Below are 57671 nucleotides of genomic sequence, written 5' to 3' on the forward strand. Positions count from 1 at the left end.
CGCCAGCCTCCTGCTCACGCAGCACACCGATGATCTGCTCTTCCGTAAATCTCTGCTTCTTCATTCGTCCGTCCTTCGTCAGGCCGAACTCTAATCAATTTTGGAGGAAATTCGCAGTGGCAGGTCACTACCATTATGCCGCCTACGAGGTTAGCGCCGTCCGGCGCCTCATGGGAAGGCACGGAGTTTGCGAATTCGAAGTCGACCAGCTGCTCAGAAACAATGTCTTCATCGATCTGTATCAGATCGTCCGGCAGGCGTTGATCGTTGGGGAGCCGCGATATTCGATCAAGAACATCGAGCACCTGTATCGACCAAAACGCGATACCCAGGTCGCCTCCGGAGGCGACTCTGTTGTCGTCTACGAAATGTGGCGCGACGAGCCGGATGGTCTGGATTGGACAACCTCTGAGACCCTTCGCGATATCCGTGACTATAACAAGGACGACTGTGATTCTACTGAGGAGTTGACGCGCTGGTTGAGAGCTTGCCAGACACAGGGCAACGTTGAATTCCGTGGTTCGAGCGAAATGAAGCAGCCGCCAAGGAAGGAAGAGAAAGAACAGATTTCATCCTACCGCGAGACCTTGCTAAACAAGGCGGACGACGAACGCAGCAACGGAAAAGCCGCCACCGCGACTGCGATCGAGTTGTTGGCTCATTCGCTCGAGTTTCATGAACGCGAGGCGAAGCCAATGTGGTGGAAATATTTCGACCGCGTCGCGATGACCGATGTCGAACTCTATGACGATCCAGACTGCCTCGCAGGTCTGGTAAGGACGGAAACCCCTCCACAGGCTGGCGGCGTGTATGAATACGGTTTCGACGCCAACCAGGACTTCAAAAGCAACGCAAAGGAATACGAAATCGTAGGGATGGAGAGATCCCGAGTTTCACTTGATGAAATTGACGAAAGGCTAGGCTTAGTCTGCGTTGTGTCGTCTTCCTCACCTCCGAAAGTAATATCGCTGGTACCATACGAATACGTTCGGCCAGCTCCCATTCCGGCGGCGATCAAGAAGGCGGTCATTGCTGGCGAGGCTGACAGGTTTCCACCGTCCGCCCTCGTCGATTTTCTGACAAGATCCAGGCCACGCATCCTTGGGAATGTGGAAGGCCCGATCATCTCCTCAGATCGCGAGCTGCTTCCGCAAGTCATCGAAGTGATCAGGAATCTGCAGTCGTCTTGTTTGTGCATCCAAGGGCCGCCCGGTGCTGGCAAAACCTATACTGCAAGCCATACCATTCTGGCGTTGTTGCGCGATGGCAAGAAGATCGCCGTCACCTCCAACAGTCACAAGGCGATCAACAATCTCATCTCGGGCGTTCGCAAGGCGGCACAGGATGAACGAGTGGTCGTCAAATTGGTCAAGGTCGATCGAGATCCCAATCGTGATCCGGAATTGTATGACAAACCCGACGTCTTCGTCGTTAAGGACGCCACCGGGGCGCTAAAGCATATGACCGGTCAGCCAGTTCTTGTGGGCGGAACGGCCTGGACATTCGCGAATGAACGGATGCAGGGGCTTTACGACTATCTGTTCATCGACGAGGCGGGACAAGTTTCTATCGCCAACCTTGTCGGCACGAGCATGTCCGCAAGAAACATCGTGCTAATGGGCGACCAGATGCAGCTTCCACAACCCGCACAGGGCGTGCATCCGGGCGAAAGCGGAATGTCGCTTCTCGAGTTTTACATGCAAGGTAGAGCTACGATCCCTCCCGACCTTGGGGTTTTTCTGCCAACATCGTACCGCATGCATCCTGACGTCTGCAGCTTTATCTCGCACGCGATTTATGAAGGACGCCTGCATGGGGAGCCGGTAGCCGCGACGCGGTATATTATTCCGGGACCGAATTCCCGTTTGAAGTCAACAGGCATCATGTTTCATGGGGTTGACCATGAAGGAAACACTCAAGCGTCCGACGAGGAAGTGGTGGCAATTAGAGGGATTGTAGCTGAGCTTCTCACTGCAAGTGTCATGAAGGATGGAAAGCCGCGGCCGCTCACCCTCTCAGACATCCTGTTCATCACCCCTTACAATCACCAGCGTCGAAAGCTCCAGGACGCTCTAGGGGCGGGGGCTAAGGTTGGGACCGTCGACAAGTTCCAGGGACAGGAGGCTCCCGTCGTAATTATGTCGATGTGCTCTTCAGACGTGAACGAGAGTCCTCGCGGCATGGACTTTCTGTTCTCGAAGAACCGCCTGAACGTCGCGATTTCTCGGGCAATGTGCCTCGCTGTCGTGGTCGGATCACCTAGTTTAGGCAACGCGTCGGTGGCCAATCTTAAACAGATGGCGCTTGCTGCCCTTTTCTGCCGCGTGTTGGGATCGAGCGGCCTCTGATTTTTTGCATCACTGCGCGGTTTCTTCTCGTTCGTATTCAAATGGGCGAAGGGATGGATCGAGGACCAAGGTTTGCACCGCCGAGACCGCGGTCAAGAAGAATCGGTATCTGTTGTCGATTGTTCGCGACGAACTCTCGTGGACCGACAAGGGCTCCATCCCGACTCGATGCTCTAACTCGACAACGCGTTCTGAAGGTTCACGAAAAGAGATGCCGTTCTGGAAGCCGTCTTATATAGCTGTAAGACTGTCGTTGTACTGGCCGCGCCCCTCGACTCGCAACTCCCTGATGCGATTGGAATTGCCGTCAACGACGTTCTCGATCTCGTCCATGCGATGAAGGAGCGCCTGAAGCCTCTGGTTTGCTTCGGACCGAAACTGATCAACCTCAGACTTCACGTCCAGGATGTCATTTCTGAGCTGGTTGTTTTGGCGCGATAGCTTCGTGAACTCCGCCTCGAAGCGTCCCAAGGTTTCCAGGTTGCCAGAGATACGCTCGTTCAGAGCCTTCATCGCGTCGATGACAGACGAAAGCTGGTTGATCAGGCGTTTCTGAACTTCGGAATCCTCGGACATCGGTTTCTCTCTGCTTCGATGTTTCAGAATATATAGCTTACCTGTGAGTGAAACGACCGACGCGTCAAGACCTGTTGATGTGGCATTCCAATCCTCGGCATCGTTACCGAGCGATCCCCCAAAGCCGCCATCTTCCCTCTCTAGTGCCGTGGCCGGACTGTTCCCTTCGCTCGAGCAGTCCGGAGAAGCGACCAGCCAGATTGGCACCAACACCATCAGCGATGGCTCGAAACCCTGGTTAGATATGAACCTTTTCGAAAGGTCGCTGGCGAGGATCGGTTGTTCTGCATCCCGCAGAAGTTCCAGGACACCTCGCTGAACATCGCGGCCTCTGAGAAGATCGGTGACACGGCGGTTACCTTATAGGCCTCGCTCTGGTCGAACGCCCATGGTTATGGAAAAACTGAAGCCTTAGTTGCGACTAATGCACGTTATCGTATTCGGTCGGACGGCCTTCACTTATATTATCGTACAAGATCATAACGTCGATTCCGTTCGGGGATTCTCCAAGCACAACCACAGTTTCTGCTTTTCCTATTTCGTCTTCAGCATCTTCTTGAGGGACGGTCATGAGAAATCTACTTTCATTTACCTTGTCCTTATCGAGCGTATCGACCGTGCGCAGCTCGTAGGGCACGTTCTTTTGACTTTCAGTTGGCCCAGCTAAAATGAGAAGCCTATTTCCCGACAGCGCGGCTATATCCCTTATGCCAGAGTCTCTCTGACCGAGCCTGACTTGGATCGTTTGAACGTCCGCTTGAGGAAGTGCTACATCACCAGGTGCAAAAAGCTCATTGACGGGTGCACTGACAATGGTGGCTACGTCGTCATTCACTGGCGTCCGCAGACCAGCAAACAGACGGCCTTGTAAAATAGCAATGCCCTCTACATTGGTGCCAACCGTTTTTTCCTTGCCGTAAGCGCCAGCAACCTTGCTATCCAATAGTGCCTCCCCAAGCCGCCAGGTCCTTTCGACTGCGACGTGATCATTTGGCTGCCCATCCGCCGTTGCAAATCGAGTGAGCAGGTAACTGGATGGCTTGAAACTGCCGTTCCCGGAACATGAGTGCGATCCTGATACGTAGAAATACCCATCGGAAATTGCGACGCCTTCTCCATCCAATTCCCCGAATGGTTTCTTCGCTAAACCGTGAGGGCAGGATGCTGGCATCTGACGGCCGAGGACACCTTCACCTACATCATTTTTTCCGATGAATTTAACGCTATCACTGGACGGAGTTAGGGTTTTGTTGCTGAGGATGGCAAATTGGCCGAACTTCTCTTCGTCATTTATGACAGAGCAAACCCGGCTAGCATCTTGCTCAGTTCCGAGGCATGCCATGCCGCTAATTCCCCTTGGCTTTCCGTCCTTATCGGAGGAGGGCGCGTCGAACGGAGATGCAACCGCAATCGTTTGACTGGGCGGAGTTGTGGAAGCTCCGAGCGCAGCAGTTACCGCCCAACACATCGTGGCGGAACTCAACGCAAGGAAGATTAGAACACGATCGAAATGCGACGCTGATTTCATGCCTTGGTAGTCTGGCAGAACCGTCATGCTATCCTCCTTTAAGAACTACGACCTAAGTCGGGAGATGTGAGAACAACCATTGGGCGTCGCATGCAAGGGGCATAAACAGCGTCAACGCGCCGAACAATTCAAGAAGAAGTTGCGCGAAGATCCGAGTTCATCCGATTTGGAACCGGCGCATAATACACACGTGGAGATGGACGCTTATAACAATAAAAGCACGTCTGAGACGATTGAGCCACAATTAGTCTTGCGAAATTAATAATAGCTCGTATTAATTGTATCGCGTTTGATCGCCAAGTAAGTCTTCTTCAGTCGAAGACGATGCCGTGCATTTTATTTAATGCCTGCGAATCCCGAAAGATTGCAATTAGATTTGTTGTATGTGAGGCACACAGACGCGCAAACTCGTACTACTCTGGATTGGTTGGGGGGATACTATGCCAAGCTGGACTGCAAGAGACATAGGAAGGCAATACAAGTCTGCTTCTGACAAAGGCTGGCTCCCGTTCTTTGAGACAGCGGCCAATAAGTGCGGTGTCAGCACAAGTCTTCTGCTCGGTATTGCATCGCGCGAAACCAACATGCAAAGCATTATCGGTGACCACGGTCACGGCTACGGCGTCATGCAAATTGACGTTGGTAGCTTTCCTGACTGGTGTCATTCTGGCCAATGGAAGAATGTCGAAGCGGGCGTCCTCAAGGGTGCCCAAGTGCTCGACATGAAGCGCGACGCTATTCGTCTCAGCCAGGGACAAAGAATTTCGGTTGGCGGCAGGTCGTTTACGGGGAAAGCCATCACAAATGACGCGGATCTAATTCGTGTGGCTGTGGCAGCGTATAATTCTGGGACGTGGGCGTATTACAATTTCAGCACCAATGGCGATCCTGACAAAACGACGACGGGTCACGATTACTCGGCCGACACGCTAGCGCGACAGCAGGCTTTTCAGGCGTTTATGAACTCTTAATCGGCAGTCCGGGGGCAGGGCGAAGCGAGGCGGGTTTTTTTGTGAAGAACATGGGGGAGTAGGCCATGGGGGTGGGATGCAAGCTTGGGAAACTTTGCAAACCTTTTCGGCGCGGTTAGTGCGATTGGGACCGCTTCGTTTAGATTGGTCGACGCGACCAAAGTTTCCGGACGGATTTTACGGCGGCAACGGCCGTCACGGGCGTTGCAGGATCGTCGATTGATGCTCCGCTCGGCTCGGCGGGAGCCCGCTAGTTTTCGAGAACGCAGCCCCGAACGAGGTTGGGATCAACGTCGTGACAACTTCCAACATTTATCGATGGAATTGCACAGTCGTGAAACCGTCTGGTGGAATTGACGCTAAAGGCTCTCTTTCAAAATCTCGCATTACGTGCAATTATCGCGGTATGGGGGAGTGGCAATGAAAATACATCCTTTTGCAGTTGGAGTAATTTTGTTGGCTAGTTGCGCACGAGAGCCGGATACAGCCCACATTGCGGAGTTCGGATCTGCGGTTGACGCCAGCTCAAAGGCTCTCAATGACATTGCTGATGAGAACAGGAAAGTTGCACTTCTCGCAGAACGTGAGGATCAGGCCGGAGCGTTCATTCGCAACACAAATTTCAACTTCGTCCCGAAGCCGACCACTGTCATTAGCGAGCATAATATCGACCTGCGCCGCCAAGAATTGCTTGCTCTTGCGGATTATGGAGCAGCACTCAAAAATGCTACCGACACGGCGAAACTTGACAAGCTGCAGGCCGCTGCCGGTAAACTGGTCACGTCCACAGCTTCTCTCGTTGCACTTGCAGTGCCTGTCGCGGCCCCGATCGCCGCACCTCTCGCCTCAATTGCTGGCAAGGGAATTGGAACAGGAATCCGCAATGGATACGTTGAGAAGATAAACGCGGTCGTATCACGAACCGATCCAGCCCTGCAGGCCGCTGTGATCTACTTGAAACGCGATTTCCAGATCATCAATCGGAATACTGCGACCGCATTGGTTCACTACGAGGACGCCAGCAAGCTCAATCTAGTATTGATGTTGCAGAAGAAGGAGCCTGCCCCCGCAGCACCCGTCACCGAAGGCGAGAGCACCAACGCCTCCAAGGTTTCCGCTTCCGGCCCATCAGATGAAAACAAAGCGAAACCTCGTATTATGATCCGCGATCCCGACCACCTCGCTAGTTTATATGAAGCTTTTCTTAAAAAAAATGATGACGTCTCGGAGGCGAATACCGCTGTCGAAGCGTCAGCCGCATCGGTTTCCGTTCTGGACAAGATTGCAAAAGCACACCATGCGCTTGCTGAACAAAGTGCTACTGCCAAGGTCAAGGTTGAGGACCTGTTGTCAATTTCTAGTGATTTAACGGCGCTACTGAAAGCGCTAGAAAAGGGCGCATGAGATGGCCAGCTCGATTTCCCAGGGAGACAAATCTCGGACGAAGGTTGCCGAACTTGTGAAGCTGCATTCCAAAAGTGACTTTCGAAAGTCGAATAAGAGTAATCGGTTTTTCGTCGCAAACTTTGAGGCAAAGGCCCTTACCAACGCCGAAGCCCTTCAAGGAGTGGACGCGGAGTTCCGAGCCACACATGAATTGGTCGAGCGCACCAACGATGGCGATAAATTGATGATGTATGCGAAGCGGTCGGGCGATCTATGGAAGGAGCAGACTCGACTTAGCAATCTTCAGCTTTCAGCAGGATGGTCGGACTACAGGGCATCAAAATCGATTTTGGATGCCGCAGCGGATTTGAAAAAAATAGGCCAGGAGATAGATGACAACATCGCTGATCTTACTCTCGCGGCCGGGGCGGTCGATGCCATCAAGGGCTTCCTTGGTGCTCTCCCCTAAAGCATAGACTTCGAATGTCGGATAACGTTGCCATCGCGTTCAAAAACGAAGCGGTTGGTCCTTTCCTCGTAGTCGGCCGATGACAACACGCTTGTAAAGAGCAGTTCTTAGGGGAAACTTATAATGCGACCTACAACGACGTTCGTTGCTGCTACTTTCAGCGCTCTTGTTATTATCGCCGGGTGTTGGCTTTTCTTTTCATATTTTGTCTACGAAAGCTATAAGCCGGTTATCGATATGCCCCATGAGTGCAAACAGGTAGAAGAGCTTTTGAAGAAACCGGCTGCGTCAGGAGATGCAGCGGCAGGTGCGGACCCAATGATCCTCGGTAGGCTGAACATCATATGCCAGGTCAAGAAGACGGACTTTTGGTATCGCACAAACGGTCGCATCAGTCAGGTTCTCTATTCCTACAGTACTTTAAGCATCATCATACTTTCGTTCCTCACAGCGCTTTTTGTAGGGGCAGAATTGTCAAAAAAGTCAGAGACCTGGCGCGTTGTCACACTGGCTCTCCCTTTACTTTCGACAGCAATCGCTGCCCTGACTAGCCAATTCCACCTGCAGGAATCTTGGGCCCTACGAGAGACGGGCAGAATTCAAGCAGAGGAGATCCTAACAGATGCCGAGGCGCTCACATCTGATCCTATCGCATTTGCCAAGGCAGCGAACGACATACGTACGAGGCTTTCGAATTTGGAGAAGGCACAGGCAAGCCAATATTTTGCCTATCGATTTCTGGCCGATGGCGGAACGCGTTCCCAGGCACTCGAAGTGCATTCGGACGCTTCTTCTCCGCAGAACAAAGGAGCTACCGCTGTAAAGTGAGGTCTAGAAGGAAAAAAGTAGATCAGCCCCGGTCGACCGGTGAACGCCCTTCTCTGTTGTCGCGTGGACCGATGACGAAGCTTCAAACTGCCTGGATCACACGTTGTTTTAGCGAAACCTGCCGCGGCTCTCGACCAGTAACGTTTTTGAATGTCGGCAGGTTGATCGACTGGAGAAGGATAGCCAAGACAAAAGCCATGCGTTTCCCCGACGGGCGTTCACGCAAAGGGCCAGCAGATCAATGCGCCTCCTGCATTTCTCCCCGAGTTAGCAACTTGCGCCTCAGCAGGCCCAAAACTAATTACATTGCAACGTACAATTGTTGCTGATACGTTGAATGTCGGTATTTTTGCGATTTCGCACAGCTCCAAGCAGCTGAATTTTGTTATCCATAAAGTTTTTAAGCCTGTCGGAATTCTTTTGCTTAAGTGGTCAAAGGGGGAAGGGCAATGGCGACAATGGGGCAAAGTTCTTCAATGAGGCTGCTGTTTCGAAAAACAGCGGTGTCTTCTGGGGCATCCTTAGCTCTCGTCGCGGCATGCATTCTTTCAATTGCCTTGGTCGTTATGTCCGGAGCGTTGATCGGGTTCATGCAATACCAGGCACGTCTGCTCAACTCGTCGGCGGATATCACGTCCGGCGATGTTGTGCTCCAAGCTGAGCTCGACAGCCGAATGCGCAAAGAGCAGGCGTCTCTTGACGAGGTGCGAGACGCGAAAGAAAATTCAAAAATCGACTTTGTTTCAAAGCAACAGGAGGTTCAGTTCAGAATTGAGCGAATCTGCGGTTCGCTCAATTTAACCCCAGCGGGGCTACAGGTATGCAACGCATTTATGCAGACAATCCCGTTCAACGAAGCGGATCAGCAATCTTTAGCGAGCGCAAACAAGTCCGATAAACTAAGCGATTCCGAAACTGGCCCGAGCTCAAATTTCGACGAACCATCGACCGTCAAGTCCGTCCATGATGCCCTCCATCTGGATGGACTACAGGACAACATTTTAGGTCTCCATAGAAAAGAGCTAAGGCCGATCGCGAAATTGAATGTTGATCTGTACAACATTTACTTCCCGAAATATTTTAAAGCTAGCAGTGCCCTTTATTCGACTTGCACACGGGTTCTCAGACTGGCAACCAATATGAATGGTTACAGGAGCTTTTCTGTCGACGACTGCTACCTTTCAACACAGCTTGGTGATGATCTGTCCTCGTTTTCTGCCGCAAGTCTCTCCAATAGCGCTGTCAGTGGCAACCTAGCAGCAGGTAACCAAACCGGATCAGATGGAACCTCAAAACCGCAAGGGAACCCGGTTACGAATTCCGATATGGCATCGGCAAACGATATAACCTCGGCCGCATCGGGTTTACCTACAAATGTTCCGCCAGGCTCCGAGATTGGCCCGCAAGCACCTTCGCGGGATGATCCGGTTTCAGCGGAAATAGTAGTCGGCAGGGGCGGGGATACGAGTGAACTGTTCGATAGTTCGACTTCGAGTTCCAGATCCCCCGGTGCCGCCGAGTTCGCATCCAGACAGCGTAATTTTGAATTGGTATCGCAATATCTGTTTTACGACGCTTTGTCTTTCGGTGTGCTTAAGCATATTCTGATTTCGCCGCCTGACTTTCTCGCGTTTACACTTACCGGCATGTGCGGAGTTCTCGGTGGTTTGCTCAAGATCATTCTAACAGCGTCGCAAACTGGGAAGCCGCCTACATGGCGCGGTTTCTGGATAATTGTATTACTTGGGCTCATATGTGCGTTGATATTCTACTCGCTGTTCCGCGGTGGATATCTCGCAATTAGCAACGAGGATCCAAAGACATCGGCCACGGGGCTGAATCCTTTCGTAATTGCGCTCCTGGCACTGGCGTCGGGACTGCTTTCAGACAGAGCGATCTCTGCATTTAAAATGCGCTCAAACCAGTATTTCGGTGAGTTCAACAATAGCTTTGTTGACCGGTGGGGGTTTGGATTGAAAGCGGCAATGGAAAACTTTCCACTTTCAAAAAATGATATCGCAGAGCGCTGCAAAGTCGCGCCGGAGAAACTCCAAAACTGGATCGATGAAACCGAAGCCGTGCCTAGTGAGGCTCAAGACATCCTAGAAGTAATATTGCACAGGCCAAAGCGAGAGATTTTCACTCAAGATCCGCCACAAGTTTAGGGGATGAAAATGAGCGTGACGTGCAAGCTTCTGCTATTCTTCAGTGCATGTTTGATTGCTGCTCCAGCGGTCGCTCAGCAATGGAACGGGCCGCAACGCTGGTCTCCAGCACCTATGTTTCCTCCCCCAGGTCCTCGGTTCAATCAAAGTGTGCAGCCTGGATTTGCGCCTCAGTACCAACAGAGGCAGCAAGCCTTGGGGGCTAGGTGCATCACCCAGTATGGATTATGTTTTATAAACCAGCCTAGCCCTGTGGGTTCCGGATGCGGCTGCCTGTTTCAGTTTGGTACCGCCCCGGGCCAGATAATTCCCTGATCTCGAGCCCGCCGCTGACGTTCGTTTGAGGAGCGCAGCATTCGTAACCGTTTGTCTGCATTTCACCACGCGGTCGCAAAGGATCGTAACCGCCCGATTGCTACCGCGGAGATTTCGCTTTGATGCGAGCGATGAGCTGTTCGTCATCCACAAAACAGTCAAGGAAGTCATTCCATTCCTGAGTTAAGCGGCGAGCGTAGGACAGCATCTGTTCCAGTTCCTCCATGCCGTCGTCTGTCAGCGCAGTGACGGATTCATCCTCCCCGTTATAGACGGTGATGCTGCTGCCGTAGGTCAGATTATCATCATTGGAGACGATTGCCCGAAGAAGCTCTGGATCCTCGCCGAGAGTTTCAGCGACATACCTCGACCCGCAGGCCTACCTGACCGATGTGCTTGACCGCATCCATGATCACAAGATCAATCGACTCGACGAAGTGCTTCCATGGAATTGGTTGCCCGTCGCCAACATCTCCGCCGAGGCAGCCTGATGGCAACAATCACCTATGTCCGCACGATCGAAAAGATCATGCGCCGACGCCCGCGTGTGTCGGACAATGCGGTTCGCGAGCGCCGAGAACTCGATCCTGGCTCCTGCTGCCCCGATTGCGGAGGTGAATTACGTCTGGTCGGCGAGGACGCGAGCGAAATCCTCGACATGATTGCTGCGCAGATGAAGGTGATCGAGGTCGCCCGATTGAAGCCTGCCGCTGCTGCGAGAAGAAGGTGCAGGCGCCTGCGCCCAGCCGCCCGATACCGGTAGGCTGCCGCCAGGTCGCCCTTGCCTGGTATGCGGGTCAGTTGAGCTTCGGCCCCGAGGCGGAATGCTTCAACCTTGGGTCCGATATGGCCTGAGCCGATGGTCCTCCTTCTACCTGTTCCTGGAAGACGGCCGTGTCGCGATCGACAACAATGCCGCAGAACGGGCGATCCGGCCGATTGCCCTCGGCAGGAAGAACTGGCTGTTCGCAGGATCAGACAAAGGCGGCGAACGCGCAGCCGGGATCCTGTCGCTGATCGAAACGGCAAAGCTCAACGGCCTTGATCCCGAAGCATATCTTCGCGACGTCTAACCCGTATCGCTGATCATCCGATCACAAGGATCGATGAACTATTGCCATGGAAGGCCGGTATCCACGGTCAAACGGCGTGACCGGACGCTTACTATCTGTCAACGACAACTCGACGTGTTTCTTTAAAGTTGTAGGCAAGGCTTCCAAGCTTAGCAGGCCACGCCTTTCTGTGAGCGACATCCGCAGACGCGGAGAAAATGGCCGCCGAACTCTTCATTTTAACCAGTCTGAAAGGTCAATCGAAGAGGTCCAAAGAGAATAATCCGCAACGCAAGGCAAAGTAATACGACATCGTTGACAACCACAGGTAAATACTTACTAATATATTTGGCTGTGCAGCAGGGTCTTTCCTAACAGCCGTCAATTCACTAACCGCATTCCGAGATAGACTTACGCTACGGGCAGGGTGGGCGTTGGGATGGAAACCAAAGAGACTGTTCAAACGACTCTGACGCGATCACGCATAAGCAAGGATCTAGCTGACGCTATAAAGCAGCGAAGTGGGGAGCAATCGGCTGTCAAGACATTCAAAGTCATCATAGAATGCAACCTCGACTTTCTCGGAGGTCTACACGGAGCAAGGGACACGCTTTTCCGAGCCTACCGCCAGACTCCTGAAGGAAAACGCGACGCTAACTCTTATCAAGAGTTGAGTCAGCCAATCATAAGCCCGAGGGAAATCGGTCTTCTGGTAAAGACTTTCAAAGATGGCGACCGTGTTGATATCGGAAAATCTCTCTGGACTGACAGCTATGTCTTCGCGAATTTGACCAAGGGCACAATCGATAAGCTTTCAAATTGGTCCACTGGCGGAACGCGCATCGTTTATAAGATTTGGCTTGATCATAAGCTTGAACGCTGCGTTTACGAGTCTGTCCGCACCATCAAATGTGACGCAGCCCGAGCATCCTTTGCTGCGGCCGGAAAAGGAATTGTTTGGGCGCTAGCTGATACCGGAGTCGACGGGCAGCATTCACACTTCACGGTTCACGAGACACTTTCGCTCGATGGTATTCTATTTCATCATGATTTTACGGAAAATCATTCGACTGAGAGAGAGAGTTCGGCGGCGGCGTTGGTGGATGGAGATGGTCATGGCACACACGTGGCCGGGATTATCGCTGGAAGAACAACAATCAAGCGGTCCGGTTCTATAAAAAAGATCACGGTCCGAACGAATGAAGAGAACGAGGATCAAACCTCGACATCCGTCGACCGACCCTTCAAAGACGAGATTGCGGGGCTTGCTCCATATTGCAAAATTCTAAGCTTGAAGGTTCTAAAGAATGCGGAAGAGGGCGATCTTAGCAGCCTGATCGCAGCGATTGGATTCATTCAACGAATGAACGACAACGGTCGCAAGCTCAGAATCCACGGATTGAATATCAGTCTTGGCTACTCATTTGATCCAGTTTCGTATGCCGCCGGTCAAAGTCCACTTTGTGTTGAAGTGGATCGATTGGTCCGGTCTGGTGTTTGCGTTGTTGTTGCGGCAGGTAATGCTGGTTATGGGACTGTGACGCAACATACCGGTGGCATTGAGCGGGCTACGCACCTCGGTACGATCATGGATCCCGGAAACGCCGCGTTGGCGGTCACCGTAGGATCAACCCACCGTGACCGACCACACAGCTACGGCGTGTCTTATTTTTCCTCCAAAGGACCGACAGCTGACGGGCGCATGAAGCCTGATATTGTCGCCCCGGGCGAGCGGATCATTTCTTGTGATGCGAAAGTGACGCCCGCCAAGGGAGAGGTGCGTTTCCGGGAAGACTCAGGCACCTCTATGGCAGCCCCACACGTCTCTGGCGCAATTGCGGCCTTCCTGTCGGTCCGCGCCGAGTTTTTGGGACAGCCAGAGCGGGTCAAAGAGCTCTTCATGGCTGGAGCTACCGATTTGAAGCGACGGCCGGAATTCCAAGGCGCGGGTCTCATCGACCTCATGAGAACACTTCAAGCGGTTTAGGAGGAAGAAATGGAAACGCTCGGGCAATCGCCATTCGTATGGCTGGAGTTCGATGAATCAGGGCAGCCAACTAAAGCTGATGTCGATGCTTTGAAAACCGCGCTCGCAGCTCAAGAATTCGGAGATCTGGTGGTCATGTCACATGGGTGGAAAAACACTCGAAGTGACGCGAAACTGCTCTATGGTACGCTTTGGGGAAACACTCACCTTGACCAGGAACGAGCGAGAAACACGCTGATTGTAGGCGTGGTGTGGCCAGCGAAACAGTATGCGACCGATTTTGATCAAGCTTCCGTAAATGGTCAGGTTGCCCAAGGAGTCCCCCAAAGCGGAGGCCCGCGGAAACTTAGCGCGGCGGAAATGACCGCCCTCTTCGACGGGTTCGAAGACTTCTTCGGCGATAAGGCAGAAGCCACGCTAACCATGGCCAAGGCTGCGCTTGTGCAACAGATTACAAACAACTCTGCAAAGGCCCTTTTTTCGGCCGCTCAAAATCTCTTGAACACGATGGGAAAAGGCTTCGATAGTGAACTCGATACCGATGCAAAGCGCATCAACAAAGCGACCGCTAACGCCAACGAAGCGCAACAAATTTTGGCATCCATGTCGAGCCCACCTGTGTTCAAGCAGGATCGAAATGGACAAGCGCAGGGTATCGGTGATGCATTGACAAGCTTGGTGCACGGTACAGAGGCGGCAGTAGCGCGATTTCTGAATCAACTCACATACTTCGAAATGAAAAAGCGTTCCGGTGTCGTCGGTGGGGCGCTTACGATCCGAGTTTTAAGTGGGCTGGCTCCGAAAAAACCTGTTCGTCTTCATCTCGTTGGACACAGTTTTGGTGGCCGTCTCGTTACAGCCGCCGCTAACGCTTGGAAAGACAATCCGAGCTGCAAACTTTTCTCGATCACATTGCTCCAGGCTGCCTATTCGCACAATGGCCTTGCAGCCAATGTCGATGGGACCCCCGGTGCCTTTCACAGTGTAATCGGAAAAGTCGCTGGACCGATGGTCGTGACCCACACGCACAATGACTCTGCGTGTACCGTAGCCTATCCGTTGGCATCACGCTTGGCACGGGATATCGCGAGTGCATTGGGTGGACCAGATGATAAATATGGAGCGATGGGAGCCAATGGTCCGCAGCTCCTTCCTAAAGAACTCGTCGTCCTCCACCAATCGATGCCAATCAAATTGCAGAGTGCGAAAATCAATTCGATACTGGCAGACAAGTTTATTGCAGAGCACAACGATGTGACAAACGCTACATGCGGACAGATATTGAGCGATGTCTTGAAGTAGAAATTCTTGCTCAAATATAACCAATTATTACTACTGCCATTAGAAAATCCTCGCTCTCGAAATCAATCAAAACGTGTTAGAATTTGCATGTATCATGTAATGTCAGATTGGTGGGATCCGCTTCGCCTTGGGGGAAACGGATAAGTAGATCGCGATTTGGGGTAAGATGCCCCGCTGGTTGGCGGGTTGGCATATTTTTGCTGGAGGGGGGCGAAATGGCTGCGAACGAACTTCTGAAGCGACTGGTAACCATATTTAGCGATGATGATTTGAGGCATCCTCAATTGCGGGGGATCGTATTAGCCCAATGGATGCTTGAAAGTGGTCGGGCTACATCCGAACTTTCGGTTAAGCACTACAACTTCGGTGGCTTAAAGTGGCGGAAAGAGATGGCGGGCTTTGCTACGCGCATTCAATATGAAGCGCATGATGGCGCGGATTTTTACTGCAAATTTGCCACCATCGAGAACTTCATCACCGGTTACTGGGTCTTTCTTAATCGCTCTCCATACTCAGGCTGGGAGGCGAATGTTTCAACACCGGAAGAATTCATCAAATTCATTGGACCGATCTACGCTGGTGACGAGAGTTACGCGGACAAGGTGATAAGTCTTTTGCCCGAAGCAACATCGCTTTTAGAACAGGCGGTTCGGGCGCGAGCCGACGGTCCTCACGGCGATCAGGAGAACGACGACGGACGCGGCGATGATCTTGGTGTAATAGTGATTGATCCTGGTCATGGTGGTATTCAAAATTTGCCAGGAAGCGATGCGAACCATGCGATATCGGTGAGCGGTGTGAAGGAAAAGAAGCTCGCGCTCGACTTTTCGCTTATATTGCGTGACCAAATTTACGCGCGAGCTCAGCGAAGCGAGCGTCTCAAGGTCGTGATGACGCGCGAGACGGATAAGAACCTCCCGGGCAAAGAGCGAGCTAGGTTCGCCTTCGATCACAAGGCTAAGCTTTTCCTGTGCCTGCATTTTAACGGCAGTCAAAGTGGGAGTGCCCGGGGAACTGAGACTTATTATCGGGCAAAGGAAAACGGCAATATAAACCTTCAGGACGATATGACGTTCGCGCAGGCAGTACAGACAGCATTGTTTAAGCAATTAAAGGCGCTGGATAGCGGCGCGAGGGATCGAGGGATTAAGCCCGATAACCAGGGTAATCCAAGTTTACCTGGATTCGGGGTGTTGAATGATCACAACCTTGGCAATGACGAGCGTCGCGACCCCTGCAGGGCCGCCTATATTGAGGCGGAGTTCATTACCAACCCATCGGTTGAAAAGCTCCTTATCTCTGGGCCTGACGCGGTCAACAACAGGACGTTAGCAATGGCTGCAGTCGCGGACGCCGTGTTACAGCAGATGCGGGCGATAAGGTCGTAACTCAGCGCAAGTTAAAGCTAAATGTGCAGAGAACCAAAGCCCCAGGGCGTGTTGTCGTGAGTTTCAACAGCGAGCGCCTATGGCAAATGCTAATACCCCTGCTCCAATTGCACCATCGAGATCCTTAGAAGAGCGATTAGGGCTAGGGAAGACTTGGTTGACGCGGATAGCGAAGGCTATTGCGGCCTTGGCCGTCGCCGCGTTCCTGGTTTTCGTTGGGAGTTCTTTCTTCAAGACTGCCGCCGCCGTTGACGATTACATTCCTAAAAGCTGGAATGCCGCAATCGAAAAGTTGGGCATAACGCCCCTCTATCCTCCCCAAGAGGACGTTTTTGTCACTGACATTGTTCCGAGCAAAGGTCTCGGGTTGGGGTGGTGGCCTACGACTTCCCGTCGTCCGACAAGAGGACATGTATGAGAATTCGGATCGTGCGATCCGAAAGTCGACGAGGCGAAAGCGCCTCAGTCATTTGCGTCATGGTCGGGTGTTCCATGGGACCACCGGCACGCGATGGCATTTCACAGAAATCCCAAGGAAGCTGTGCAGCGAATTCGTTGTCTGTTGAATGGCAGGTCAGTCCGTTCTAGCGGCTACGCAATCCGATTGCCCTCTCGCACCCTTCTTTTGTCCCACAGATGTAGAGCAAAGACTTAGCGCGGGACATGCCAACATAGAGGATCTCGCGATCCCGTTCTGGATCACAATTGTCCAAAGCCCAGAGCACGATAATGGAGCGTTCAAGCCCCTTGAACCGAGCTACGGAGTCGACCGTAACTGATCCAGGACCGTAACTCTCAAGTCGTCCCCATTTGGCCGCCTTTGGAATTGTCGAGGCTGCTAACACCGTTTCGAAGGTTTCGCGATCTCGGGCGCTGCAAAGTAGAATGCCAATTTCGTGAGGTGGCACACCTTCTTCCGCCACAAGCCTGGTTACGAGAGAGGCAATGGCACGGGCCTGCTTTCCCAGATCCGACGCTGCCAGAAGTTCAACAGCGGTGCCGGAGATCGGCGGTGCCTGAACACTTGCCCCACGATAATGACGATATGCGGCATCGTGAATAAAGCTGGTATTCCTGCAATTCTTATCGAGCACCATAGGCTCTCCCGCCACAGGGACCGACGAAGAGCGCTTATAGATGTCTTGGTTTTCATCGAGGAACACGTAAAACAGCCCCCCTGAGTGATCTGTCATGATCATTTCTAGGGGCATCCAGAAATCATCCGCGAAGTCCTGGCCTTCGTCGACAATTATCGCGTCGTAGCGGGGACCTAAAGCGTCCACAGCGTGCGCGAGTGCAATGGGTTGGTGATTGTCAAATTCATTTCCTGCCGGATATTCTCGGCGAACCTCACTTAAAAAATCACGTCTGAGTTCGTTCTTCGCTCTCTCAATCCACCGAGTGCAAAGTTGGTGGAAGGTCGCGACATCTAGACCGTCTACACCAGAACACTGCTCTCTAAGATGATCGGCAAGTCCTCTATTGTAGCAGACGAGTAGAGTGCGCAATCCCCCGGCAGCTGTACGAACGGCTTTCTCGCGGGCGATAAGTGTTTTCCCTGTCCCGGCGCCACCGGCAATCATGACGCGTCTTTGGCGAGACAAAAGGTCCAGGATCGATGTCTGCCGTTCAGTAAATGATATGCGGTCTTGCTCTTCAGTGTGGAGGCGAGCGGAAATTAGCGCTCGGGTCGAGGCGACACGAGCAAAAACCCGCCGAATAACCTCAATGCCAGGCTGACCGAGTTGCGCTATCCGTCGGCCTGCGTCAGGTTCTGTCCAGTAACTGTAAGCTTCTTCAACCCATCGTGCGACATCAACCAAATCGCGCCGGTCTCCGATAATTTTGGTTGGCGCGTCTGGCCCTGCGAGTTGCGAAGCGTTGTCAACGTCTGGCAAGAACACCGAGTGCCCCAAAGGAAAGCGTCCAATGTTGAGCTGACGCCATTGAGGAACTTCTGCAAGCTTTTCTAAGATGCCAAATTTACCTCGCTTCGCTTGATCAAACGGGTTCTTAATATCATGCAAAACGCCGTGGCGGTCAGTGGAGGTCCAGCGGCGAGTGCTATAGTCCAGATCGACGCGGCCACCCTTGACCTCGATTATCAAGAGGCCCCGACGCGGATGACAAATCAGGAAGTCGACTTCTCCATCACGTGGGCCATTGCCCTTTGGCTTGGCGATCCAAGCGACGGAGTGCAAGACAAGAAAGTCGTCATTGAGCTGCGACGCCAACGCTGCAAACAGACGCAATTCAGCAGATGACTCCGCAGAGGCTGTCTCGAGCGGTGGGATGCAAATTGCCATTTCAGTCTACAAATTCTAGCGCGGTTGAGTAAGGCAGGAACTTTCTCCCCTGGAATCCAAAGTTCACGACAACCGACGTCACACTTCCACGCTTTTCAATTTTCTCGATGGTCCCGATCTGCCAGATCGCATGCTTAACCCTGGCGCCGATTCTTAGGTTTAGGTCGGCGGTCGAGGCAAGCTCCTCAGTAACGCCTCTCCATCCATGGTCGAACCAGTATTCAAGGACCTTTGAAAAGGGGTTGGCTATCGCACTGACCTGATGCTTTTGGATATCGCGTGAGAACTCGACCACGTAAACCCAATATTCTCCGGGGTATTGCTGCGCCATCGCAAACTGTACGTGCGATAGTTTTACACCACGTTCGTTCCAAGCACCTTCCAATCCTTTGACCTCAATTAGGCGCCGAGTGGGGCCTTCGACCGAGGTGGAAATAATGTCGAATCCTGGATTGTTATGAGATTGCTCGACCGGATTGCGGCCACATTGGCGCTCATATTTTAGGACGGCCTCGATCGCTGCTGCATCAATTCTATCGGATAAATCATTAGACGGCATCTGGTCAAAGGCTGGTGCGTCCTCCCGAGCAGCAGCATTGACATATGAGAGCATTCGAGATTTGCGCTCTTGTCTTTCTGTACCTGTGGGCGATGGCCGCCGCGAGGAATTGGGGATCCACCCGTTACTATTGCCGCCCGATCCGAACAAGGTGCCTTGCTGCTTGATCGCAGTTACACCGATCTCAGTACGACCGAAGATACCGTCATCACTTTTAGACTTAAAGGGTTCGTCGTCATCATTGGCATTTTCGGCTGGGGCCTCTGCGGTGGTTTTCGCCGAGAGGTTTCCAAAAGCTCCCTCTCGATCAAGGGCGTCCATTACAATTTCCGCATCGGAGGAGATCTCAGACTTTTCTTCTGCCTCGACCGGCGGAGCGTTTTCGGGTGGTGCGTCCTCGGCAAAGGTCTCATATATTGCAAGCTCCTCATCTGCATCAGTCAGCGCATCCGTCAACGGCATAGGTTGGTGCGTTCCCTCGGGCTCTTGGTAGTTTGAATTCCGGAGAGACCGCTCTGCATCCTGCCACGTTCCGAATGAAGTCACGTAGGCGGCGGTCATGATTACAGGGGGCATATCGACGCCAAACGAAAGTTGTTCGAGAGGTGCGAAAAGCGCTCGAAAGGCCGCTGGCCAATCAATCTGATCCCCAAACGAGCTGCGAACATAGAGGATTGAGGATTCCGTAGCATAAAAGGCGGCCGCAGGACTCGCAGGCGACCGGACCGGTGGATCAAATTCAGTTATCTCGACGTGGACTTGAAGCGTTTCGGTATTGTGGATCTTCACGCTTGAAAGAATATCGCCCAATCTCTCACGAAACTCAGCGCTGGGTCCAAGCCACAACAGAAGATCGCTGCGCTCCTTTAAGAGTCCCGTAGCGATAATATTGACGCGGCTGTTCGGCACTTCGCTAAGCGCTTCTCGCGCGATATCGGATAGCCGTACGACGCCGAGTTCCCGAAAAAATCTAGCGGCAGCAAGGCGCGATACCTGAGGCGGAGAAACAAGGCGTTGATTTAATTCGCTCCCAAACGGCTCTGCGAGCACCGGTGAGTCCAGCCAAGCTGCTTCATCTGCAAAAGTTTGCCCACCCAAAAGATTGATGAGCATCGGTTCGTTTCTGAGCGTCTTCAACGCCTGGTGTACGTCGGGATCTTCCCGATCAAGGGCGTTCGCTAGCCACGCCAGGCACTGTCCGTGCACCAGAGCGTCCTGGCTTGATATCTCGGCCTTAGCTGAAAGTTCCGACAGAAGGGCTGCGTAATTACGCGCCGAGGGAGCATCCTCAACTCCTAGCCTCCTGTACAGACGCTCGCGTTGGCGCATCCGAGAGCTTGGCGCATGCCAGTATCCTTGAAAATACGTTGGCAACCAGAATACCTGGTCACTACGTAGATAGCGCTTCAACTCGGGATCATAGATGTAGGCGGTGCCAACTAAGCGATCGATAGATAAAGAATCGGGTCCATCGGACCGTTCGCTAAGCAAGGCGTAAACCAGTTCCGACGCCGCAACTTCGTGCTCCATGCAATATTCGAGATGGGCGACAATTTTTTCGGTGGGTGGCTCATCTTTCAGACCGATAAAATCCAGAAAGTCGATCAGAGTTCTACCTTGTTGTGCACCACCACGAAGGGCGGGGAGGTCCACAATTGCAACCTGCGAGGCAAAGCCAGGAGCACGGAAGGCACGGTAGAGCCCAATCGGTGAGTATCTTTGCCCTTGCACACGCTCACCATTTATCGACCCCGGAAGCCAACTGATGCTCCTTAGTTTTTCCAAGGTCAGCTTGTCGGTTGGCGACAACCTGGCAAAGCGCTCAAGAATGTGACGTACGATGGGCTGCGTCTGGGTTGCAATTGTATCTATTGGTTGGCTCGTTGCGATGGCTTCGATACGTGCCACGATGTGCGTCGCGGAAAGCAAACGACGCATTCCTAAGCGATCTTCCAAAAGATCTTGAAACCGACCCGATAGGCGTCCTAGCGGCATCCATTCATCATCGACCCAATAGGCAGGATCTGCTCCCAGCAACGCGTCAAGTGGCGCCGTCCAGTAATAGCAATCGGAAGGTCGAGCGAATGTCCCGGCACGTGTGCGGATGAACGCACGATCTCTGAGGGCGTCAAGACCGCCATCCACGCTTAAATCTGCTTGGTGTTTGAGAATTTCGGAAAGTAGCAAGACGTACTGCTCGCGGCTCGGTCCAGCTTTCAAAATACCTTCAAGGTGCTTCTCGACATATTCCTGAAAACTCAGGACATCGACTCTCAGCGTCTCACGCGCAAAAGATCGCATGCTTTCAGTCATAAGCTCAGTATCGATTAACTCGAAATGACCAATCGGATCTACGAAGCCGCCTGGCATCTGTCCCCGAGATGGCGTGACAAACCCGGTTCTTGTCCTCAAAAACGGAACTCCGGCCAGTGTTTTCCTAATAGTCAGCGCCGCAGGAATGTTGAACGACGTTAAGAGCTCGTAGAAGCTGCGCACATCGCCAGCGTCAGCTCCGATGATTGCGAGCGCCGCCGCATTATCGGAAATTGCGGAAGCAACATCCCCCGCGAACTCTTCTAAGCCATAGACATCCACTTCCTCGGATAACGTGGAACGCGCGAGGAGATCTCTGTTTGCGAACGGGCAATCAGGCACAAACCTACCGATAAGCGCTGCTGAGACTGCGCCCTCAGTTCGCCAGACGTTTGCAATACAGGTTGGAGTACCTTCTTGATCCAGGATAAAAGGCACCGACCTCAGCCGTTTGGAAAGCTGTGGCAAATCCTGTCTCGTTTTCGAGTTTTTCAGGATGGTGTCTACAGCGTTCCAGAGGCTCCCGAGATTTGACACGTCGGTAGGTATCAAGCCCGTCGTGTGGGCAGATTCCAAAGTCGCAACCACGACTGGCAGTCGAAGCGGGCTGGCGCCCAATGCTTGAAGGACGGACCAATAGGTCCGAAGTTCGTCATGAATTAGCGGCGTTCCGAGTGACGCAATCGCTGCCTGATCCTCATGCGAAAGCTGCTCCGGCAAGTAGCAATCGCCCGGTAAACAGAGGCGTCCATCTACGGTTCGAACGGAAGCCGACGCCGCTGCCGCTGTCTTTAATTCAATCCAGAAAGCCTCGAACGACGTCTGATCTTTCCGGGCAAAAGCTGAAGCGACTAACGCCCATAGACGTTGGACACCAAGGAGCTCACGGATTTCCTCGAAATTTTCGGCCATCGTCGTCGCTGCGGTGTCGAGTAGAAGCTCATTCCAATACCGCTCATGCTGTTCGCCCGTAAGAGTAATCATCCGGCGGGTCGGATGCGGAAAGAAATCTGCGTTTATGTGAAAAGGCATTCCTGAGGTTTGCTCTGTCGGCAGATAGGCGTAGAGCAACCCATCGATGGGAGCGTCATGCAAAGGCAATGCAACGTTGACCACGGGAGAACGATCGAGTTCCCCAAGCGTCGGAAAGTCCTTGAAAATACCTCGTTCGGCAGCAAGGTTTGACGCATCGTGCGTGAACAGTTTCCACCGCTCTATTTGGTTATCGGGTGAGAAATCCAAAGTGACAATTCCTGCGTCGCGAGTGATCGACACAGAGCGAATTAAGGTCCCCTCATTGGAGAGATCGATCGTCTTCAAATTTCGCAGAAAGAACAGCCCGTTCTTCATTACCTCGCCAATTGCTTCCACAGCCAACGGAACCACATTGGATGGAGCAGGGGACGCATTCAGCGCCTTCCGAGTATCCGACTGGGTCAATGCCCAGCGCAATTCAAACTCCGTTCCTGGGACCTGGGCGATAGTGCGGGTAATACCGGTTCCATCGATAGGAATCAGTTGCATCTCCACGCCCGTGGAACGGATCACAGGGGAGTCGGTAATTTGATAGACTGATACGAAACCGATACCAAATCGGCCGATCTGTGAAGACACTTGGATCTTATTTCGGCTTCCCATGCGCGAAATAGCGTGAAAATTGCACGAGCGTTTCGCTCCGCTGGGATTGCCGTCTCTCTCCCACGGACATCGGGGATTGGCCAGGCCACATGTTGAGAACTGCCCGCTGTTACGAACAAAAAGGCTTGAGTCCGTTACGTCGAAACTAAGGTGCGCCGCACCGGCATCATCGGCATTCTGGATAAGCTCCAGCGCCATAACCCCCAGTCCTTGAAGTCCTGCTAGCGCTTGCTGGATGTTTCCCAGCAGATCGGCCTCGTAAGAAAGCGTTACCGGTTCTTGGATGAAGGCATTCTCGCTCGTCACGCTCAGCACTTGCAATCCGATGCGCCCTTTATCGCCAGCAGGCGTCTAAAATTCCATGACAGTTCGCTTGCATGCATACCGAGTTCCCCATCCCGTACTCATTCTTGCCCCACAGCTCTAGATTTCAACAACACGTTGATCCTTATGGCAATAGAAACATCTGATCGCAGCAAAATCTATAGTGGAGAAAAACGAGCATCGGCCGCAGAAGCGGTCAGCGCAACTTTTAACAATCGGCGGCCACGACCCACCTCCCGTTCTCGCCGAATTCATATCGCTGTCACCTGCAGCAGAAGACGACGAGACGCCAACGAGAAAATCCATTGGTCGGTGCTGGACACGCAAACTCGTGAGGGCGCCGAAAGTTACCGAACGGTCTATGATGTAAACTCCCGGGATAGTTGTTTTGCTCACTCCTCCAAGACAGTCGGCTGACAGCTATTCATGTTCCGCAGACCCATTTTTATTTTGAGGGGCAGGAAGTGTCCACCAACGATACCCGCGGCGTCGCACTCCGAGACCTACCATTCAGGCCGCATACCTGGCGGTTCGGAAATTCCGAATAAGGCAGCAATATTCGAAAATATTGTTCGGCCAACCCGGACAAAGTTTGGGTGTCGATAGTTCGGGTGTTCCGAATAATTCGGAGCATTGGCCGATTCTCCCGGACAATCCTGAGTCCGCGCACTGCTTGCAACTTGCTGTCTGATGGAGTGACAGCCGCTTCCGGCTCTAGCGCCATCGTTGCTTACCTTCCGCCCCAAGCGGTTGCCCATTCCGCCAAACGATTCCCGAAAACTATTTCCAATTCCGTAATATCGCGCTCCGACTTACGTCAACGAATTTGTGTGAGAAGTTAGTGGATCGCGTTCAAAAGTTAGTGGATTGGTCGATTCAACCCTGACGATGCCTTGCAAAAACAAATGGTTACGGTAGCTCCGAAAAGCGGAATCTATAGAAATAGTAGCACTCCGGGATTTCGTATCGGTTGGCTCGTTGCGTGGATGGAAACCCTGCCATCTGTTCATCGATCGCCGTGGCCCCGCGCTTCATTTGTTATCATTCGTGCACGGCGACTTCGGAATTCTGGCGCCCCCTACCGGCACTATGTCGTGCCGTGCGCCGAGAATTGCACGCCGAAGAAAGCAAGGACGCTGTCCGTGATGCGTTGGGTTCGAGCCGTGACGAGAAAAGCACGCTCCATCTGATTTCCTTGGCGAAAGGCGGCCTGGCCAAAAAAGGTTGGGTATTTGGAGTTGCAGCCAGTTGACACAGGTCACCGTAATTGCAATTTCGAGTATGGGGACTTTTCATTTCGATGTGCTGCGTATCAACACGCGGTTGGGGCAATAACATTCAATGTCGGTACTGTTGCGGACAATATCGGCCTTTCCGACAGGGCGGACGACTAACGAACTTTTTGCGTTGCTCGACGTCGATTTTGATCCTCGCAGGCGCACGGAGATCTACGCGGAGCTCTCTGCCCTTAGCGCATCAGGCAAGGTTAGCAAGGGCCGGGATGGCAGATGGCGCCCAATTGCCACTGCTCGAAATCAAGCGATCCAGGTGTCGCCGGTTAATGGAGCCGACGATGTCAAAGCGGATGACAAACTGCTGCTGCCAGTTCACGCGACCTTTAAGAGTTCACCGGCAAAAGCGATCGAAGTTGATGCGACCGAGGCGGCCATCAATTTCGACCCAAACGCACTATTGCGTTACTATCGTTCTGCGCTGAGATCAGATCCACGTGGAGCCATTTCTCAAGTCGACGATCGACATGCCGTGCAGTGGCAGTTGTTCACCGGAATGGGACCACTGACGCCAGAAGATGGGCAGATCCTTACGATTTCGATCGTACTTGAAGACTTGCCAGACGAATTTCGAAAAGCGCTGGTTAAGCGCGAGGCCAACGAGCAAACCCTTGCGGTCGGCTGGCCGATAGCGATTGGGAAAAAGCAAGGAGTGCCTGTCGTTTGGCCGGTGGGGCTCATCAGTGCTGAATGGACACGAAGCACCGCGCATCTTGAGATTTCGATCGACACTGACGACATTGTCGTAAACCCAGATTGGATCAAGGGATCTGCTCGGGGTGCTAATTGGAACGAATCTGGTCTTCGAGAGGTGTTCACGCAGGCGGAGGGCTTAGGCTTTCGCCGCGATGACTTCCTATCGAGGTTGAAGGAAGCTGTTGCTGGCGCTTTCCGTGGAAGTATCTCTGGGCAACAGATGCGAATCGAGCTCGATCCGGCGACCGCTGGTATCTATGATATCGCCGCTCTCTTCCTACCGACTGACAGCACTTTCACGGCTGGGGCTGTACGCGACCTTGATACAATCGCTACGTGGGCTCCAGAAAGGCTTGCGTTAACAGCGCTTGCGCCGATCCTTGGCTTGAAGTCGCCAGCGACCGTGAGGGCAACCCCGGTTATCAACACCGGCGATTTGAACAAGGAACAGATCGATGCCGTGCGGCATTCTCTTGCCGCGCCCCTTACCGTGGTGACAGGTCCCCCCGGCACAGGCAAAAGTCAGGCGATCGTGTCGATTGCAGCATCGGTGTTAGCCGACGGTGGCAGTGTGCTTGTGGCATCAAAGAACCATCAGGCACTAGATGCTGTAGAAAGCCGCCTTGGCGGCATCGCACCTCAGTCTCCGTTTCTGGTCAGGACGCTGGATCCAGCACGCGATATCGATCAATCGTTTGATCAGATACTCGGGCTATTGGTCAGTGAGCCCACCAAAGGGGCTGCCGATCCCGATCTCGTTGTCCGGTCAAAGCTGTCCTCACTTGCACAAAACCGGACCCGAATCCTTGATCAAATCGACGAGCAGTCGCGGCTCCACAGCGCCATCGCTGAGCTATTGGAACGGATCGAAGCTCAGCAAGGCGCCGTTGCTGAACCCGAATTGCCGATCGTTTCGACGCCAGGGACCTTCTTGAGCCGACTGATTGATGCCTTGTTTCGCGCCATCGGATTTCGAAAAAAACAGACGGTCTCAAACGAGGTAGTCGGTGACATTGCGACAGTCGCTACATTGAAGCTGCGGTTGAGCCACCTGCGTTCGGAACTGGCAAGAATCGAAGTCAAGGGCGATCCGGTCGAGATTACCTTTGAGATTGGTGAACTGGCTCGGGAGCTATTGCCGAAAGTGCTTGCGTCTAAAGTCAACCTTTCTGAAGTCGATCGGCGGCGCCTGGGTGAAGAACTCGCCAACCTCGAACTTGCTCAAAGCTCGGGTCCATTGCCCCAGTCGCTCGCTGCAGACGTCGTAGGCCACCGCCCACTTTGGTTAGTTTCCGTCCTTGGAGCCGCACGGCGGGTGCCTCTTTCTGAGAGCTTGTTTGATCTTGCGATTTTCGACGAGGCAAGCCAATGCGATATCGCCTCTGCGCTCCCGATCTTCGCTCGCGCCAAACGCGCCGTCGTCGTGGGAGATAATCGACAGCTGTCTTTCATCAGCCAATTGGGGATCGCGCACGACCGCAACCTAATGCAGGCGCAAGACTTGCCAATATCCAAAATGGGTCGTTTCGCTCAGAGTCGCCGATCACTCTTCGATCTCGCAGACCTCACACCGGGCGCGGCGAAGGTCATGCTCCGAGACCAATACCGCTCCGCCGCCGATATCGTCGGCTACATTAATGAGCACTTCTACGGTGGCCAACTGCGCGTAGCAGGGGACCAAAACAAGTTGAAGGTTCCGGAAGGGTCGAAGCCCGGGATTGCATGGAACGACGTCCCTTCGCCCACCGCGCCAATGGTCGCGAATGTAAACAGTGCGGAGGTCGCGGCGATCACAAAACACCTACGACTGCTCCTTGATGAGCAGGCATATACCGGATCGATTGGGGTAATTGCCCCATTTAGACCGCAAGTTCACGCTCTGGAACAGGTGATCTATGCAGAGATAGGAAAGGAGCTTCGCGAAAAGGCGGAGCTTCGTGTTGGAACCGTTGATAGCTTCCAGGGGCAGGAGAGGGACCTTATTCTGTTCTCTCCTTGTTTGGGGTATTCCAGCGCCACAAGTGCGGTCACGTTCGTGCAAAGGGACTGGCGCCGCCTCAATGTTGCGATCAGCCGGGCAAGAGCGGTCGCTTATGTATTCGGCGACCTTGCGTATGCGAGGTCGGGTAAAGTTGGAAGCCTGCAACGACTGGCCGCCGCAGCGACGGAGCCGAAGGGGCGCGTGGGCGAGGGCACCTTTGACAGTAATTGGGAGCGGATCGTTGATGCAGCGCTCAGAAAGCGCGGTCTCAACCCAATTCCACAGTTCGAAATTGCGGGACGTCGTCTTGATTTCGCGCTGTTCGGAAGCGGCGACATCAAGCTCGATCTGGAGGTCGACGGTCGCCACTGGCATGCGGACACGGACGGAAAAAGGAAGCTCGCCGATTATTGGCGTGATCATCAATTGAAGTCCCTTGGCTGGAAGGTCCAGCGCTTTTGGGTGGACGAACTGGAAAAAGACTTGGAGAAATGCATTGAACGCGTCGCAGAACAACTTTCGTAAATCGCGGCGATTTACCTACATCGCTTTGACCCTCGGCCTACTTTCGGCCGCCGCGATAGGCGTCACACTTGTCCAGGTTGACGCTTTGGAGCGTGAATACGGTACGATGAGATCGGACATCCAGCGCTTCAATAACGAACGCGTGGAAGCGCTTGGTCGACGAGATTCTATTCTGTCGGAAATCTCCCAGCATAGCGTCGACGCTGATGGCATTCGCAAAACCATCTCAAACCTGACTGCAGAACGGGATCGTCTTGGTGCGGAGGTCAAACAGCAAACCGCATCACTGTCCGACGGGGCGGACAAGCTTCGGGCGGGCGAGGCGCAAGCCAAGGCCGCTGCCGACACGATCGCTGCGGCGGCACTTGCAGGAAAATCTCTAGCGAGCCTACAGTCGCAAAGCGTCGATCTGAACAAGAGGATCGTTGCCAATCAGTCCAAGTTCGACCAAACGAACGACGACGTCGCGCAGGCAGAAGACCAAAAGCGTGCCGCGGTTGACGCGTTGACAGCCCTAGAGAAGACCCGTCACGATAAGGAGGCGGAGATCGCCAGGCTGAATAGCCAGATCGACGATCTCGACGAAAAGCAACGCAAAGTTGCGGATCTCGACGCACGTCAAACGACCTTGGCTGGTCAGATCACCAAAATGACGAAAGATCTGGCTGAAAAGCAACGCGCGTCACAAGACATTAATGACGACATCGCAAAGCTGCAGGAACAGGCCGCGAAGGCTAAACTTGCCACCGCTAAAACAGTAGCCGACGCGACGCAGCTGGAGAGCAACCGGGCTGACCTTGCCAAGGAGGTCAGTGCTCTTGAGACTAAGAAGGCATCTTTGACCGGAGATTTGGAAAGCCTGACCTCCGCGGCAGAACGTACTCGAGGGGAGGTCGCGACGGCGGAAGGCAGAGGTAAAGCTGCGCAGGACGCCGTCGCAGAAGCTGAGAAGGCGTTACCTGTCCTAAAAGCTCAACTGAGTGACATGCAGGCGGAGTTCGCGACCATTTCAACCCAGCGGGATTCAGTTAAGACTGAGTTAGCGGGTTTGCAGGCCGCAAAGGCCAAAACTGCCATCGACAAAGCTGACACCGATCGAACGGCTTCAGAGAAGATTGCACTTGATAAAGTAGTTGCTGAACTCACGAGCCGCCATATGGAGTTAGCGAAAGAGCTTGAGCTCAGGCAGAGCGACCTGAATTCGATAAAGGCTGAGCTGGCGGATCTGAATGGTCGAAAAGGGGCACTGGTTCAGGAGATCGCGTCCTTGTCCGAGGCTAAGCAGGCTGAGCCCATCAAAGCCGCACCCGTCCAGCCAGTACCCCTCCAGTCAACGCCCGTGCAGCAAGGACTCGTCCAGTCAACGGCAGATAGCCAGCCGAGCGCGACGACCCAGCCCGATAAGCCTTAATATGAAAGTCTCGATATGCTGACCGGAAATATCTTGATCCTCCTTTTCGCCGCGCTGGCCGTTCTCTCTTTGATCGCGGTACAAACTGGCTTTGCGATCCTCCACGATCGCGCGGTGACCGCAGCAGGCCCCATGCGATCTTTGGAATCTCTACAGACCGCGCTCGACGATAAGCGCATGGCGCTGAGCGATATCGACAACGAACTCGGAGAGCGACGAAAGGCTCTCGCAAACATTGCTGATGTGCAAGCCGACTATGACGCCACCAAACGTCAGCTAGACGAACTGAACGCCGAGTGGCTTCAAAAGGACGAACGTCGGAATGAAATTCGGGCGCTGCGGGAGGAGATCGAGGCTGAGATCATCCATAAACAAGCGATCGATGCAGAGCTTGCCTCGGCTCGCGCTGATCTCGATGCCGTACACGATCGCCTTGCTGCAGCAGAACGCCTGTTTGCGCTCAACGACGAGATGAAACGAGAGCAGGCCGCCCTTGAGGCTAAGATTGCCGAGATGCGATCAGAAGCGACGGAACTCAGCGAAGCTCAAGAGCGCGTTCAACGACTCGAGGCACTATCCCACGAGTTAGGCCGCGATATTGCGCGGACGGAGGGGCTTCAGCAAGCAGCGTCAGCGGAACTTGCCCAGGTCAGGGAAAATCTCACTGCAGAGCGCCAGGCGACCGCAACCGCGCACTCCGATTTTACTCAAACAGCAGCAAGGATTGCCGCCGCGGAGGAGCGGTCGCGCTCGGTAGAGAGTGCGATCACGACCCTGGAAGACCGCCGTTCCTCCCTTATGGCGCAGCTCGCGCGGATGGAGGACACTGTCGCCGAAGAAGGAGGCAAGGATGCTCCTAGCCGCGAGGAAGCCGTGGCGGAGCGCCTTAAGGAGTTGACCTCCGTGCCGCCGGTGCTGGTCCATATGCGTGGCTGGACACATCGGGCTGCTGAAAACGAGGGCGATGCGATTAAGCGCGTTCTACAGCGATTGGATCAGAGTGGGCTGCACTATGATCGTCGTATCGTCTACGCCTTCCATACGGCCATGAAAACCAACGACACGACCCAGATGGCAGTTCTTGCTGGGATCTCGGGTACAGGCAAAAGTCAGCTCCCACGACAGTATGCTGCCGGTATGGGCATCGGCTTCCTGCAGGTACCAGTCCAGCCTCGTTGGGACAGCCCACAAGATCTGATGGGCTTCTATAACTACATCGAAAAGCGATATCGCCCGACTGATATGGCGCGAGCTCTATACAACCTTGATGTTCTCAACAATCCGAAGACCGAGTTCGCGGATCAGATGCTGATGATCCTCTTGGACGAAATGAACCTCGCACGCGTCGAATATTACTTCTCTGACTTCCTGAGCCGACTCGAGAGCAGACCGCCGTTCAACAATGTTAGTGACAAGTCCTTGAGGAAAGATGCTGAAATCGAGCTTGAAATTCCAATGCCGCGTGGCATGGACGCTCCACGTATCTTCCCGGGATACAATCTGCTGTTCGCAGGAACGATGAACGAGGACGAGAGCACGCAGTCCCTGTCTGACAAGGTCGTCGACCGCGCCAATGTTCTGCGTTTCTCCGCGCCGAAAACCATACGTACGACGCCTCAGAATGGCAATATCGCGGAACCTGAGTCCTTGTCAGCAGATCGTTGGCGCTCTTGGGTGCGCCCAGTATCTACCGTTGAGAACGATCGTCTGGTCACCGATAGCGTGGACCGTATGGTGGGTCTGATGAAAGGGTTCAAACGGCCATTCGGTCATCGTCTCGGTCGCGCAATGAAGGCCTATGTCGCAAACTATTCCTGGTTTGAAGGTGCCCAGGATTTCCGCGTGCCACTTGCTGATCAAGTCGAGATGCGTCTGTTGCCGAAGCTTCGCGGTATCGAGGTCGAGGATGGCAATGATCATGCGTTTTCCGAACTGATGAGCTTCGTAGGTGAAAAGTTGCAAGATGATCACCTTGCGAAGGCCATCGAAGATTCGATCCGTTCGGCGAAGGAGGGCTCTGGACAGTTCGTTTGGAATGGGGTCGCGCGGTAATGCTCCATCTCGGTAGGCCATGGGACCGCAGAGCTATTGCCAACGCGAGCTTCGGACCGAGTGATTGCTTGGTCAGCGAGGTTCGCGGCGAGGCCCCCAAAAACGGCGGCCACGTACGGCTCATGTCGGCTCACCTAAACGATGGACCGATCGAGTTCATCCTTCATCCCTATCCAAAGACGGCAAATGCTCAGCGCCCAGATCGGATTGGATTTCCAGTCCGTCCCCGTGGCGTGAAGGAGCATGAGACATCTGAAGAGCTGGCGGCGAGGGAACTTCTCCGCCGAATGAACGAGGTACTCGCAAGAGTACAAGAGCTTGGAGAAGCGCTTGACGATCCGCTTCACCTTTGGCCACGGCTGCGCGAATCCTGGGAGCGTGCAGAAAATGAAGAAGACCCGCGAATGGCCGAGATCGTTCGCCAGGCGCAGGACGTGCTTCCCCAGCTAAAAGCTTTGGAGCCAAGGATTAGACGCGTTCTCCGCCGCACGCGTGAGCTGACCTCCCTTGATCGCGTTCAGGAAATGGATCGCGCTTCTATGCGATGGCTGGTTCGCCAGCCTGGACGGACCACCGCGGAGAGGGCGGGGACGAGCCAACGTATCTTGGCAACGGTTCGACGTGAAAACTTCGACACCCCGGAGAACAGGGTACTTCACTCCTATTGTAAGCTAGCATTCCAAGTTGCTCGCGAATGGATGCAGGAGCATCCGCGTGCCAAGACCAGCCGCCGCTACGCGCAAGTTGAGCATTTCGGGCGCTTTTGTAAAACCTTTGCCCAAATGCTGGCAGATCTCGAGGTCAGTACCGCGGAGGCGGGAGTTATCCCGAATTACGTCCTCATGCAGGATCACAGTTACAACGCCATCTATGAAGCGTGGCGCCGTCTCCTTGAGGAGGACAAGGTCCTCGACGACCTGTGGGCATGGCAAGCGGAGACATGGACAGACTTTTCGGTTCTCGCCGTTGTGCTTGCATTGAGTGAATTAGAAGAAGCAGAGCTCGTTGCTCAGTCGCCTATTGTCTGGCGCTCCGAAGCTTCCGTTGGCCGATGGTTTGAGCAGGATCGTCCAATTGCGGTATTTTGGCTGAAAGATATCGGCCGCATCGTTGAGGTGCAGTCTCGACCGGAAACTCCGGGCCGGTTGCTTGCCCTGAGCCGTGCGCATGTTTCATTGCGAATATCGGACATCAACAAGGGAGGTTTGCCGCGACGCGTCGCAGTTTGGACTCCTCACTCGATGACTCGGCTGGACCTCGGAGATGCGGTCATGCGGGCGAACGAGCGCCTGCTTGAGATCCAGTCTTTCACTCAGACAGAGGTCTTGCGAAACGGCCTGATCCTTACGCCATCACACGGGATATTCGAATCCTGCCTAGCACGTGGAGCCAGAACACGAGTTGACGGGATTGCGCTTGAGGCTTCCGGCGATGGATTGCGGAAGGGACTAGACGCTATCCGGACGTTCGCTCGCAGTGAAATCTACGCGAACACACCATGAAGAAGCTCTGTGGCTACGATCTTAACGGATGGCGGGACACCGCAGCCCGGAACTGGGTTATTCTTCCTGATGGTGATGAAAAAGAGGTACCCTTGGCGATCGTCGAGGGCGGCATTTTCGGCGTCGTGGTCCAGACGGGTGCAAAGGCAGACGAAGGTCTTGTTGGCGGCGCCCAGGCTACGATTGCACCCCACGGACTTGGCGCAGGTTGGGGAACGATCGGGTCCTCGGAAAAACGCTTTAGGATAGCCGATCTGTTGACCGGCAATCCGGCGGTCGTGCATCTGACGGCGGCATTGAAGGGAATGTCGACGTTGGCAGGATTCGGGATCGCCAGCTTGGATGACCATGCGGATACCAGCGAGTTGCTCCAAGAGCGTCTTCTGACCGCTTTGCGAAAGGCCAAGATTGCAACGCCGCTTCTGGTTTGGAGATCGGTCCTCGCGACCCTCTCCGCCATCGAGGATGGCACTATTGCTGAGGGGCAAATCGTGGGAGTGATCTCCCACGTAGCAGACGGTCTCACCATTCAGCGGCTTCGTATCCGGCGCGAACGGAACTATGGCGACACAGTATTAGCGCCCGAGCGAAAATCAGTTGGAAAGTTGGTCAAATCGGAGTGGGGTTACCACAGCTTGGCGGAGCGTGCGAGAGAGGCAGTGGTCGCCGCATCTTCTAACGATCGGACTGATCATCTGAATTGGGCGCGTGCGAATGGTCGCCTCGCTCTTGGCATTTCAGCGCAACCCGAAGTTGTTCGGAAGACCAACGGTGACTGGGAAATCCTGAATCCGCAAGCGTCACTAAACATAAGCAATATTTCGGATCCGCCGAGCTTCAGCATCGATCTATTGGGTTGTGATATTCTCCTGCTGGAGACCCTTTCGCAAGGAACCGTTAGAGAGGCGTTGCATTCGGCCGTTTCAAAAAGTGCTGGGCGGGCTGTCTATCTCCTGAACGGAAATTCGGTGGCTGAAGGAGCGCTGCACGCCGCGAGACGGCTTAGCAAACGTGATCCGATATATTTCGATTTTTTGCCGCAGATATCGACAATCGTGCAACGACGGGATGGCGCCGAGAATTTCGATCTCGTCGCTTCGGACGAAACCCTTCCTGCGGGCGAGGTGTACAGAAGCCCGACGCCTGCTCGCTTGGCAATCCAAGCTGGGCAGGACCGGTTTTCAATTTTCCTCAACAAGGAAACGGCCGAATATCCACGCAAGGCCGAGGTCAACATCGGCGTCAAAGTCGATCAAACCACTCCCGTTGAGCTTTGGGTTGAACAGAGCCCGGCTTCAGGACGCGCAAAAATACTCGTCCATTCGCCGAAGCTTGGCCACCAGTTCCAAGTTGACTGGGATGGCGCTACTGAACTGGATCAACATTGGGACGAATTGCTCGAAGGCTTCAAGAAGCCAGCGCCGACAATTCCTGGCCGTCTAGTGCTCGCGTGCGGCATCGACGCTTGGAATGATAGCCCGCGTGGCGACGGGCTTGCTACTTTACTAGAAAAGAACGTCGATCGTGCCGTTGTCGATTGGATGTCGTTGGCAAACCGGCTCGCTGCTCGCCCAGGCGGGAAGTGCGCGATTTCGAGTGAAGGATTGATACCATCTGAAGTGGATGCGACATCCGTCTCTCGGCTTGACCGCCTTGTTGAGAGAGCACTCGAGGACGTCCGGCAGGGGTTGCAGGGCAGGGGAACAGGCACGCAATCTATACGCTTTCTGACCTGGCAATTTCGACGGTGCCCTGCCGAGGTGTCGGGTTGGTTGCTCGAAGCGTGGGACAAGGAAGTCCGGGGACATCCGATCTTCCGCCAAGGCCCACACTGGAAGCTCGCTTACCAGGGGCTCGGACGTATCGCCAGCGATCGGAACTTCGAGCTCCAGGCTATCCATAAAGTGCTCGGGAAGCCAATTGATGAATGGAAGTGGCAGAAGGAAACGGCCGCAATGGCGTTTCTTCTGTCGCGGTCGGAAACTGCTCCTCGACTTTTGACCCGCAAAGACGTGGAGCGGATAGCTAAACGAGCGCTTTTTGAGTTCAAGGATAATCTCGGCTCAACTTACACTCGTTTCCAGTACGCCCCGATGCTTCTGGTCGGTTTACTACGATGGCGCGTCGTTGAGCCATTCGCGCTGGTGGAGGGCCAAGATCCTGTAGCTGATGTATTGGTGAAGAGTGTCGAAAAAACGATCCTAGATCTGCGGCAAAGGGATCGGGCTAGGCCGCTGGCAAAATACGGCCGTATCCTTGAACAGGTTCTTGAAGAGCTCCGCGGCGAGGGGTCCAATCCGGAGCTGCTGCTCGATATTTATGGCGGCGCTGATAGCGGGGATGCGGACGGGTAGGCATGTGGCTTCTCCACGAAATAGAGCGCTAAGCCTATAGCGCTGGCGGACAAACTGGTTTGTGATTGCCGCTAGGAGGCTTTGCCAAGCGCCACCAGGAGCCCGATAACCGCACTGCGGACACCAGCATCTTTGATCTTCAGGAACGCCTTGTTCAGATAGATGCCTTCTTTGGAAATGGCAAAATCTTCTGACCCAAACTTACCAGAGCTAGTTAGGGCAGTTCCATCGTCGTCGCCAAATAGAGTTGCCACCTGCACACCCAACGCCATCGCGATTTGATGGAATCGACTGGAGCCTATTCGGTTGGTGCCTTTTTCGTATTTTTGGACTTGCCGGAACGTAACACCGATTCGGTCTGCAAGTCTGGCTCATCCCCATCAGCTTCCGACGTATGCGGACGCGGGCACCAACTTCACGGTCGACGACCTGAATGTTCTTCGGTTCAATATCCATAATTTCCGTATGGGCAAAAATTATGATCGAACTAAAGCAGGTATCGCACCTTGATTGCGCATCATATTGCGACCGGCAACCTCATCTCGCGCTCAAACTCCAAACTGGCGAGAGCGGCATTTCGTTTTGCTAGCGTTTCCCGATAGTCCTGAGCCTCGATGTCTTTGAAGAATGGCGCGTCGGGCGCCAACCGCTTTACGGCAGCTTCAACGTCGTCGAGACGGGCTCGGAAGAACTCTTTCCGGTAGTTTCTCGCGTTCACCCGTACCGCCTCGAATTCATTGTGTAGGGCCCGCTCCAACGTCGGCGCATTGTCGCTGTAAATAATGGCGTGCGTATCAAATATGAACGGCACGCTGGCGTCGCCAAGCTCTCGAACCCGATCAGACGGATCCAGTCGTCGCGTCAGGCCTATTTTTACAACATCCTCTCCAAACGAACCCACGTTAGAGATGATGTACACATAACCCGACCGCGTTTTCTCAGCCATAGCTTGTGCTCGCTCTACCTTGGCTTGAGCGTCGGCCAGATCTCGCTCAAGCATCGCTATCTGGGCGTTGAACGCCTCTAGTTTCGGACCGACTGCTCTTTCAGCCTCGAGACGCGCCTTGTCGAGGAGGCGCTGATATTTGGCTTCATCCTCCTCAGCTCGCTCCATATCACGAATGAGCTTCTGTTCTTCTTTCTGCGCCCGGACGAGCTCGGCCCGTTCGTCTCGCTCCGACTTAATCTTCTCTTTATATTCGTGGGTCAGATGTAGTTCTTGTAGCTTCAGCTTCAAATAGGACTCGGTTACGTTAATGCGGTTGGACTCGTTAAGTTTGTTGACCTGCGTAAACGCATTCACAATGCGCTTCTCCAACGCGTTGACGTTGTTCCATCGGGCGTTAGCAATGGCGGCGTCACATTCGCTGTTAAAAGCCCTGAGGCTCAGTTTGACATTGCGATTGGTCATGATCTGACCTTTGGCGGTGCTGCCGTCCAGTGTCCACGCTATCTGGCTTACGACCGCGGTCTTGCTGGAAACCATACCCTTCTGGATAATTCTGGAGGCTTCAATGCTTTCTTTGAAGGCTTCGCTATCGGTATAATCAAAATGAGGCTCGTAGACCCCCATCTCAGCGAAGGCCAGACGATCATCGAAGACGGCCACTTCGTTCAGCAGCCGGTCGTAGAGCGTCCTCTTATCCGAATAAGAAGCGCGAAGTTCGGAGAGAGCTGCCGTCGTCTCGTCGATCCGAACCTGGACCAGTGCAGCTTCTTTGTCCAAGTCGACAACCGGCTGGAAACGTTCTTCGAGTTCAACCAGACCGGCAGCAAGTGCGTTTCGCTCTCCCTCGAATTGTTGACCCATTTTCGCCGCTTGCGCTGCTGCGGCGCGACTTTCGGCGAGCGCCGACGACGTTTCCTGGAGCGTCCGCTCCAAGCGACGGCGTTTTTGGTTCTCCCTCACAGCAATATATACGAAGACCAGCAAGAGGACGGCGATGGTTGGGAGTCCAAAATTCATTCCGATGGCTAATTGGTCGCTCGTCATAAATTCCCCCAAGTCAAACGCAAGTCTGGGTAGCATATGCATCTAGCATTTCTTCGCAAAAATGTGGATGAGATTAATAGACAACAAAGTCCGGCCTAAGAATGTCGATCGAGCGTAGGGTTCCACATGCGATTATTGCACTTCAAAGCGGCAATGTTCTGCCCGACCTCCACATTTCAAAACCAAAAATCTACCCTAGTGTGAGGGCGTATGCACGACTGGCAGCGAGCGTAGTGCCGATTGAAACAATGTATCTAAGCCCTGTCTATTCCCTGAACCTTTGAAGCGCTTGCATACACCTTAGCCCAACGCTCTCCCTCATCAAACAAGCTGATCTAGCGCCGCTAGTGACTGAACCGCCAAAACGCCATCCTCGCTGTAGTTGGGCGATCGCCATCACTTTGGAATGAGGAAGCTGAGCATGAAGCTGTTGGCGTCACGCCATAATTCAAACATTAACAAATGGTTAAGTCCCATGGAGCCGCTGGAATAAGCGGCATTGATGGTCGATCGAAGTCGGAGTGCGCCATGCCAAAGCTCAACGAAATGCGAGAAGATCGTCAAGATTATGATACTCGCGTCGTGCAGAAGGACAGCGAAGGCAGCAACGTTGGGCAAGGCCGTCGTAGCTGGAAATCAACTGATCGCTCGTCCGCAGAGTTATGGACACCGTGGGCAACCAAACCTGCCGACCGAAGCTTCTGGAACTCCTCCGCCCACTCATATGCTTGTCGGTAGTTCACCAAATGTGCGGCACCTTGCCGAGCATGCCCCCGGCCCCAATGTGTTTCAAAGCGCGGATAAGGCCCTGCTAGGCGCTTGTGCGAACAACGTTGTCGGATCCTTCTGAACATTGGAGGGTTCGACACAGTTGAACATAAACCGGCCTATCAGGAACCTCCTGTTTCTACTGCCACGGGTCGCTGTGGCGATCTTTCTGCTGATCGACTGGGTCGCCCGACCGCTTTATCGGCCGGTAGTGGCATGGATAACATCCTGGCGTGTAACGGAAGCGTTCGAAGTCCTGGTTGGTCGCCTGCCACGTTGGGCGGTCCTGGTTCTGTTCGCCGTTCCGTTTGCCATCGCGGAGCCGCTGAAGATCATCTCATTGATCATCATTGCGCAGGGGCATGTGGTTAGCGGGATCGGTCTTTTGGTCTTCGCCCACCTAATGACATTTGTTCTCGTGGAACGCATCTACCACGCTGGCCGAGCACAATTATTGAGCTACCGCTGGTTCAACTGGATCGTTACCCACGTGGCAGTAATTCGTGACGTTCTCTTGGTATTTCGTGACAGTGTTTCTGCCAACTTGAGGCGCCTGTTCCGGGCATAGAAGATTGCGGACGGGCGGCTTGCGATTGGCGTGAAACAATGTTCCAAGCGAGCCGCCCGTTCATAGCGATGCTTTTTGCTTTCAAGTTGCTAGCGCGTTTTCCCCGTCTTTACTGATGTTTAACAATGCTGCCATAGATTAGGTGGGCGCTATTTGTTTTGCGTTAGCGCACCTCATCAGATCGTCCGGTAGCCTTTGCGCATTTCCCCGAGCGTACGCGGCGCGGCGACAATAACGAGGCTTTTGATCTTGCCATCGAGCACCTGCTTATTCAGCATATCAGTGACGCCGGAGCCGAAGCCATCGTCGTCCTGCTGGCTGTCGTCCGGGTTCGCCGAGCTACTTGAATGACGGGCGCCGGAAGAAATTTTTGAACTATCGATTTCTGCGGGGGCAGTGCCGTCAGCTTGACGCTCGCAGCGTCGCCATCGTTCTGGAGCTTTTCGCATCAGCAACTGCGATGATTGTATTAGGAGGTAAATTCATTTGTCGGTCCTTGGTGAAAGCAATGCCAATTCCACCAAGCGGGTGGGCCAATGCGGTTTCTGGTAGCGAGGTAACCCCGCCGGGGGGTATCCGTCCCAAAGGAGCGATGCGGGCATAGAGGGTGGGGGCACTACCGTTCGTTAATCTGGACCCCGTAAAAGTACCACGTCACTTTATTTAACTCTCAGGGTGCTCAATGACGTCTGTGCCAGATTCCGTTCTGTTCGATCTTGCGCCCATTCCGTTGTGGATTGAGGATTTCAGCGACGTTAAGGTGCTGTTCGAGCAATGGCGTTCTCAAGGCGTGAGCGATATCCGCACCTTCCTTCGAGGGGACGCAGGGCGAGTGGCTGAGTGTTCGCAACGCATTAAGATCCTGGACGCGAACAGAAAGACGCTTGAGGTATTCGAAGCCACTAACGTTGAAGAGCTTCGCGCCAATGCCTCGACCGTATTCCGCGACGAGATGCTGGACACTCATATCATTGAACTCGCACAACTATTTGATGGCGAGATTTCGTTTTCCAGCACGACCGTGAATTACACGATAACCGGAAAACGGCTCGATATTCAGCTGCGCGGAACCGTATTGCCTGGTTATGAGGCGACCCTCGGCCGACTGCTATTGACGACCGAAGACATCACCGCGCGAGAAGATGCCCGGCGTGCCGAACTTGAACAACGACGCCAGGCAGAAGGTATCTTTGAACACTCGCCGGTTTCGCTCTGGATCGAGGATTTCAGCCAGATCAAGCTTTTGATCGAGGATATACAGCGGAGAGGCATCACCGATTTTCGGACGTTCATGGACGTCCACCCCGAATTCGTGAGGCAATGCATGAGCGAAATTCGTGTCCTCGAAGTGAACCAAGCCACGCTTGACCTTTTCGGCGCAGTAGATCGAACCACGCTCCTTCAACGCCTGAGCGACATCTTCCGTGATGAAATGGAGAAGCCTTTTCGAGAGCAGCTCATGGAGCTTTGGAACGGAAATCTCCATCATCATCGCGAAGTCATCAATTACGCGCTCGATGGGTCCGTGCGCCACATCCTCCTGCATTTCTCGGTTTTCCCGGGTCACGAGGCGGACTGGTCACGGGTGCAGGTCGCACTAGCCGACATTACGGCTCGCAAGAAAGCAGAGGCTTATCTCGAATACCTCGGAAAGCACGACGTCCTGACGAAATTGTTTAACCGTGCCTTCTATGCCGAGGAACTCAATCGACTGGAGCGAAAATCGTTGCGACCTGTTTCGGCAATCGTGATTGATCTCAATGGCCTGAAGGGAGCCAATGATCTTTTAGGTCATGATGCGGGCGACTCGTTATTGCGACGTTTTGGGGAAATCTTGAATGGCGCGGTGTCTTTGCCAAACCACGCGTGTCGAATTGGCGGAGATGAGTTCGCGGTCCTCATGCCAGGCGCGGACACGAAGGCAGCGGACGCCATGGTCGAAACGATCAACGAACTCCTAAAAATCAACAATCAGTTTTACTCCAGTCTGCCGCTCAGCATGTCATGCGGTTTCGCGACGAGCGACCAGGGGGAGCCTATAGAAGCGGTCGTAAGAAGAGCCGACGTCCAGATGTATGACGCCAAGAGAGCCTATTACAGCGCTGCTGGGACTTCTATTCGAGAGCTAGGGATGCGCCGCATTTCTTAGTCTACGGCCTTGTGGCGGTTCTACCCTGCCACCGCATATTGTGTGACATGTTGCTCGCCCATCCTCGCGATCCGTGCACATCGTTGGGCTAAATAAATCGATCTCAATTACACATTTGGCTGTCGATTACGATCGTGTTGACACCGACATTCAGACAGAAGAAAAGATACTTAGCCGATGATGGAGATTACTGATGGCAGACGAAAACAATATAGGTTCCACCGCTGAAGTTTTGACGACGGACGCCCCAATAACGCCCGCACCCAAAAAGCAGCGTGCAAAACGACGCTCGAAGGTTGCGGCCGAAGCGGTTCCAGCATCGCCTGCGACGACCGTGAAGTCGACGCGGGCTTTTCGGAAGAAAAGTGCAGAACAGACTGGGAACGCAAAGGAGCCAGTTGCCGCAGCTGCAGCTAGTGGCAAGCGTTCAAAAAACGATGGCGTTAAGCCCATCGCAAAGATCAAAACGACAGCGCAACCGCCAATCGCAGTTTCTGCTGCTGGTAAAGAGATGGCTGACCTACTTCAGCTGGAAGAGGAAAACAAACGACTTCGCAAGTCTTTGTCGGAAAAGCTACGTGCTGAAAATGCCGATCTTCGGAAGCGGCTAGGGCTCAACTAAATCGCGTGGCAAAACGGGTCGTCTTGCTGATCCCTTGTGGCCGCATTTCTACAATAAATTCCCCGACTCATGTCGTGAGTTCGATTGCAAAGTTGCGTCGACATAGCAGTCCGATTGCCCAAGGTTAAAACGCTATGAAATCACCATGGAACTTCCTCGTTCAACTGGCGTCGCGAGGACGGTCGGACGAAACTCAAGAAAATCCGACCGATAGCTTCACGAAGGCCGCGGAAGGTAAAGGGGAAGCGCAGAAAATTCCAGCTGCAAAAACGCTGGTGCCAACGAGTTCCAGCCAAGGCGAGGGGCAGCCAACTCAACTGGTGGCGGAGACGACTGCACCCGTCCCTAAATATGATAATGCACCGCCAACTACAACGTTGGCCGATGCTGAGGCGGCGCAGAAGGGTGATGAAGAGGCAAATCAACTTATCACGGGTCCCTCCGAGTTGGCACGAAACAGCGCGACGCGCGTTAAGTCACCCAAGATATCACAGCCCCGACCTCCGGCTGGCGCGAAGAAACACCCCATTGATGTCGCCGCGCGAAGCAGTATCGCCACAAATAAAGTTGAAGGTGGCCAACCGGTGTCGCACGAGGATCCATTTCACAATAACGCGGCCAACCTTGACGGGGATATAAAGCAGCTAAGGCTTCAATTGGCTCAGAAGCTGCGTTTGCAGAATACCCAGCTCAAGGAAATGCTTCGGCGGTTCGAGCGGTTTTAAATCAGCTCCTCAATCTCAAGAATGGGATAATAATGACGACACAGCGACGAAATTTCGTTGTCGAACTAAAATCCGGACGCAAACGGACAACCGTCAGGCCGGGTTCGATCTGGAATGACACTGATCTTGAAGCAATCGCGCGAGAGGCAGAATCGCAAGCGCCACATCTGTTCGAGCGAAAGCCAGTGGCGGAGCCTTTAAACGCGGTGAGCGATTTGCCTCCAAACTCGGCTCCTGAAAATCACTTCAGCGACCAGAGCGGATCGGACAACAGCTCCATTTTAGGCTCACCGGCCGAGGTCGGCGAGATCCGTCCTAATGAAAACGGTGTCGGTTTGAGAGCCGATCACGCTTTGCAATCGACTGTGGCGTCTACCAAACCGCGGACAAAAACTAGATTGAAGCCACGGCGAAAAGCAAATGCCAAACAGTCCGCTGCAGGTCAGGGTAATTTGTCCATTCGACGGTCGATCGCCTCTACCACTGAGCCACATGTAGACGATTTGGATTCGCTTGACGATGAGAATAGACGGTTGAAGGGGTTGCGGACGAGGCAACTGCAAGAGCAGAATTTGCAGATCCGAGGGATGCTGGAACGATTTGGTAATACTTGAAGCACCCGGCGGTCTGGCAGGAGTAATGTGATCTTAGCTCAGCGAACCTGCGGTGGGACAGCGAATAGCTTCATGCATAGCACCGACCTCTTTCGGTCGGTCGACGCGGTGCTACTAAACGGCCGCCGACACAAGTCTTCGCAGATACGAAAAGTACCTTCGCAGGTGTCGGGTGTGAGTCTCGAACGCACATTCGACTGCTTCGGTCTGAATGTGGACCGACAACACCTTGTTCTTGTCCGGTGCAAAGTCGCCCCAGGAAATCTTCTTCGTGTGAAAGGCGAACAGAAGATTGATGTTCCCTTCGATCGTCTCCACCGACTGAAGCATCAACTTCTTGGGATCCAATACAACCCCAGTCTCTTCAAAAACCTCTCGTACGCCAGCTTCTTGCCACGTCTCGTTCGCACCTTGATAGCCGCCTGGAAGTGCTAGTTTACCGTAACCGTCGGGTAAACTACTGCGGATCATTAGCAGACCGCCATTAACCTCCGCCATAACGACGACGACTGTGGCAGGATTAACGTGGCTTTTTTTCAGCTGCGCAATTGTGCCTTCGACCTCGCCGCGCAGGCTTTTGTAGCCTTCACCAATTTGGTTCCAGCTGTCGAGAGTATCGGAATCCCGCAGAGCCTTCGACAAGCGCTCCGCAAGGGTGATGGACTCACTCATGTTGTCTCCGAGAATTTCTTGGCTGTGCCTTACATGAGGGGGCGGGAATGCGGGAGCCTTAAAATCCATCTCGCCCGCCAAGTTCACAACACAAGGCTGTCCGGTTGCCAGATCCGGGACGATCCCTTCAGAGGACCTTCAATTGTCCGCTGATGATTTTCCGGTCCTTTGGTCTTGGGTCAGTTCAAAACCGACCTTCTGGCCGTCGTGGAGATCGGTTAACCGCGCTAGAGCAGAGATATGCACGAATATATCTCCAGTTTTGTCGTCAGACGCGATGAACCCGTAACCCTTCTCATGATTGAACCATTTCACGACACTGGTCGCCACTTTGAACCTACAATTATATTCGTTGCCAATTTTGGAAATTTAGTTGCATTTTCTCGCTTGGCAAGTCCAACGAACTATGGATGAGTGAGCACAATCTCACGCCCCAGAGAAGTTGATCTAGAGACTTCCCGATCAATCGGTGACGGCCAGAGCTTTAGGGTTATCGATATGGACAACGCCTCGATCGATCCCCGTCCCAGCAAACAGGAGAGCGTCGAGGACACCAAACCCGTACCGATAATCTGCGATATTGCTTTTCATCCGAACGATTTGGTCATCAGTAAGAGCAAAGGAAAAGGTGTATTTCCGAAGGGCATCGGCACACTGAAAACTAAGCGTTAAAACCCAATCACCTTTTGTCCAAAAAAACTCGTTATTTGCCGTGCTTTGCAGGTCGGTCACCAACGTCGGCTCGAGGCGATCAATTTGCAGCATCGGGTCCAACGAAGAGGGGTGGCTTGCAATCCACTGGTTCACTCTGGCGCTAAGTCTTAAAAAGTCATCGTTTTGCTCGAAAAAGCTGCCGGTTATACGTACAGTGTTTCCCTTATGCAAATAGAGTACCGGCCCTGCCTGCGCTGGCAAAGTTTCTAAGATCCGCATTGCAGTGAAGGCTTGCCCTCGAAGATTTGGTCCAGCTATAGAACCCTTGATGGCCTGAACAGCGACGGCGCCATCGTTTTGATTATTCAAGCTAAAAACGAGCTGGATAGCTGGGCGACCTATCCAATGCCCGACGTTCAGGTTGACGAATCCCTCAAAGATTGGGGCTTCTTGCGGTCTCCGTTTCAACTTAATCGTCAGCGGATCGGTGAGATTGCGAACAATCTGAACTGAATACGGAAGGTAGGCATCATCGCTCACGTTCAAGGTGTAGCCATCCGAGAAACGCGAGCGGGGCAAGGTGAATAGATAGGAACCGTCTTGGCGGACTTCTTGAGAGCTGTCGCCCGGAACGCTTACAAGAGCGCCCTGGACTGGCGCGTTGTTAGAGTCGTCGATAACGTTTCCGCTTACTCTGTAATCCGTTAGGATAACAGTCGTGAAAACGTACGCCCCTATAGCTCCGAGGCCTAATGCCAGGCCAAGAACGAAGCTGTATCGCACCATCTCTCTAAGAACTGGACTTTTTCCGGGGCGGCTACGAATGACGCCGGTAAACACGGTCGACAAGATTAGAAGAGCCAAGGCAGCAAGGGCAAACGGCGTGGTTATGGATGCAGCAATTTGATACACATGATCACCTTATAAACTCACGAGAGTAAACTTGAGGATCTATAGCAAATTGAATGGGGATATTCTAGTTTACAACTACTTAGGAGACAGCAGCGCGAATTCAGACCGCCCTCTAATTGATTTTAGAGCTTAAATTTCAATCAGACCTTCTACAGGCAGTATTCGGCGCCAGCGCATGTTATTCACCCAGATGGGAGTTCCGGATACCGCTGACAGATAATTGGTGATTTTACCGCGAAACCGTTGAGGCAAGAAAGATGTGCGCCGAACATTTGTTCGCCTGTGCGTCGACGCAAAGAATTTCTTTCGTTTGTAAAAATGAGCAAGCAAGGTTCCGTGTATCGAAACTTTCGTTGGAGCTCATCCAAGCGAAGGCCCTCCACAAATGCACGATCGGAAAAGGATATTGCCAACCCTAAGCGGGCTGCCATAGTCGGCCAGTTTCTAAAGCTGGTTGATGATCCGGAACATTCGCTGTTTTCCACATTGCCCGTCCTGTTGGCTGGCGTCCGCACCAAACACGATATGGATCAGCCGTCAATCACTTCAGTGTCGGGCCGGTCACCGCCGTCTGCATGTTCGGTATGCCAAGAGCCGTCCGCAGCTTGATAAGAAATTTCGGCGTCCTGGCCTTCAAGATGTTGACGTTGAGCTGCTGACTTTGCCGCGGAAAGCGCAGTGGCATGGCTTGCAAATGTTTCAGACCAGACGTCATTCAAGCGATAAGCAAATCCACTGTCGTGTCTTCCGACATGGTACAAGATTTTCATTCTTAGTCTCCTGACTTAATTTATGTTCCGTGGATGGCTGATGCTGGCTTATCACGGTCAGATCGGCGCTGACCAATTTATTGTGGATATCCGCGCGAAGATATCTGCCCAGGGCAGGAAGACGCTCATTCGAGGTGGACCGGATACCAACGTATGGACACGGGCATTGGGAGCTCGTCGTGGCAGCCAGTGATTTATTCGGAACCACGCACTGACCAATGGAATGGCTTAGTAGCGGCGGCCACTGATGCTAACATCTCTGTATCAGCGACAGGTCTCGTATGGGCAAGAAAAAACTTTAATCGGCTGGAAACCTGCAGCCTTCGCCGTGCAGATGGGAGAGCCGAACTGGTTGTCGTGGCAAGTTCTACTGGTGGAAACGTGCGGTGGAAGCCCCTTGAGCGATCTCTCTAGCGGTGCGCCGGTAGGGCTCTGTTGGTCTGAACCGCTAAGTAAAAGCGTGCTTAAAACCCCACCGATTGCAAGTGCGAGTATAGCGGACATGATCACCTGTGGGATCATCAACCGGCTCCAACGTCGATTTTCGGGGAAAAGAGACGGTACAACGTGCGTTCAGGATCAGCCCCTACCGATTTGACCCTGGTCCATGGTGGTCCACATAATCATTTAGCGGCTCGCGCTGATGCTTCGCGCCATAATCGTTGCTAACGCAGCCCGTAAGAGCGATTGCCGAGGCAACTATCACGGCGCGGTATAGATCCGTCTTTGACAGAATTTTTTTAGATGGCTGGATTTGCATTTTTTATTACTCTTCGTGGGCGTTTAACGATGAGGTTACGCTCCGCCGCCGCCTAACAGAACCATACTGAGGTAGCGCGATGACTGAACCTTCGTCTTGTCGTGCGGCGTCTTGTAGCTTGGGCATTAAGCGCGGATGGTGCAGTGCAATCGAAGTCTAATGGAACGGCGTTCCGAAGGCGGAACTCCTCGAAAGAGCGGCTTTTGCAAAGGCGGGCGTGCAATCCTTTGCTGCAGGGAGGATTGTATTTTACGGAACATTGGTCGCGGTCCTGTTTTCCGTTGGCATGACTTGTGGCTCGGTATACATAGCGCGTCGCCGTATTAGCGTTCGGCGGACAATGCATAAGTTGTTTGCTTACCGCGTCTCGCTGCTCTGGTACCCACATCCCAATTGATTGAATGCAGCGCGTCGGATAGCCGAATGGGATATCCATCCCTTGGTGTTGTAAAACCTACACCTGAATATGGGCGCGTAACTGCACGTCGGTGTTATTCTCACTCAACGGCTCGTTTAGTCTGTACCGACAAACGCGATGATGGCTCCTGACCTAAGCGGTGAATGATTGTGGGCCGCAGATGTGGAAACAGAGCCCGATTTTGTCGCCGCTGGTGTGTAAGGAGTAGGCACGGCGTTGTTTAAAAAGAGGTGTGGCATCACAAATCTCCGGCGCCATACCCGATCAGCGTTCAGCTAACGAAGCCACAACACCATCCAATGAAATGAAACCCATCAAAGCAAGGATTCGGGTAAAGCGAGCCCGTGTTTTCTGGGAAAGAAATCGATCACATATCCCGCCGCAAGCTTTTGCTCAATGCGGCAATTATCCCGAAGCACGGAGTATCGAATATGGACCCGAAGATTAGCGACTCGAGCAAGTGTCCTGTTGCTCATACGGCCGGTGGCGGGAGGACAATTCGCGATTGGTGGCCGAATGAGCTTAACGTCAACATTCTGCATCAGGGCTCATCCGTTTCGAACCCAATGGGTATGGCGTTTAACTACCCCAAAGAATTCAAGCAGCTTGACTGGCATGCACTGAAGAAAGACCTGCACGTCTTGATGACGGATTCGCAAGATTGGTGGCCTGCCGACTTCGGCCACTACGGCGGGTTCTTCGTCCGTATGTCTTGGCATGGTGCAGGCACCTATCGCATCGGGGACGGCCGTGGGGGTGCCGGAGGCGGCCAACAGCGCTTTGCACCGCTCAATAGTTGGCCCGACAACGTCAACCTTGACAAAGCTCGCCGCCTTCTTTGGCCAATCAAGCAGAAATACGGTAGAAAAATCTCTTGGGCAGACCTGTTGATCCTTGCTGGGACCGTTGCGCTGGAGTCAATGGGTTTGAAAACCTTTGGCTACGCAGGGGGTCGCGAGGACACTTGGCAGCCCGATGAGAACGTGTATTGGGGACCGGAAACGGAATGGCTCGCGACCAGCGACAGGCAGAATAGCCGCTATTCAGGCGACCGGGAGCTCGAAATACCCCTGGCTGCTGTTCAGTTAGGGCTGATTTACGTCAATCCAGAGGGTCCCGACGGAAATCCAGACCCGCTGGCCGCCGCCCGCGACATCCGAGAAACCTTCACGCGGATGGCCATGAACGATGAGGAAACAGTCGCTCTAATCGCCGGTGGGCACACGTTCGGTAAGACCCACGGGGCAGGTGACTCAGGCAGTGTCGGCCCACCACCGGAAGCTGCGGGTATCGAAGAGCAAGGCTTAGGATGGAGGAGCAGCTTCAAAAGCGGCAAAGGAGGCGACACGATTAGTAGCGGTCTAGAAGTAACTTGGACGCAAACGCCAACGAAATGGAGCAACTTCTTCTTTGAAAACCTGTTCGGCTACGAGTGGGAGCTATCCAAAAGTCCGGCGGGGGCCCATCAATGGGTTGCCAAGAACTCGGCTAACGTGATTCCACATGCCGCTGATTCGTCGAGATTTCACGCTCCGACCATGCTGACGACAGACCTCTCTCTGCGATTTGACCCGATTTACGAAAAGATTTCGAGGCACTTCCACCAGAATCCTAGCCAGTTCGCCGACGCATTCGCTCGGGCTTGGTTCAAGCTAACTCATCGCGACATGGGCCCACGCACGCGCTATCTGGGTCCGGAAGTTCCGGATGAGGTGCTGATCTGGCAGGATCCTGTCCCAGAAGTGAACTATGTACTGATCGATGAAAAAGACATTGCTGACCTCAAAGCCAATATCCTTGCATCCGGGATCCCGGTTTCACAATTAGTATCGACCGCATGGGCGTCGGCTTCGACTTTCCGCGGTTCCGATAAGCGCGGCGGCGCGAATGGAGCGCGAGTCCGTTTATCTCCCCAAAAGGATTGGGACGTGAACATGCCTGGCCAGCTAGCGACGGTGCTGGCGAACTTAGAGCGCATCAAGAAAGCCTTTAACGACGCACAGCCTGGCGGTAAGAGAGTGTCACTAGCAGATTTGATTGTACTCGGTGGCGTTGCTGCGATCGAGAAGGCCGCCGCGAGCGGCGGTTATCACATCAAGGTTCCTTTCGCACCGGGTTTCACCGATGCAACGCAAGAACAGACTGATGTGCATTCGTTTTCCTACCTGGAACCGATCGCCGATGGGTTCCGCAACTACCAGAAAAGCAATTACTCCTTATCGCCGGAGGCATTCCTAGTCGACAAGGCTCAGCTCCTAAACCTGACAGCGCCTGAGATGACGGTGTTGGTCGGGGGTATGCGTGTGCTAAATGCAAATGTCAGTAGTTCCCAGCACGGCGTGTTCACAACGCGTCCAGAGACCCTTACAAACGACTTCTTTGTTAACCTGCTCGATATCGGAGTTGTTTGGCAAGAGGCGGAGGGTTCTCCAAACTCGTACGAGGGCAGAGATCGGAAATCGGGTGACCTTAAGTGGACAGCAACACGTATCGACCTCATTTTTGGCTCTAACGCTCAGCTCAGGGCGCTTGCTGAGGTGTACGGCCAGTTCGACGCGCGGCAGCAATTCGTAGATGATTTCGTGGCGGCGTGGACAAAGGTCATGAACGCAAGCCGCTTCGACCTTGTTTGACATACTTTTCGCAGAAGTTGTTCGATAGAGCTGTCTTCATCTCACCACGGTTGTCAGCCGATTTTAAAAAATTGAAGACAAAAACCTCGGCGGCGTCATGTAGGCTTGTGGTGGCGATAGATGCCGCACAAGGCTTTTTCAGATAGGGCTCTTGTATCTCGTCCAGCATAAGCTCGATGTTTCTGGATGGATCCCACAAATCAGGTCGCCAAGACCGGTGCCCACCCCGCAGTTCTCGTTGAGCTGAAAAAAGCTCGAAGCTTCGCTCGCCGCGGAGAAGCCAGAGAACATTTGAATCGGACAGATCCGGTTGTGGGTGGTCGGCCCGCCCAGCAAAGGGTGCATAGAATTGCTCAATGGCGCGGATACGCCCGGCGGACCGACCAAGCAAACAATACCAACGGCCGGAACGTCCATCTAGAACAATCGTACTGAGGTTGTCGCAAACATCTTTCAGTTAACGAGAGATAAAGCCCTTGTTGCCGAACTCTCATGGACGCAAGAGCCAGCGCTCGCGCATGACCAAGCGAGATCATGGTTTGCCAAAAATCCGTGTATCGACAATCCGGCGGCCGAATTAGCAGGAGGCTCTCTTCAAGTGATATTTACTGCCAACACTTTTCACCCCTGGTCCGGAGTTTTCACCAGACGCAGAATTTGGAAAGCTTTAATATCCAACCGGCCTCCAATCCCGAAGCAGCGTGGGGATCAACTCCGAGACTATGGGAAGAAGCGTAAGCGTCCGGCGGACCCGCCTTGAAGAATTTCGCCGAATACCTGACGTTACGTCACCAATTCTGTCATTAGACACGTCATCAGGGATGAACTATGAGCGGTAAGGAGATTTTAACGGGTGTTGAGCGACAGCGTGACTGGCCCGATGACGACAAACTGTCGTTACTGGAAGAGGCTACTCCTGGAGGCGCGTGGATTGCCGTTAGTGCTCGGCACGACATCTAGCCTCAGCAGAATGCACCTAGCGCAGACCGCGGGCACACGGACCGAACCCGTCGTTTCGTTCCTGCCTGGCGCATTGATCGCTTCGGAACCGACCAGCCAAGCAGAGAGACTGAACCCGGCAGATAAAGCTGCTGCAAGGCGGTTGGCGCGATCTACGCGAAACGGGATTTGTGTAAGGCTGCCGGAATGTCGGTATCCACGATCAAACGGCCTGACGGGACGCTCAGCGTGTAAAAGAGGTTCGTCACAACGCTATGCCGGTCCCCATCCCAACAAAATCCCACAGAGGCGGTGCGATGTGCAGCCCTTGGTCGACACAGCCATCTTAATAAACTGCACTGCGTTTCCGCAAATGGGTTCGATACGCTTCCGTCATCGCTTCGTGATAACAACGGCCGGTGAAAAGAGTGTCCGCAGGCTGACGTCATCATAAAGGTAGTGAACCTGCAAAGCTTGATAAGAAGTTTAGTGAATGACGGCCTCTGGCCGCTTCGCAGTCGTGTCGCCCTGAAGTGGGACGAAGACACGCGCTTCGCGATGAGGAATGTTGGTGAACTCACCCCCGAGAAGCATGTATCCCAGTATACCGAGCATCGAAAGAAAAATGACTGTTAGCGGGAATCCGGTTGAGGCAGAAGTTTCGGGGCCGTCCCTATAACCAGACTTCTTCATGATCTTCTCCATTCAACGTAGGCTTTGGAAAGTTGACTGAAGAGAATTAGCTCGAGATGCCCGTGCGCTATTGCATGAATGTCTGGATATTGGACAAACGGGTTGATATCGATCGCCTCCAATACGGTGTGTGTCGCAAAGCTTTTCGCCAACTGCATTTTGCCAGAAGCCGCAAGCGACGTACTTACGGCAAGTTGCTCGCACTGCGCTGCCTCTTAAGGATCCGGAGAGCTAGTACTTTTTGGCGGGGCCTTTGCCGGTGACCAAATAACACGTCGTCACCGGGCAACGAGGATCATCGATAGTTGGTACACTAGCCTTTCCCAGGGCGCCTTGTCCAAGACACGACAGGGAGTTCGAGACATAGCGATTAAACAAAGCCAGACCTGGACGAGTGGAAGGATACATAGACACGACCGCGCCTTTGTATGCCACCTTTTCGTGGATCGCCGAACAGGTCATTGATTTGGATTCATATCAATCCGTTGCTACAGCGTCCTTGCAAAATAATCCCATTGCGGTGAACAATAATAACAACTTCATTACGGTCCCTTTGGTCGTCCGAACCAACAGAAGCCCCTCAGTTTTCGTTCAAGACCAGTATTCTCCATAGCGAACAAGTTTACCGCCATAAGGCATGAAGTAACGTTGCCTTGGCGCCAGAGAGGGCTACGGCTTCTCAACCGTAGCCTTATCAATGCGGGAAAAAGTTGGCTCCTCAATAGTTAACTTAATTTGCTGAGCTAGGGGCGGCATCCTGGTTTGCCAACAGTTCCCGAAGTTTGTTTTCCTGGTGGGGAGAGAGCGATGTTCGCAAGACGCGAGCATGTTCGCCCTTGAATTCCTCAAGGACCTTTTCCGTTTGCACCTTCCGTATCAGCAGGAAGAGTGCGGAGCTATCGATTGGAATGGTCTCGGCCAGACGCTTGATCAGATCGTCGTTGATACCATAGTCAGACATTGAACCGGCAAGGGCTCCTGTTCCAGCGCCAATGGCTCCGCCAAGAACCATCCCTGCGAGTGGGTTGAGGAACAAGAGGCCTACGATCGAACCCCAGATGGCGCCAGAGAGCCCGCCGCTGGCTGCGCCAACAGCCGTCAATTGCAGGCTTTGCTTCAGGCGAACTTTGCCTTCGTTATCACGGATCGCGACAACAGCGTCTTCAAGGTCAATTAGGTATTCTTTTTCGAGCTGCTGAAGGTGGTTTAGTACCGCGTCTGCCTTGTTGGTATCGTCGAATCCGATCACTACGAGTTCTGGCATGGAAGATTCCTTTCTGTTGGAATTGGAAGTGATGAAGTGGGAATAACTGGAAGTCGTTGAGCTTTGAGGTCGTACCGCTTTACGAACGTTGTCGCTGTTAACAAGTGTTAAGAAGCGGCGTCCGTAGCAATTGGTGACGAGATTTTTCACATGTGGCTGTCGAACGGGTTCGGCAATGCAGAGGGTGCCAAGGGTACGTCGTAGCCCAGTCTACTCGACTCCGTGATCCATTCCTCGATTGCGGCTCGGATATTTGCGATCACGATTGCGTAGCTTTCTCCAACGGCCATACAGCCCTTCAGATCCGGTACTATCGCGCAATAGCCTCCGCCGTCAGCTTTTGTGATCGTCTCAATGACAATCACATAGTCTGTTGCAGCAGAGCTACCAAAGCGTGTCTCGAACGGTGTTTTTGTTTTGCGCATCAGAGTTCACCAACAGGATTTCTATCGTTTGGAGTTCAAACCATTTCTTGGGCGTATCGAATTATCCAGACAGCCTCGCCGATCCCTAAATTCAACATATTGGCTGCACAGCAGCGCCGGTATTCAAGCAATTAGAGGTCGTCGCTTAACGATTTTGGATCAGCAAACTCTATGCTTTCCAAAGTCGCGTCGAGCAATTCCTGAGCGTAGCCGATTGCGGAGGCAGCGTCGGAATCACTCAGGTGCGTTTCTTCGCATTTGGCCCGTATTGCCCGACGAATTTCCGAAAGCACATGGTGCTCGGCATGCTTGTCACCCACCTTCAACAAGAGTTGAAGCGACGTCGTCGCGACGACTTCGAGTACAGTAATCCGACCTTCGATGGCTCCCATCGAAGGAATAGCGTTCGATGCTCCATTTCCATCGCCATCGCGCCGTGCATTGTACATTCATCGCTCCCAGTTGCATAACACTCGCGGCTTTCGCAATTTTTCCGGGTCAAGCGTGGCACATGATCGATCTGCAGACCGCAACGCCATAGCCCCGTTTTGCGAAGCAAATGACTGGTACACCGAGGTAGGCATTTGCACCCTTACTGTAACAGTGGGATTCTGCCGCCTGAATTAGCTGTAAGTCTCGGTCACCTAACCATTTCGATCGCCATATTGGACAACCATACGATAAGCCATAAGCAAGTGTCAGGGTTCGATGTCGAATGTTGAATTCCCTTGGCTTAAGCGTCCATCGGTAGAGAACGCTCGCCATCTTATCGTGTAGATGCCGGGAGGAAGCGGGCCGTGGAGCTGAATGTTTACGTCCATTCCATTCTCGCCGAGTTCAGGCGCGTCGATCTGAATTTGATGCTTTTCAGAGTCTATGACTTCGATCGTCGAAGCAGCCAAATTCACGCCTGTCGCGAACATTAGAACCACATTGGCACCCTCTGATTCGGGCGCGTTATCTAGTGCTATTGTTGCCGGTTCCAAACTCGCACGGGCAGCGGTTGGGATTAGAATAAGCAATGGGATAAAGATCAGTGCTCCAAACGTTCCATGCGCTCTCATATCAAAACCCTTATGGTTAGCTTCCAGGAGCGGCTCGTCGCCATTGCTGGTGACCACCTCGACTGCAACAGCGAGTGTTGAGTACGCTTAAGGCGGCAATTTTGAAATCATACAAGGGTGTAGGTGCCGTAAATCGAGGGTTCGGCGACTGCGGCGCCCCTTTTCCGGATCGCATGCGTAAGAACGAAGCACCACAAACATGTCTGCCGGGAATGCGTCGAAATGTGTCGTCAGCCCGCGGATGATTGCGCGAGAATTGCCAATAAAAGTTGTGTGTTTCGAGTTGCCATAGTTGCGAACTTTTGGAGGCGCAGCGCAATCGCAAAGTTTTGCCCAAATCCAATTTGGAGCGCTTTGGTCAATGCACGCAGAATCTTGTCTACTATACAGAGGTGTGGAATCAGTCACCGATTGGTCGTGGTTGCCTTCAGAACCGTTTCCGCTGCTATCTGGTATGTGTCGGCCGGGCATCACAACCGGTCAATTCGTGCCAACTGTGTTGAGCGGCTCTCTTGGTGCCTGTGAATATTCCAGAGTGATTGCTCGCCGAAAAAGGGACTTGGAAACATGTCTGCCCTCGAAGATCAAACTGTCTCCCTGCAGGTCGCGAACACCCGTCCGCAAGATGCGGGTGGAGGGTTTGCTCGCATCAATCAAAAGACGCTTGCCGCCATGGGCGTTCAAGAGGGCGAAATTGTCGAACTGGTTGGTAAACGCCACACTGCCGCCGTCGCTATGCGAAGCTATTCGGAAGATGAAGGGTTGAATATTGTAAGGCTTGATGGCCTTCAACGAGTCAATGCGGGTGCGACTAGCGGCGATCACATCGAAGTCAAAAAAGCTGAAGTCCGGTCCGCTACCCGCATCATTCTAGCGCCAGCACAGAAGAACCTGAGGCTGGAGGGCTCGGGGGATGCGCTCCAACGAACGTTTTCTGGTCGCCCAATGGTCGCGGGTGACATTGTTTCGACCTCGGTTCATCAACGCATAAACCGTGCGGACTTGCGCGGAAGCGATGATGTTATGAGGGGAATGTTAAACCTGCCAGCGTACGGCCTCCAGGAGATCCGGCTTGTAGTCGTTTCCACGCAGCCGCGAGGCATCGTTCAGATGACCGAGCACACGACAGTCGAACTCAGACCACAATTCGAGGATCCCAAGGAAGCTCGCCGCGCCGACGTTACCTATGATGACATTGGCGGCCTTGGTTCCTCCGTTGAGCAAGTGCGGGAAATGGTGGAACTCCCGTTGCGACACCCGGAACTTTTTCAGCGGTTGGGTATCGATCCGCCAAAGGGTGTGCTGCTGCACGGCCCCCCAGGGACCGGCAAGACTCTGCTTGCGCGTGCGGTTGCAAACGAAACAGAAGCTCGTTTCTTTCATATTGCTGGGCCGGAGATAATGGGAAGCCGCTATGGCGAATCCGAAGAACGCCTGCGCCAGGTCTTTCAGGAGGCCGCACAGAATGCTCCATCAATCATCTTCATCGACGAGATCGACTCCATCGCCCCCAAGCGAGAGCAAGTTACGGGTGAGGTTGAGAGGCGGATTGTTGCCCAGCTCCTGACCCTTATGGATGGGTTGGAGCCGCGACAGAATATCGTTGTCATCGGCGCAACCAATCGCCGTGACGCGATTGATGAGGCTCTGCGCCGTCCCGGCAGGTTCGACCGAGAAATCGTGATTGGCGTTCCCGACCAACCTGGCAGGCGAGAAGTTCTGGCTATTCACACGCGCGGAATGCCGCTCGCGGAAGACGTCGATCTCGATGAGATCGCCCGGACTACATACGGGTTCGTTGGTGCAGACCTTGGTGCGCTGGGTCGAGAAGCTGCGATGGATTGTCTTCGCCGGATCCTGCCAAATGTTAATCTTAAAGAGGGAATCCCAGCTGAGTTGCTCGATAATCTCAAGGTGACACAGAGTGACTTCACCAGCGCCCTGAAGCGCATTCAACCATCTGCGCTTCGCGAAATCATGATCCAGGTGCCGAACGTTGGTTGGTCAGACATCGGTGGTCTGGACGATGCTCAGATGCGGCTGAGGGAGGGGGTGGAACTTCCACTGAAGTCGCCTGAATCGTTCAAGCGCATGGGAATTAGACCCGCTAAGGGCTTTCTCCTCTTTGGGCCACCGGGTACAGGCAAGACGTTGCTGGCAAAAGCCGTCGCTCGCGAAGCGGAGGCAAACTTCGTCGCGACGAAATCGTCTGACCTTCTGTCAAAGTGGTATGGCGAATCTGAGCAACAGGTCTCGCGGCTATTCGAACGGGCACGGCAAGTTGCACCTACCGTCATTTTCATCGATGAAATCGACTCCCTAGCTCCCGCAAGAGGTGGCGGTTTGGGTGAACCAGCGGCAACCGAGCGCGTGGTCAATACGTTGCTGGCGGAAATGGACGGGCTTGATGACATGCAAGGTGTTGTTGTGATGGCAGCAACCAACAGGCCAAACCTTCTGGATCCGGCTCTACTACGGCCGGGACGTTTTGACGAATTGGTTTATGTTCCAGTTCCGGATGCCAAGGGACGACACAAAATTTTAGAAATCCACACGAAAAACATGCCTCTGAGTAACGATGTAGACCTGGATTACCTTTCTGAGAACACTGAGCGATTTACTGGCGCGGATCTCGAAGATTTGACGAGGCGGGCGGGCCTGATCGCACTTCGATCGTCACTGGAAGCGACGATGGTGACCAAGGAAAATTTCGAAAAGGCCCTGCAGGAAACGAGACCATCGGTTACTCCGGAGATGGAACGAGAGTACGAAGAAATGCTTCGCACCTTGAGGCAGGAAAAGCCCCAAGGTTCGCAAATAGGATTTGTGCCTTTCAGGCAAGCTCTTGAGTAAAGTGTGAATCGCTGGTTGGCGGAGCAACTCGGGAACGCTATTTCATTGCGACCTTCCTGAGAAATGACTTAAAGAAAAGGAGATAACTTGAGCCACGACTTTCAGAATCTATCCGAGATCGATGACCGTATCGCCGCGGTTCAGGAGAACCTCCGTCAATTAACGGAGCAGGCTGCCGCCTATTCGGGGGCTGCCGATGAAGAGCTTGCGTCGGAGCGGATTAACGATCAGCAAGCGGAATTAGACCGCCTATTGAAGCTGCGGGAAGAGGTTGATAGTAAATAGCCTGTGCTAGGTTAAGTGGACAAGAATGAAGGGGATAACAAGGGAGCGGATAGAGCGTCGCGCAGTCTAGGAGCGTCAGCTTGCTCGCTCCCAGCCGTCAACTCTAAATTTAAAACATGACATCTCAAAAGGTTGCTGATGTTCTCACTCCAAGTACCGCGGCGTTTGGTATAGAGGAGCCGGGTTTTTTCGGATCGGTTGCGTTACCGCCCGGATGGATGACATATTGAAAGAACGGCTGAATTGATAGAGCCTGCGTTATAGCAGCTTGATATGTCACCTCGACAACAGCCTCTGAGCTAGGAATGGGCTGCGATCTGTCCATGAAAGCATTGGTTGCTTTAGCTAGTTCCGACACAGCACCGCCGATGTTGGCATAGGCGAAGCCGACGCCGATTGTGTCGCTGTCACGCCCAGGAAGAGGCCCTTTGTAGGTCAATCCCATATCAAGGTACCAGTTCACTATGTTGCGGTCTTGTCTGGGGGCGATGGCCGCACGGGCAAAGCCGTTGAGACCATTGTCGCTATTGCCATGCTCTCGCCATAACTCCTGGTCGGCGATAGCATAAAGTGCAAAGTCTCCAGAGAGGCTACGAGGATGCCCGCTCGACACCGGGCTGGC

The 57671-nt window shown here is 53.5% G+C and carries 39 protein-coding genes and 4 pseudogenes (1 of these 43 running past the window's edge); 24 read left to right on the forward strand and 19 right to left on the reverse strand.

The annotated features are described in order from the left end of the window. Positions 1-62: 62 nt before the first annotated feature. Positions 63-2348 (forward strand): AAA domain-containing protein, encoded by a 2286-nt coding sequence (locus CPY51_RS29830; RefSeq protein ID WP_420820762.1) that lies wholly within the window; start codon positions 63-65, stop codon positions 2346-2348. 231 nt (positions 2349-2579) lie between these two features. Here the strand turns inward: CPY51_RS29830 and CPY51_RS32595 are convergent, their stop codons facing one another. After that, complete coding sequence (locus tag CPY51_RS32595; RefSeq protein WP_111163990.1) at positions 2580-2924, reverse strand: methyl-accepting chemotaxis domain-containing protein; 345 nt, start codon at positions 2922-2924, stop codon at positions 2580-2582. A 421-nt stretch (positions 2925-3345) separates the two neighbouring features. Further along, entirely contained in the window at positions 3346-4479 is a 1134-nt protein-coding gene (locus CPY51_RS29845; RefSeq protein ID WP_111163991.1) for a DUF3616 domain-containing protein, read from the reverse strand. Between the two features lie 413 nt (positions 4480-4892). On the opposite strand from CPY51_RS29845, the gene CPY51_RS29850 reads away from it, so the two are divergent. The 5 genes from CPY51_RS29850 to CPY51_RS29870 all read left to right on the forward strand — a co-directional run bounded on the left by CPY51_RS29850 (position 4893) and on the right by CPY51_RS29870 (position 10271). Next, on the forward strand, positions 4893-5423 hold the full coding sequence (locus tag CPY51_RS29850; protein WP_111163992.1) for a lysozyme family protein: 531 nt from the start codon (positions 4893-4895) through the stop codon (positions 5421-5423). Positions 5424-5843: 420 nt separating this feature from the next. Continuing rightward, positions 5844-6827: a hypothetical protein gene (locus CPY51_RS29855; RefSeq protein ID WP_111163993.1), complete on the forward strand. Its 984-nt coding sequence runs from the start codon at positions 5844-5846 to the stop codon at positions 6825-6827. Between the two features lies 1 nt (position 6828). Further along, the gene (locus tag CPY51_RS29860; protein WP_111163994.1) at positions 6829-7278 is read left to right on the forward strand and encodes a hypothetical protein; all 450 of its coding nucleotides are present in this window, start codon (positions 6829-6831) and stop codon (positions 7276-7278) included. 123 nt (positions 7279-7401) lie between these two features. Further along, positions 7402-8106, forward strand: a complete 705-nt coding sequence (locus tag CPY51_RS29865; protein WP_111163995.1) for a DUF4231 domain-containing protein — start codon at positions 7402-7404, stop codon at positions 8104-8106. A 449-nt stretch (positions 8107-8555) separates the two neighbouring features. Further along, on the forward strand, positions 8556-10271 hold the full coding sequence (locus tag CPY51_RS29870; protein WP_111163996.1) for a hypothetical protein: 1716 nt from the start codon (positions 8556-8558) through the stop codon (positions 10269-10271). A gap of 415 nt (positions 10272-10686) precedes the next feature. Here CPY51_RS29870 and CPY51_RS33645 read toward each other — a convergent pair. Further along, a pseudogene (locus CPY51_RS33645) lies at positions 10687-10950 on the reverse strand (hypothetical protein); the annotation flags it as partial. A 1-nt stretch (position 10951) separates the two neighbouring features. Between CPY51_RS33645 and CPY51_RS29880 the strand changes: the two are divergent. The 6 genes and pseudogenes from CPY51_RS29880 to CPY51_RS29905 form a co-directional block, all read left to right on the forward strand. Beyond that, positions 10952-11077: pseudogene (locus CPY51_RS29880) on the forward strand (transposase domain-containing protein); the annotation flags it as partial. Next, the gene (locus CPY51_RS29885; RefSeq protein ID WP_420820760.1) at positions 11077-11349 is read left to right on the forward strand and encodes an IS66 family transposase zinc-finger binding domain-containing protein; all 273 of its coding nucleotides are present in this window, start codon (positions 11077-11079) and stop codon (positions 11347-11349) included. The pseudogene CPY51_RS29880 and the gene CPY51_RS29885, both read left to right, overlap by 1 nt. Positions 11350-11425: 76 nt before the next feature. Continuing rightward, positions 11426-11739, forward strand: a pseudogene (locus CPY51_RS29890) (IS66 family transposase); the annotation flags it as partial. Between the two features lie 338 nt (positions 11740-12077). Then, the gene (locus CPY51_RS29895; protein ID WP_111163997.1) at positions 12078-13625 is read left to right on the forward strand and encodes a S8 family peptidase; all 1548 of its coding nucleotides are present in this window, start codon (positions 12078-12080) and stop codon (positions 13623-13625) included. A 9-nt stretch (positions 13626-13634) separates the two neighbouring features. Further along, positions 13635-14927, forward strand: coding sequence for a hypothetical protein (locus tag CPY51_RS29900; protein ID WP_111163998.1), 1293 nt, complete (start codon positions 13635-13637; stop codon positions 14925-14927). A gap of 215 nt (positions 14928-15142) precedes the next feature. Beyond that, positions 15143-16315: an N-acetylmuramoyl-L-alanine amidase gene (locus tag CPY51_RS29905; RefSeq protein ID WP_111163999.1), complete on the forward strand. Its 1173-nt coding sequence runs from the start codon at positions 15143-15145 to the stop codon at positions 16313-16315. 584 nt (positions 16316-16899) lie between these two features. Here the strand turns inward: CPY51_RS29905 and CPY51_RS29915 are convergent. After that, positions 16900-18621, reverse strand: a complete 1722-nt coding sequence (locus CPY51_RS29915) for an NERD domain-containing protein (protein WP_244598826.1) — start codon at positions 18619-18621, stop codon at positions 16900-16902. 1 nt (position 18622) lies between these two features. Beyond that, entirely contained in the window at positions 18623-23446 is a 4824-nt protein-coding gene (locus CPY51_RS33650; RefSeq protein WP_244598827.1) for a protein NO VEIN domain-containing protein, read from the reverse strand. Between the two features lie 1350 nt (positions 23447-24796). On the opposite strand from CPY51_RS33650, the gene CPY51_RS29925 reads away from it, so the two are divergent. The 5 genes from CPY51_RS29925 (at position 24797) to CPY51_RS29945 (ending at position 35268) form a co-directional block, all read left to right on the forward strand. Further along, positions 24797-27949, forward strand: coding sequence for an AAA domain-containing protein (locus tag CPY51_RS29925; protein WP_111164001.1), 3153 nt, complete (start codon positions 24797-24799; stop codon positions 27947-27949). Further along, complete coding sequence (locus CPY51_RS29930) at positions 27921-29360, forward strand: hypothetical protein (protein WP_111164002.1); 1440 nt, start codon at positions 27921-27923, stop codon at positions 29358-29360. Before CPY51_RS29925 ends, CPY51_RS29930 begins: the two co-directional genes overlap by 29 nt. 15 nt (positions 29361-29375) lie before the next feature. Then, the gene (locus tag CPY51_RS29935) at positions 29376-31412 is read left to right on the forward strand and encodes a chromosome segregation ATPase-like protein (RefSeq protein WP_195909652.1); all 2037 of its coding nucleotides are present in this window, start codon (positions 29376-29378) and stop codon (positions 31410-31412) included. Positions 31413-31699: 287 nt separating this feature from the next. Next, complete coding sequence (locus CPY51_RS29940) at positions 31700-32914, forward strand: DUF2357 domain-containing protein (protein WP_244598828.1); 1215 nt, start codon at positions 31700-31702, stop codon at positions 32912-32914. Beyond that, a complete protein-coding gene (locus CPY51_RS29945; protein ID WP_111164004.1) occupies positions 32911-35268 on the forward strand; it encodes a hypothetical protein in 2358 nt (785 codons plus the stop codon). Before CPY51_RS29940 ends, CPY51_RS29945 begins: the two co-directional genes overlap by 4 nt. 71 nt (positions 35269-35339) lie before the next feature. Here the strand turns inward: CPY51_RS29945 and CPY51_RS33655 are convergent, their stop codons facing one another. The 3 genes and pseudogenes from CPY51_RS33655 to CPY51_RS29955 all read right to left on the reverse strand — a co-directional run bounded on the left by CPY51_RS33655 (position 35340) and on the right by CPY51_RS29955 (position 37261). Further along, positions 35340-35540, reverse strand: coding sequence for a hypothetical protein (locus CPY51_RS33655; RefSeq protein ID WP_244598829.1), 201 nt, complete (start codon positions 35538-35540; stop codon positions 35340-35342). Positions 35541-35573: 33 nt separating this feature from the next. Beyond that, positions 35574-35621, reverse strand: a pseudogene (locus tag CPY51_RS33960) (helix-turn-helix domain-containing protein); the annotation flags it as partial. A 164-nt stretch (positions 35622-35785) separates the two neighbouring features. Beyond that, positions 35786-37261, reverse strand: a complete 1476-nt coding sequence (locus CPY51_RS29955; protein ID WP_244598830.1) for an SNIPE associated domain-containing protein — start codon at positions 37259-37261, stop codon at positions 35786-35788. 925 nt (positions 37262-38186) lie between these two features. Here CPY51_RS29955 and CPY51_RS29965 point away from each other — a divergent pair. Next, positions 38187-38597: a hypothetical protein gene (locus CPY51_RS29965; protein WP_146260197.1), complete on the forward strand. Its 411-nt coding sequence runs from the start codon at positions 38187-38189 to the stop codon at positions 38595-38597. Positions 38598-38773: 176 nt separating this feature from the next. On the opposite strand, the gene CPY51_RS29970 is transcribed toward CPY51_RS29965, so the two are convergent. After that, positions 38774-39046 carry a baeRF12 domain-containing protein gene (locus CPY51_RS29970; protein WP_244598843.1) on the reverse strand — a complete coding sequence of 91 codons (273 nt, stop codon included), beginning with the start codon at positions 39044-39046 and terminating at the stop codon, positions 38774-38776. Between the two features lie 233 nt (positions 39047-39279). On the opposite strand from CPY51_RS29970, the gene CPY51_RS29975 reads away from it, so the two are divergent. From CPY51_RS29975 to CPY51_RS29985, 3 genes are all read left to right on the forward strand, one after another. Beyond that, a complete protein-coding gene (locus CPY51_RS29975; RefSeq protein ID WP_111164007.1) occupies positions 39280-40746 on the forward strand; it encodes a sensor domain-containing diguanylate cyclase in 1467 nt (488 codons plus the stop codon). 193 nt (positions 40747-40939) lie between these two features. Next, complete coding sequence (locus CPY51_RS29980) at positions 40940-41368, forward strand: SyrB-like regulator (RefSeq protein ID WP_111164008.1); 429 nt, start codon at positions 40940-40942, stop codon at positions 41366-41368. Between the two features lie 134 nt (positions 41369-41502). Then, a complete protein-coding gene (locus tag CPY51_RS29985; protein WP_111164009.1) occupies positions 41503-42093 on the forward strand; it encodes a hypothetical protein in 591 nt (196 codons plus the stop codon). A 728-nt stretch (positions 42094-42821) separates the two neighbouring features. On the opposite strand, the gene CPY51_RS29990 is transcribed toward CPY51_RS29985, so the two are convergent. The 4 genes from CPY51_RS29990 to CPY51_RS30005 all read right to left on the reverse strand — a co-directional run bounded on the left by CPY51_RS29990 (position 42822) and on the right by CPY51_RS30005 (position 45715). Then, positions 42822-43379 carry an NUDIX domain-containing protein gene (locus CPY51_RS29990; protein ID WP_195909653.1) on the reverse strand — a complete coding sequence of 186 codons (558 nt, stop codon included), beginning with the start codon at positions 43377-43379 and terminating at the stop codon, positions 42822-42824. 138 nt (positions 43380-43517) lie between these two features. Next, on the reverse strand, positions 43518-43709 hold the full coding sequence (locus tag CPY51_RS29995; RefSeq protein ID WP_111164011.1) for a cold-shock protein: 192 nt from the start codon (positions 43707-43709) through the stop codon (positions 43518-43520). A 132-nt stretch (positions 43710-43841) separates the two neighbouring features. Beyond that, positions 43842-44945 (reverse strand): carboxypeptidase-like regulatory domain-containing protein, encoded by a 1104-nt coding sequence (locus tag CPY51_RS30000; protein WP_146260199.1) that lies wholly within the window; start codon positions 44943-44945, stop codon positions 43842-43844. A gap of 530 nt (positions 44946-45475) precedes the next feature. After that, positions 45476-45715: a hypothetical protein gene (locus CPY51_RS30005; RefSeq protein WP_111164013.1), complete on the reverse strand. Its 240-nt coding sequence runs from the start codon at positions 45713-45715 to the stop codon at positions 45476-45478. A gap of 1609 nt (positions 45716-47324) precedes the next feature. Between CPY51_RS30005 and katG the strand changes: the two genes are divergently transcribed. Continuing rightward, positions 47325-49526, forward strand: coding sequence for a catalase/peroxidase HPI (gene katG, locus CPY51_RS30010; protein WP_111164014.1), 2202 nt, complete (start codon positions 47325-47327; stop codon positions 49524-49526). A gap of 1425 nt (positions 49527-50951) precedes the next feature. Here katG and CPY51_RS30015 read toward each other — a convergent pair. The 5 genes from CPY51_RS30015 to CPY51_RS30040 form a co-directional block, all read right to left on the reverse strand. After that, complete coding sequence (locus tag CPY51_RS30015) at positions 50952-51158, reverse strand: hypothetical protein (RefSeq protein ID WP_111164015.1); 207 nt, start codon at positions 51156-51158, stop codon at positions 50952-50954. A gap of 730 nt (positions 51159-51888) precedes the next feature. Continuing rightward, the gene (locus tag CPY51_RS30025; protein ID WP_111164017.1) at positions 51889-52422 is read right to left on the reverse strand and encodes a DUF1269 domain-containing protein; all 534 of its coding nucleotides are present in this window, start codon (positions 52420-52422) and stop codon (positions 51889-51891) included. A 146-nt stretch (positions 52423-52568) separates the two neighbouring features. Further along, the gene (locus tag CPY51_RS30030) at positions 52569-52847 is read right to left on the reverse strand and encodes a type II toxin-antitoxin system HicB family antitoxin (protein ID WP_111164018.1); all 279 of its coding nucleotides are present in this window, start codon (positions 52845-52847) and stop codon (positions 52569-52571) included. Between the two features lie 131 nt (positions 52848-52978). Beyond that, positions 52979-53296: a hypothetical protein gene (locus tag CPY51_RS30035; protein WP_111164019.1), complete on the reverse strand. Its 318-nt coding sequence runs from the start codon at positions 53294-53296 to the stop codon at positions 52979-52981. A 249-nt stretch (positions 53297-53545) separates the two neighbouring features. Then, positions 53546-53968, reverse strand: a complete 423-nt coding sequence (locus tag CPY51_RS30040; protein WP_111164020.1) for a copper resistance CopC family protein — start codon at positions 53966-53968, stop codon at positions 53546-53548. 510 nt (positions 53969-54478) lie between these two features. Between CPY51_RS30040 and CPY51_RS30050 the strand changes: the two genes are divergently transcribed. After that, on the forward strand, positions 54479-56764 hold the full coding sequence (locus CPY51_RS30050; protein ID WP_111164021.1) for a CDC48 family AAA ATPase: 2286 nt from the start codon (positions 54479-54481) through the stop codon (positions 56762-56764). Positions 56765-56851: 87 nt separating this feature from the next. Beyond that, positions 56852-57049 carry a hypothetical protein gene (locus CPY51_RS30055; RefSeq protein WP_111164022.1) on the forward strand — a complete coding sequence of 66 codons (198 nt, stop codon included), beginning with the start codon at positions 56852-56854 and terminating at the stop codon, positions 57047-57049. A 124-nt stretch (positions 57050-57173) separates the two neighbouring features. Here the strand turns inward: CPY51_RS30055 and CPY51_RS30060 are convergent, their stop codons facing one another. Further along, on the reverse strand, positions 57174-57671 hold the end of the coding sequence (locus CPY51_RS30060) for a carbohydrate porin (RefSeq protein WP_244598831.1). The gene runs 855 nt beyond the window's last position; only the last 498 of its 1353 coding nucleotides appear in the window; the start codon falls outside the window, past its right edge; the stop codon is at positions 57174-57176.

Origin of the sequence: Arminella tubonensis, from assembly GCF_003240585.1 — a bacterium.
Taxonomy (GTDB): Bacteria; Pseudomonadota; Alphaproteobacteria; order Rhizobiales; family Rhizobiaceae; genus Rhizobium; species Rhizobium tubonense.

Bases quoted from the DNA above. Each gene is read 5' to 3' on its own strand.
- CPY51_RS32595 (WP_111163990.1), bottom strand. From the start codon at position 2,924: ATGTCCGAGGATTCCGAAGTTCAGAAACGCCTGATCAACCAGCTTTCG.
- CPY51_RS29845 (WP_111163991.1), bottom strand. From the start codon at position 4,479: ATGACGGTTCTGCCAGACTACCAAGGCATGAAATCAGCGTCGCATTTC.
- CPY51_RS29850 (WP_111163992.1), top strand. From the start codon at position 4,893: ATGCCAAGCTGGACTGCAAGAGACATAGGAAGGCAATACAAGTCTGCT.
- CPY51_RS29855 (WP_111163993.1), top strand. From the start codon at position 5,844: ATGAAAATACATCCTTTTGCAGTTGGAGTAATTTTGTTGGCTAGTTGC.
- CPY51_RS29860 (WP_111163994.1), top strand. From the start codon at position 6,829: ATGGCCAGCTCGATTTCCCAGGGAGACAAATCTCGGACGAAGGTTGCC.
- CPY51_RS29865 (WP_111163995.1), top strand. From the start codon at position 7,402: ATGCGACCTACAACGACGTTCGTTGCTGCTACTTTCAGCGCTCTTGTT.
- CPY51_RS29870 (WP_111163996.1), top strand. From the start codon at position 8,556: ATGGCGACAATGGGGCAAAGTTCTTCAATGAGGCTGCTGTTTCGAAAA.
- CPY51_RS29885 (WP_420820760.1), top strand. From the start codon at position 11,077: ATGGCAACAATCACCTATGTCCGCACGATCGAAAAGATCATGCGCCGA.
- CPY51_RS29895 (WP_111163997.1), top strand. From the start codon at position 12,078: ATGGAAACCAAAGAGACTGTTCAAACGACTCTGACGCGATCACGCATA.
- CPY51_RS29900 (WP_111163998.1), top strand. From the start codon at position 13,635: ATGGAAACGCTCGGGCAATCGCCATTCGTATGGCTGGAGTTCGATGAA.
- CPY51_RS29905 (WP_111163999.1), top strand. From the start codon at position 15,143: ATGGCTGCGAACGAACTTCTGAAGCGACTGGTAACCATATTTAGCGAT.
- CPY51_RS29915 (WP_244598826.1), bottom strand. From the start codon at position 18,621: ATGGCAATTTGCATCCCACCGCTCGAGACAGCCTCTGCGGAGTCATCT.
- CPY51_RS29925 (WP_111164001.1), top strand. From the start codon at position 24,797: ATGTCGGTACTGTTGCGGACAATATCGGCCTTTCCGACAGGGCGGACG.
- CPY51_RS29935 (WP_195909652.1), top strand. From the start codon at position 29,376: ATGCTGACCGGAAATATCTTGATCCTCCTTTTCGCCGCGCTGGCCGTT.
- CPY51_RS29940 (WP_244598828.1), top strand. From the start codon at position 31,700: ATGAACGAGGTACTCGCAAGAGTACAAGAGCTTGGAGAAGCGCTTGAC.
- CPY51_RS29945 (WP_111164004.1), top strand. From the start codon at position 32,911: ATGAAGAAGCTCTGTGGCTACGATCTTAACGGATGGCGGGACACCGCA.
- CPY51_RS33655 (WP_244598829.1), bottom strand. From the start codon at position 35,540: ATGGCGTTGGGTGTGCAGGTGGCAACTCTATTTGGCGACGACGATGGA.
- CPY51_RS29955 (WP_244598830.1), bottom strand. From the start codon at position 37,261: ATGACGAGCGACCAATTAGCCATCGGAATGAATTTTGGACTCCCAACC.
- CPY51_RS29970 (WP_244598843.1), bottom strand. From the start codon at position 39,046: ATGCGAAAAGCTCCAGAACGATGGCGACGCTGCGAGCGTCAAGCTGAC.
- CPY51_RS29975 (WP_111164007.1), top strand. From the start codon at position 39,280: ATGACGTCTGTGCCAGATTCCGTTCTGTTCGATCTTGCGCCCATTCCG.
- CPY51_RS29980 (WP_111164008.1), top strand. From the start codon at position 40,940: ATGGCAGACGAAAACAATATAGGTTCCACCGCTGAAGTTTTGACGACG.
- CPY51_RS29985 (WP_111164009.1), top strand. From the start codon at position 41,503: ATGAAATCACCATGGAACTTCCTCGTTCAACTGGCGTCGCGAGGACGG.
- CPY51_RS29990 (WP_195909653.1), bottom strand. From the start codon at position 43,379: ATGAGTGAGTCCATCACCCTTGCGGAGCGCTTGTCGAAGGCTCTGCGG.
- CPY51_RS30005 (WP_111164013.1), bottom strand. From the start codon at position 45,715: ATGAAAATCTTGTACCATGTCGGAAGACACGACAGTGGATTTGCTTAT.
- katG (WP_111164014.1), top strand. From the start codon at position 47,325: ATGGACCCGAAGATTAGCGACTCGAGCAAGTGTCCTGTTGCTCATACG.
- CPY51_RS30015 (WP_111164015.1), bottom strand. From the start codon at position 51,158: ATGAAGAAGTCTGGTTATAGGGACGGCCCCGAAACTTCTGCCTCAACC.
- CPY51_RS30025 (WP_111164017.1), bottom strand. From the start codon at position 52,422: ATGCCAGAACTCGTAGTGATCGGATTCGACGATACCAACAAGGCAGAC.
- CPY51_RS30030 (WP_111164018.1), bottom strand. From the start codon at position 52,847: ATGCGCAAAACAAAAACACCGTTCGAGACACGCTTTGGTAGCTCTGCT.
- CPY51_RS30035 (WP_111164019.1), bottom strand. From the start codon at position 53,296: ATGTACAATGCACGGCGCGATGGCGATGGAAATGGAGCATCGAACGCT.
- CPY51_RS30050 (WP_111164021.1), top strand. From the start codon at position 54,479: ATGTCTGCCCTCGAAGATCAAACTGTCTCCCTGCAGGTCGCGAACACC.